The sequence below is a fragment of the Streptomyces sp. NPDC058008 genome (assembly GCF_042886395.1).
Taxonomy (GTDB): Bacteria; Actinomycetota; Actinomycetes; order Streptomycetales; family Streptomycetaceae; genus Streptomyces.
This window is the reverse complement of the sequence record NZ_JBHVQX010000030.1, coordinates 1-51,365: the sequence shown is the minus strand read 5'-3', so window position 1 is coordinate 51,365 and position 51,365 is coordinate 1. Positions and strand designations below refer to the sequence as shown.

At 73.2% G+C, this 51,365-nt stretch carries 45 protein-coding genes and 3 pseudogenes; 24 read left to right on the top strand and 24 right to left on the bottom strand.

Translation table 11 applies throughout. The annotated features are described in order from the left end of the window. The coding region (locus ACFVS9_RS26580) for a tectonin domain-containing protein (protein ID WP_389936092.1) at positions 1–338 on the top strand (338 nt) is incomplete at its 5' end. Between the two features lie 149 nt (positions 339–487). On the opposite strand, the gene glnA is transcribed toward ACFVS9_RS26580, so the two are convergent. Further along, complete coding sequence (gene glnA, locus ACFVS9_RS26575) at positions 488–1,849, bottom strand: type I glutamate--ammonia ligase (RefSeq protein WP_014156604.1); 1,362 nt, start codon at positions 1,847–1,849, stop codon at positions 488–490. A gap of 244 nt (positions 1,850–2,093) precedes the next feature. On the opposite strand from glnA, the gene ACFVS9_RS26570 reads away from it, so the two are divergent. The 5 genes from ACFVS9_RS26570 (at position 2,094) to ACFVS9_RS26550 (ending at position 7,647) form a co-directional block, all read left to right on the top strand. After that, on the top strand, positions 2,094–2,768 hold the full coding sequence (locus ACFVS9_RS26570) for a DUF3105 domain-containing protein (RefSeq protein ID WP_383117920.1): 675 nt from the start codon (positions 2,094–2,096) through the stop codon (positions 2,766–2,768). Continuing rightward, complete coding sequence (locus ACFVS9_RS26565) at positions 2,765–3,478, top strand: DUF305 domain-containing protein (protein ID WP_389936089.1); 714 nt, start codon at positions 2,765–2,767, stop codon at positions 3,476–3,478. Before ACFVS9_RS26570 ends, ACFVS9_RS26565 begins: the two co-directional genes overlap by 4 nt. 139 nt (positions 3,479–3,617) lie before the next feature. After that, complete coding sequence (locus ACFVS9_RS26560; RefSeq protein ID WP_383117900.1) at positions 3,618–4,043, top strand: CBS domain-containing protein; 426 nt, start codon at positions 3,618–3,620, stop codon at positions 4,041–4,043. A 179-nt stretch (positions 4,044–4,222) separates the two neighbouring features. Then, positions 4,223–5,800 carry a multicopper oxidase family protein gene (locus ACFVS9_RS26555; RefSeq protein ID WP_389936086.1) on the top strand — a complete coding sequence of 526 codons (1,578 nt, stop codon included), beginning with the start codon at positions 4,223–4,225 and terminating at the stop codon, positions 5,798–5,800. 92 nt (positions 5,801–5,892) lie between these two features. Further along, a complete protein-coding gene (locus ACFVS9_RS26550; RefSeq protein WP_389936083.1) occupies positions 5,893–7,647 on the top strand; it encodes an NAD+ synthase in 1,755 nt (584 codons plus the stop codon). 59 nt (positions 7,648–7,706) lie between these two features. Here the strand turns inward: ACFVS9_RS26550 and ACFVS9_RS26545 are convergent, their stop codons facing one another. The 5 genes from ACFVS9_RS26545 to ACFVS9_RS26525 form a co-directional block, all read right to left on the bottom strand. Beyond that, entirely contained in the window at positions 7,707–8,915 is a 1,209-nt protein-coding gene (locus tag ACFVS9_RS26545) for an MFS transporter (RefSeq protein ID WP_383117903.1), read from the bottom strand. A 185-nt stretch (positions 8,916–9,100) separates the two neighbouring features. Further along, positions 9,101–10,333, bottom strand: coding sequence for a Cmx/CmrA family chloramphenicol efflux MFS transporter (locus tag ACFVS9_RS26540; RefSeq protein WP_389936080.1), 1,233 nt, complete (start codon positions 10,331–10,333; stop codon positions 9,101–9,103). A gap of 343 nt (positions 10,334–10,676) precedes the next feature. Beyond that, on the bottom strand, positions 10,677–11,627 hold the full coding sequence (locus ACFVS9_RS26535) for an endonuclease/exonuclease/phosphatase family protein (protein ID WP_383117921.1): 951 nt from the start codon (positions 11,625–11,627) through the stop codon (positions 10,677–10,679). A 239-nt stretch (positions 11,628–11,866) separates the two neighbouring features. Then, complete coding sequence (locus ACFVS9_RS26530; RefSeq protein WP_383117905.1) at positions 11,867–12,559, bottom strand: TetR/AcrR family transcriptional regulator; 693 nt, start codon at positions 12,557–12,559, stop codon at positions 11,867–11,869. A 151-nt stretch (positions 12,560–12,710) separates the two neighbouring features. Beyond that, positions 12,711–14,315, bottom strand: coding sequence for a DHA2 family efflux MFS transporter permease subunit (locus tag ACFVS9_RS26525; protein WP_383117906.1), 1,605 nt, complete (start codon positions 14,313–14,315; stop codon positions 12,711–12,713). Positions 14,316–14,499: 184 nt separating this feature from the next. Here ACFVS9_RS26525 and panB point away from each other — a divergent pair, with 184 nt between their 5' ends. From panB to ACFVS9_RS26510, 3 genes are all read left to right on the top strand, one after another. Further along, the gene (panB, locus tag ACFVS9_RS26520; RefSeq protein WP_383117907.1) at positions 14,500–15,387 is read left to right on the top strand and encodes a 3-methyl-2-oxobutanoate hydroxymethyltransferase; all 888 of its coding nucleotides are present in this window, start codon (positions 14,500–14,502) and stop codon (positions 15,385–15,387) included. A gap of 110 nt (positions 15,388–15,497) precedes the next feature. Then, positions 15,498–16,517 carry an ATP-binding cassette domain-containing protein gene (locus tag ACFVS9_RS26515; protein WP_389936075.1) on the top strand — a complete coding sequence of 340 codons (1,020 nt, stop codon included), beginning with the start codon at positions 15,498–15,500 and terminating at the stop codon, positions 16,515–16,517. Beyond that, positions 16,514–17,371 (top strand): ABC transporter permease, encoded by an 858-nt coding sequence (locus tag ACFVS9_RS26510; RefSeq protein ID WP_383117909.1) that lies wholly within the window; start codon positions 16,514–16,516, stop codon positions 17,369–17,371. The genes ACFVS9_RS26515 and ACFVS9_RS26510 overlap by 4 nt, the downstream gene beginning before the upstream one ends. Before the next feature lie 29 nt (positions 17,372–17,400). On the opposite strand, the gene ACFVS9_RS26505 is transcribed toward ACFVS9_RS26510, so the two are convergent. After that, complete coding sequence (locus ACFVS9_RS26505; RefSeq protein ID WP_389936071.1) at positions 17,401–20,700, bottom strand: BTAD domain-containing putative transcriptional regulator; 3,300 nt, start codon at positions 20,698–20,700, stop codon at positions 17,401–17,403. 122 nt (positions 20,701–20,822) lie between these two features. Here ACFVS9_RS26505 and ACFVS9_RS26500 point away from each other — a divergent pair, with 122 nt between their 5' ends. Further along, positions 20,823–21,635 carry a site-2 protease family protein gene (locus ACFVS9_RS26500; protein WP_383117911.1) on the top strand — a complete coding sequence of 271 codons (813 nt, stop codon included), beginning with the start codon at positions 20,823–20,825 and terminating at the stop codon, positions 21,633–21,635. On the opposite strand, the gene ACFVS9_RS26495 is transcribed toward ACFVS9_RS26500, so the two are convergent. From ACFVS9_RS26495 to ACFVS9_RS26485, 3 genes are all read right to left on the bottom strand, one after another. Beyond that, complete coding sequence (locus tag ACFVS9_RS26495) at positions 21,632–21,820, bottom strand: hypothetical protein (RefSeq protein ID WP_383117912.1); 189 nt, start codon at positions 21,818–21,820, stop codon at positions 21,632–21,634. The genes ACFVS9_RS26500 and ACFVS9_RS26495 overlap by 4 nt on opposite strands. Before the next feature lie 80 nt (positions 21,821–21,900). Continuing rightward, positions 21,901–22,611 (bottom strand): NADPH-dependent F420 reductase, encoded by a 711-nt coding sequence (gene npdG, locus ACFVS9_RS26490; RefSeq protein WP_383117913.1) that lies wholly within the window; start codon positions 22,609–22,611, stop codon positions 21,901–21,903. 10 nt (positions 22,612–22,621) lie between these two features. Continuing rightward, the gene (locus ACFVS9_RS26485; protein ID WP_389936068.1) at positions 22,622–22,960 is read right to left on the bottom strand and encodes a hypothetical protein; all 339 of its coding nucleotides are present in this window, start codon (positions 22,958–22,960) and stop codon (positions 22,622–22,624) included. Between the two features lie 120 nt (positions 22,961–23,080). Here ACFVS9_RS26485 and ACFVS9_RS26480 point away from each other — a divergent pair, with 120 nt between their 5' ends. Further along, positions 23,081–23,683 (top strand): hypothetical protein, encoded by a 603-nt coding sequence (locus ACFVS9_RS26480; RefSeq protein ID WP_383117915.1) that lies wholly within the window; start codon positions 23,081–23,083, stop codon positions 23,681–23,683. A gap of 118 nt (positions 23,684–23,801) precedes the next feature. Here the strand turns inward: ACFVS9_RS26480 and ACFVS9_RS26475 are convergent, their stop codons facing one another. Beyond that, positions 23,802–24,035 carry a hypothetical protein gene (locus ACFVS9_RS26475; protein WP_383117916.1) on the bottom strand — a complete coding sequence of 78 codons (234 nt, stop codon included), beginning with the start codon at positions 24,033–24,035 and terminating at the stop codon, positions 23,802–23,804. Between the two features lie 58 nt (positions 24,036–24,093). Between ACFVS9_RS26475 and map the strand changes: the two genes are divergently transcribed. Further along, a complete protein-coding gene (gene map, locus ACFVS9_RS26470; RefSeq protein WP_389936064.1) occupies positions 24,094–24,951 on the top strand; it encodes a type I methionyl aminopeptidase in 858 nt (285 codons plus the stop codon). 156 nt (positions 24,952–25,107) lie between these two features. After that, a complete protein-coding gene (locus tag ACFVS9_RS26465) occupies positions 25,108–25,773 on the top strand; it encodes a heme oxygenase (biliverdin-producing) (protein ID WP_383117918.1) in 666 nt (221 codons plus the stop codon). Positions 25,774–25,797: 24 nt separating this feature from the next. Here the strand turns inward: ACFVS9_RS26465 and ACFVS9_RS26460 are convergent, their stop codons facing one another. Further along, the gene (locus tag ACFVS9_RS26460; protein ID WP_389936061.1) at positions 25,798–26,481 is read right to left on the bottom strand and encodes a PhzF family phenazine biosynthesis protein; all 684 of its coding nucleotides are present in this window, start codon (positions 26,479–26,481) and stop codon (positions 25,798–25,800) included. Positions 26,482–26,573: 92 nt separating this feature from the next. After that, a pseudogene (locus ACFVS9_RS26455) lies at positions 26,574–27,311 on the bottom strand (HtaA domain-containing protein); the annotation flags it as partial. Here ACFVS9_RS26455 and ACFVS9_RS26450 point away from each other — a divergent pair. Next, positions 27,229–27,477: pseudogene (locus ACFVS9_RS26450) on the top strand (hypothetical protein); the annotation flags it as partial. The pseudogenes ACFVS9_RS26455 and ACFVS9_RS26450 sit on opposite strands and share 83 nt — an antisense overlap. On the opposite strand, the pseudogene ACFVS9_RS26445 reads toward ACFVS9_RS26450, so the two are convergent. Both ACFVS9_RS26445 and ACFVS9_RS26440 read right to left on the bottom strand, forming a co-directional pair. Further along, a pseudogene (locus ACFVS9_RS26445) lies at positions 27,429–28,016 on the bottom strand (HtaA domain-containing protein); the annotation flags it as partial. The pseudogenes ACFVS9_RS26450 and ACFVS9_RS26445 overlap by 49 nt on opposite strands. Before the next feature lie 165 nt (positions 28,017–28,181). Then, a complete protein-coding gene (locus tag ACFVS9_RS26440) occupies positions 28,182–29,579 on the bottom strand; it encodes an HtaA domain-containing protein (protein WP_389936058.1) in 1,398 nt (465 codons plus the stop codon). 111 nt (positions 29,580–29,690) lie between these two features. Between ACFVS9_RS26440 and ACFVS9_RS26435 the strand changes: the two genes are divergently transcribed. The 7 genes from ACFVS9_RS26435 (at position 29,691) to ACFVS9_RS26405 (ending at position 37,179) form a co-directional block, all read left to right on the top strand. Beyond that, the gene (locus ACFVS9_RS26435; RefSeq protein ID WP_389936055.1) at positions 29,691–30,752 is read left to right on the top strand and encodes a hemin ABC transporter substrate-binding protein; all 1,062 of its coding nucleotides are present in this window, start codon (positions 29,691–29,693) and stop codon (positions 30,750–30,752) included. Next, a complete protein-coding gene (locus tag ACFVS9_RS26430; protein ID WP_383117961.1) occupies positions 30,749–31,831 on the top strand; it encodes a FecCD family ABC transporter permease in 1,083 nt (360 codons plus the stop codon). Before ACFVS9_RS26435 ends, ACFVS9_RS26430 begins: the two co-directional genes overlap by 4 nt. After that, positions 31,828–32,667: a heme ABC transporter ATP-binding protein gene (locus ACFVS9_RS26425; RefSeq protein WP_389936052.1), complete on the top strand. Its 840-nt coding sequence runs from the start codon at positions 31,828–31,830 to the stop codon at positions 32,665–32,667. The genes ACFVS9_RS26430 and ACFVS9_RS26425 overlap by 4 nt, the downstream gene beginning before the upstream one ends. Positions 32,668–32,853: 186 nt before the next feature. After that, positions 32,854–33,990, top strand: a complete 1,137-nt coding sequence (gene efeO / locus ACFVS9_RS26420) for an iron uptake system protein EfeO (protein ID WP_389936049.1) — start codon at positions 32,854–32,856, stop codon at positions 33,988–33,990. Positions 33,991–34,004: 14 nt separating this feature from the next. Then, complete coding sequence (efeB, locus tag ACFVS9_RS26415; protein ID WP_383117958.1) at positions 34,005–35,261, top strand: iron uptake transporter deferrochelatase/peroxidase subunit; 1,257 nt, start codon at positions 34,005–34,007, stop codon at positions 35,259–35,261. Positions 35,262–35,342: 81 nt separating this feature from the next. Further along, positions 35,343–36,278 carry an iron uptake transporter permease EfeU gene (gene efeU / locus ACFVS9_RS26410; protein WP_389936046.1) on the top strand — a complete coding sequence of 312 codons (936 nt, stop codon included), beginning with the start codon at positions 35,343–35,345 and terminating at the stop codon, positions 36,276–36,278. Beyond that, entirely contained in the window at positions 36,190–37,179 is a 990-nt protein-coding gene (locus ACFVS9_RS26405) for a hypothetical protein (protein WP_383117956.1), read from the top strand. Before efeU ends, ACFVS9_RS26405 begins: the two co-directional genes overlap by 89 nt. Before the next feature lie 61 nt (positions 37,180–37,240). On the opposite strand, the gene ACFVS9_RS26400 is transcribed toward ACFVS9_RS26405, so the two are convergent. Both ACFVS9_RS26400 and ACFVS9_RS26395 read right to left on the bottom strand, forming a co-directional pair. Further along, positions 37,241–37,984, bottom strand: coding sequence for a bifunctional DNA primase/polymerase (locus ACFVS9_RS26400; protein WP_383117955.1), 744 nt, complete (start codon positions 37,982–37,984; stop codon positions 37,241–37,243). A gap of 142 nt (positions 37,985–38,126) precedes the next feature. Beyond that, complete coding sequence (locus tag ACFVS9_RS26395) at positions 38,127–38,747, bottom strand: TetR/AcrR family transcriptional regulator (RefSeq protein WP_383117954.1); 621 nt, start codon at positions 38,745–38,747, stop codon at positions 38,127–38,129. Positions 38,748–38,870: 123 nt separating this feature from the next. Between ACFVS9_RS26395 and ddaH the strand changes: the two genes are divergently transcribed. Next, positions 38,871–39,758 (top strand): dimethylargininase, encoded by an 888-nt coding sequence (ddaH, locus tag ACFVS9_RS26390; protein WP_383117953.1) that lies wholly within the window; start codon positions 38,871–38,873, stop codon positions 39,756–39,758. Between the two features lie 10 nt (positions 39,759–39,768). Here ddaH and ACFVS9_RS26385 read toward each other — a convergent pair whose 3' ends face one another. Beyond that, positions 39,769–40,764, bottom strand: a complete 996-nt coding sequence (locus tag ACFVS9_RS26385) for a small ribosomal subunit Rsm22 family protein (protein ID WP_389936041.1) — start codon at positions 40,762–40,764, stop codon at positions 39,769–39,771. A 165-nt stretch (positions 40,765–40,929) separates the two neighbouring features. Here ACFVS9_RS26385 and ACFVS9_RS26380 point away from each other — a divergent pair, with 165 nt between their 5' ends. Beyond that, the gene (locus ACFVS9_RS26380) at positions 40,930–42,246 is read left to right on the top strand and encodes a hypothetical protein (protein ID WP_383117951.1); all 1,317 of its coding nucleotides are present in this window, start codon (positions 40,930–40,932) and stop codon (positions 42,244–42,246) included. Positions 42,247–42,282: 36 nt separating this feature from the next. Here ACFVS9_RS26380 and ACFVS9_RS26375 read toward each other — a convergent pair whose 3' ends face one another. Then, positions 42,283–43,674 (bottom strand): Bcr/CflA family multidrug efflux MFS transporter, encoded by a 1,392-nt coding sequence (locus tag ACFVS9_RS26375; protein WP_389936038.1) that lies wholly within the window; start codon positions 43,672–43,674, stop codon positions 42,283–42,285. Between the two features lie 85 nt (positions 43,675–43,759). On the opposite strand from ACFVS9_RS26375, the gene ACFVS9_RS26370 reads away from it, so the two are divergent. Continuing rightward, positions 43,760–44,767, top strand: a complete 1,008-nt coding sequence (locus tag ACFVS9_RS26370; protein WP_383117949.1) for a Gfo/Idh/MocA family protein — start codon at positions 43,760–43,762, stop codon at positions 44,765–44,767. A gap of 38 nt (positions 44,768–44,805) precedes the next feature. On the opposite strand, the gene ACFVS9_RS26365 is transcribed toward ACFVS9_RS26370, so the two are convergent. From ACFVS9_RS26365 to ACFVS9_RS26345, 5 genes are all read right to left on the bottom strand, one after another. Beyond that, positions 44,806–45,927: a peptidase C39 family protein gene (locus tag ACFVS9_RS26365; protein WP_383117948.1), complete on the bottom strand. Its 1,122-nt coding sequence runs from the start codon at positions 45,925–45,927 to the stop codon at positions 44,806–44,808. A 71-nt stretch (positions 45,928–45,998) separates the two neighbouring features. Further along, complete coding sequence (locus ACFVS9_RS26360) at positions 45,999–48,101, bottom strand: iron ABC transporter permease (protein WP_389936035.1); 2,103 nt, start codon at positions 48,099–48,101, stop codon at positions 45,999–46,001. Positions 48,102–48,115: 14 nt separating this feature from the next. Further along, complete coding sequence (locus ACFVS9_RS26355; protein ID WP_383117946.1) at positions 48,116–49,180, bottom strand: iron-siderophore ABC transporter substrate-binding protein; 1,065 nt, start codon at positions 49,178–49,180, stop codon at positions 48,116–48,118. A gap of 59 nt (positions 49,181–49,239) precedes the next feature. Further along, on the bottom strand, positions 49,240–50,103 hold the full coding sequence (locus tag ACFVS9_RS26350; protein ID WP_383117945.1) for an ABC transporter ATP-binding protein: 864 nt from the start codon (positions 50,101–50,103) through the stop codon (positions 49,240–49,242). 163 nt (positions 50,104–50,266) lie between these two features. Further along, positions 50,267–51,142 (bottom strand): helix-turn-helix domain-containing protein, encoded by an 876-nt coding sequence (locus tag ACFVS9_RS26345; RefSeq protein WP_389936031.1) that lies wholly within the window; start codon positions 51,140–51,142, stop codon positions 50,267–50,269. Positions 51,143–51,365 lie beyond the last annotated feature (223 nt).

Below are 51,365 nucleotides of genomic sequence, written 5' to 3'. Positions count from 1 at the left end.
TAATCCCCGGCAAGGCCGTCGACATCGGCGTAGCGGCCGACGGCACCGTCTGGCACGTCAACTCGGCAGGCGGCATCTACCGCTACACCGGCGACCAGGGCTCCACCGACTGGGTCGCCGTCCCCGGCGGCCTGACCCGCATCTCCGTCGGGTCCAGGACCCACGTCTGGGGCGTCAACTCCCTGGGCCAGATGTACCGCTACACCGGCCACGACACCAACCCCTGGGTCGGTATCCCCGGCAAGGCCGTCGACATCGGCGTAGCGGCCGACGGCACCGTCTGGCACGTCAACTCGGCAGGCGGCATCTACCGCTACACCGGCGACCAGCCGAGCTGATCCGGGCGCGGACGAGGGCGGGCCCACGCGTGACGCGCGTGGGCCCGCCCCTGTGCGTCGTCGCGGCGACGGGGATGCGGGGCCGGGCAGCCGCACGCGACGTACACGCCCCGCGCCCGCTTTGCGTCTTCTGCGCTTCTGACCCGCGCCTACAGCACCGGCAGCAGGTTCTTCAGCTCGAAGGCCGTGACCTCGCTGCGGTACTCCTCCCACTCCTGCTTCTTGTTGCGCAGGAAGAAGTCGAAGACGTGCTCGCCCAGCGTCTCGGCGACCAGTTCGCTCTTCTCCATCAGCGAGATGGCCTCGCCCAGGTTCTGCGGGAGCGGTTCGATGCCCATCGCGCGGCGCTCCGAGTCGGAGAGGGCCCAGACGTCGTCGTCGGCGCCGGCCGGGAGTTCGTAGCCCTCCTCGATGCCCTTGAGGCCCGCCGCGAGCAGGACCGCGTACGTCAGGTAGGGGTTGGCGCCGGAGTCGATGGAGCGGACCTCGACGCGGGCCGAGCCGGTCTTGCCGGGCTTGTACATCGGGACGCGGATCAGCGCGGAGCGGTTGTTGTGGCCCCAGCAGATGTACGAGGGGGCCTCGCCGCCGGCGCCCGCGGAGCGGCTGGAGCCGCCCCAGATGCGCTTGTACGAGTTGACCCACTGGTTGGTGACGGCGGAGATCTCCGCGGCGTGCTTCAGGAGGCCCGCGATGAAGGACCGGCCGACCTTGGAGAGCTGGTACTCGGCGCCCGACTCGTAGAAGGCGTTGCGGTCGCCCTCGAAGAGGGAGAGGTGGGTGTGCATGCCCGAGCCCGGGTACTCCGAGAACGGCTTCGGCATGAAGGTGGCCTGCACGCCCTGCTCCAGCGCGACCTGCTTCATGACCAGGCGGAAGGTCATGATGTTGTCGGCGGTGGAGAGCGCGTCGGCGTAGCGGAGGTCGATCTCCTGCTGGCCGGGCGCGCCCTCGTGGTGGCTGAACTCGACCGAGATGCCCATGGATTCGAGCATGGTGATCGCCTGGCGGCGGAAGTCCATGCCGACGTTCTGCGGGGTGTGGTCGAAGTAGCCGGAGCTGTCGGCCGGGGTGGGGCGGCTGCCGTCGACCGGCTTGTTCTTCAGCAGGAAGAACTCGATCTCCGGGTGGGTGTAGAAGGTGAAGCCCAGGTCGGAGGTCTTCGCGAGGATGCGCTTGAGGACGAAGCGCGGGTCCGCGAAGGAGGGCGAACCGTCCGGCATCAGGATGTCGCAGAACATCCGCGCCGTGCCGGGGGCCTCCGCGCGCCACGGAAGGATCTGGAACGTGCCGGGGTCAGGCTTCGCGATCATGTCCGATTCGTATACACGGGCGAAGCCCTCGATCGCGGAGCCGTCGAAGCCGATGCCCTCGTCGAAGGCCTGCTCCAGTTCGGCGGGGGCCACGGCGACGGACTTGAGGTAACCGAGGACATCGGTGAACCACAGCCGTACGAAGCGGATGTCGCGCTCCTCAAGGGTCCTGAGGACGAATTCCTGCTGCTTGTCCATAGCCACATCCTTGCAGTTCAGACGGTCCGTTCACCACCGCCCCGGGGTAGGGGGACACCTCAGTATCACGACCCGGGATTTCACCCAGATTACGCACATGGTGTGAGAGAGAGCACGCGGCCACCCACTACGATCGGCGCCCATGGTGTGCACGGGTGGCGAGGGCCCTCCCACGGCCCCGCGCACACCGGATCCGCCGCTTCGCTCCCGTCCCTCCCGACCCATGGCAGAAGGACCCGACGACATGAGCTTCGACCGCAGGAACCGCATAGAGCAGATGCGCAGTGCCGACCGTGCGCGCGACCGCCGCAACCGGGTCGTCGCCATAGGCCTGAGCGCCGTCGTCGTCGCCGGTCTGCTCGGTTTCGGTTCGTACATGCTCCTGGAGAAGTCCGAGGCGAAGGAGAGGACCGGGGAGAGCCGGGCCCAGGACGCGAAGCAGACCGAGGAGGACAGGAAGAAGCTCGCCGCGGAGCCGATCGAGGGCGAGAAGACGTGGGACGTGACGAAGCTGACGCGCGACCACGTCACCACCGAGGTGACGTACCCGATGGAGCCCCCGGTGGGCGGGAACCACAATCCGGCCTGGCTGAACTGCGACGGCGTCGTATACGAAAAAGCCGTCCCCAACGTCAACGCCGTGCACGCCCTGGAACACGGTGCGGTCTGGGTGACGCACAGCGGCAAGGCGTCCGGGGACGACGTCGGCCGGCTCGCGTCACGCGTGAAGAGCACCCCGTACTCCCTGATGTCCCCGTACGAGGGACAGGACGGGGCGATCATGCTCAGCGCCTGGGGCAAGCAGGTCACGGTGGACAGCGCCGACGACCCGCGGGTGGCCCGTTTCTTCGCGAGGTACGTCCAGGGCGCGCAGACGCCCGAGCCGGGCGCGCCCTGCACCGGCGGGATCGACGGGTGAGCCCGTCCCTGAGCCGGCGCACCCGGTGGGCGACGGGCTCCGCCGTGGCCCTGGCCCTGCTGTTCGCGGGTGCGGCGACGGTCGCGTCCGCGCGGGGTGACGGGGCTGCCCCCGCGCCCCGTACGCCCTCGGCGGAGTCCGCGGACGCCGGCTTCGCGCGGGACATGGCCGTCCACCACCAGCAGGCCGTGGAGATGTCCTTCATCGTGCGGGACGTGACGCGGGACGACGACGTACGGCGTCTCGCGTACGACATCGCCAACACGCAGGCCAACCAGCGGGGCATGCTGCTCGGCTGGCTGGACCTGTGGGAGCTGCCGAAGACGGCCCCCGACGGCCAGGGCCCGATGGGCTGGATGCCCGACGCCCACAGCGGCCACGACATGGCGTCCATGAACGGCAAGGCCGGCATGGACGGCATGGAGGGATCCGGGGGCACGGATAGCGACGGGGCCCTCATGCCCGGCATGGCGACCAGGACCGAGCTGAACCGGCTGCGCGCGGCCCGCGGCGAGCAGGCGGAGATCCTCTTCCTCCAGCTGATGACCGACCACCACGAGGGCGGCGTCGCGATGGCCCGCGGCTGCGCCGAGCGGTGCACCGTGCCGGTGGAGAAGCGGCTCGCCCAGGGCATGGTCGAGGCCCAGCGGTCCGAGCTGGACCTGATGGCGGACATGCTCGCCGCGCGCGGGGCGGCACCCCGCCCCTGAAGCCGCGCCCCCGGGGCACGGGACCGGCCCGGCGTACGCCCGAACGGGTGACAGCACTCGCGTACGCCGGGCGGGCCCGTGACGATGGAAGGACTCGGGGCCGTAGAGCAGTGCCCACCGGCACGCAGGAGGCAAGCCCATGACCACGGCCAAGGACATCATGCACACCGGGGCCCACTGGATCCCCGCCCACGAGACGCTCGACCGTGCCGCGCAGCTGATGCGGGACCACGAGGTGGGGGCGCTCCCGGTCTCCGCCGACGGCGAGCAGGACCGCATGGTCGGGATCATCACCGATCGCGACATCGTGATCAGGTGCGTGGCGTCGGGGCACGATCCGTCGATGGTGACGGCGGGCGAGCTCTGCGACGGCACTCCGCGCTGGATCGAGTCGACGGCGGACGTCGGCGCGGTGCTGGAGGAGATGCAGGGACACCGGATCCGCCGGCTCCCGGTGATCGAGAACAAGAAGCTGATCGGCATGATCAGCGAGGCCGACCTCGCCCTCCACCTCTCGGACGAGCAGGTCGCGGGCTGGGCGGAGAAGGTCTACTCCCGCGCCTGACCGCCGCACGACGCGGCACCGTGACCCGGCCGCACCCCGGCCGCCCGTACGCCGCGCGCCGCCACCCCCTCGATCCCCGCCCCGTCCGGCCCCGGTGCCCCCTCCCCCGCGTGAGGGGGCACCGGGCTGCCGGGTGTCGGGGCCGTACCCCTGTACCGGCCAGGGGTACGGTGCGCAATATGTCTGAAATGCCCACTCGCCGCGCCGTGCTCGGCGCCGGTGTCGCCCTGGCCGGGACAGCAGGCCTCATCTCCCGGGCCGCCGCCCCCGGGGCCGCCTACGCCGCCACCCACCACGAGCCCTCCTCCGCCCGAGCCGCCGACCAGTACGTCACGCCCGACGGGCCCGAGGTGGCGGACGCCGAGACCCGGCGGGGTGCCGGACCCCTGCGGAAGGTCTCGCTCACCGCCAACGCGTCCCGCCTCGAACTGGGCGGCGGCCTCACGGTGCCCAGCTGGGCGTACGGGGACCGGCTGCCGGGCGAGGCGATCCGGGTCACGGCGGGCGACACCCTGGAACTCGCCCTGGCCAACCACCTGCCGCAGGCCACCACGATGCACTGGCACGGCCTCGCCCTGCGCAACGACATGGACGGCGTACCGGCGCTGACCCAGCCGTCGGTCGAGGCGGGCGCCGACTTCACCTACCGGTTCGCGGTCACCCACCCCGGGACCTACTGGGTCCACCCGCACTCGGGTGTCCAGCTGGACCGCGGGCTGTACGCGCCGCTGATCGTCGACGACCCGAAGGAGCCGCTCGCCTACGACAAGGAGTGGATCGTCGTCCTCGACGACTGGCTCGACGGGGTGGAGGGCTCCACCCCCGACGCGGTCCTGAGCGAGCTCAACAAGGGCCGGGCCTCCAGCCACGGCGCGGCCGGCCACACGGCACGCCGGCGTGCGGCCGCCGCCGACGGCGACACCCCCTCGCGGCTCATGACCGGCGCGAGCAGCGACCTGCTCGGCGGTCACGCGGGCGATGTCGCCTACCCGCACTACCTGGTCAACGGCCGCAGGGCGAGCGACCCTTCGGTCTTCGAGGCCCGCCCCGGCGACCGCATCCGGCTGCGCGTCATCAACGCCGGCGGGGACACCGCCTTCCGGCTGGCGCTCGGGGGCCACCGGATGACCGTGACCCACACGGACGGCTTCCCGGTACGGCACACCGAGACCGACGCCCTGCTGCTGGCGATGGGCGAGCGGTACGACGTGCTGGTGACCGCGGGGGACGGGGTGTTCCCGCTGACGGCGCTCGCCGAGGGCAAGGACGCGTCGGCGCTGGCCGTGCTGAAGACGGGTACGGGAGCGGTTCCGGCCGCCACGGTGCGGCCCGCGGAGCTGGACGGCGAACTGGTCACACCCGACCGGCTGGCACCGGACGACGGGGTGGCCCTGGCGCAGCGCGAGCCGGACAGGACCGTGCGCATGACGCTCACGGGCTCCATGGACGCCTACGACTGGGCCTTCGACGGCACGCCCTACGACCCGGCGGTGCGGCACCCCGTCAAGGCCGGTGAGCGGGTGCGGCTGGTCTTCACCAACCGCACGCCGATGTGGCACCCGATCCATCTGCACGGCCACACGTTCGCCCTGGCCGGAGAGGCACTCGGCGCGCGCAAGGACACCGCGGCCGTGCTGCCCGGGCGCTCGCTCACGGTGGACCTGGACGCGGACAACCCCGGCCTGTGGATGCTCCACTGCCACAACGTCTACCACGCCGAATCGGGGATGATGACGGTCCTCGGCTACCTGCGCTGAGCCGCCGCGCCCACCCCGTCCGGAGGCGGTCCGCCGCGTCCGGGCGGGGTGACACCAGGACATCGCGTCAGTCAGACGATTACACTGGCCGGGTGCCTCAACTACGTCTCGCACTCAATCAGATCGACGCGACCGTCGGAGACCTCGACGGCAACTCCGGGTCGATCGTCCACTGGACCCGGCACGCCGCCGAGCAGGGCGCCCACCTGGTGGCGTTCCCCGAGATGGTGCTGACCGGCTATCCCGTCGAGGACCTGGCCCTGCGGTCGTCCTTCGTCGAGGCCTCCCGGACGGCGCTGCGCACGCTCGCCGTCCGCCTCGCCGACGAGGGCTTCGGGGAGATCCCGGTCGTCGTCGGCTACCTCGACCGCTCGGAGCACCCCGCGGCGCGCTACGGGCAGCCCGCGGGGTCCCCGCGCAACGCCGCCGCCGTGCTGCACCGCGGCCGGGTCGCGCTGAACTTCGCCAAGCACCACCTGCCCAACTACGGCGTCTTCGACGAGTTCCGGTACTTCGTGCCGGGCGACTCGATGCCGGTCGTGCGGGTGCACGGCATCGACGTGGCGCTCGCGATCTGCGAGGACCTCTGGCAGGACGGCGGCCGGGTGCCGGCCGCGCGGGCCGCCGGGGCCGGGCTGCTGCTGTCGGTCAACGCCTCACCGTACGAGCGCGACAAGGACGACACCCGGCTGGACCTGGTCCGCAAGCGGGCCCAGGAGGCCGGCTGCACGACGGCGTACCTGGCCATGACCGGCGGCCAGGACGAGCTGGTCTTCGACGGGGACTCGATCGTCGTCGGCAGGGACGGCGAGGTCATCGCCCGCGCGCCGCAGTTCGCCGAGGGCAGCGTGATCCTCGACCTGGACCTCCCGGCCGCCGCGCCCGTGGCGCCGTCCGGGGTCGTGAACGACGGGCTGCGCATCGATCACGTGGTGATCTCCGACGAGCCCCTCCCGGCGTACGAGCCGGAGCTGTCCGGAGACCGCGCGGAGCGGCTCGACGACGACGAGGAGCTGTACTCGGCGCTGGTCGTGGGCCTGCGGGCGTACGCGGCGAAGAACGGTTTCAGCAGCGTGCTGATCGGGCTCTCGGGGGGCATCGACTCGGCACTGGTCGCGGCCATCGCCTGCGACGCGCTGGGGGCCGCGCACGTGTACGGGGTCTCGATGCCGTCGAAGTACTCCTCGGACCACTCCAAGGGCGACGCGGCCGAGCTGGCCCGGCGCACGGGGCTCAACTTCCGCACCGTGCCCATCGAGCCGATGTTCGACGCGTACATGGGGTCGCTGGGGCTCACCGGGCTGGCCGAGGAGAACCTCCAGTCGCGGCTGCGCGGCACGATGCTGATGGCGATCTCCAACCAGGAGGGCCAGATCGTGCTCGCCCCGGGCAACAAGTCCGAGCTGGCGGTGGGCTATTCCACGCTGTACGGGGACTCCGTCGGGGCGTACGGGCCGATCAAGGACGTGTACAAGACGTCGGTGTTCCGCCTCGCCAGGTGGCGGAACCGCGCGGCCGAGGAGCGCGGGCAGACCCCGCCGATCCCGGAGGCCTCCATCACCAAGCCTCCGAGCGCCGAGCTGCGCCCGGACCAGGTGGACACGGACTCGCTGCCGGACTACGACGTGCTGGACCGGATCCTGGAGCTGTACGTGGACCGGGACCAGGGCCGGGACGCGATCGTGGCGGCCGGGTTCGACGAGGCGCTGGTGACGAGGACGCTGCGGATGGTGGACACGGCGGAGTACAAGCGGAGGCAGTACCCGCCGGGCACGAAGATCTCGCCGAAGGGCTTCGGCAAGGACCGCCGGCTGCCGATCACGAACCGGTGGCGCGAGTCGGGCTGACGGGACCGCCGACGGCGGCGGAGCCGGTCCGCACCCGGTGGTGCGGACCGGCTCGGTGCTCAGCGCGCGTCGGCGTGCTCCCGCACCTCGGCACGGGCGCCGGACGCCACGACGCGCGAGGTGCCCGGGGTCCGGTCCAGCACACCCGCCGTGACCGCCACGGCGAGCCCGGCGACGGCCAGGACCGCGCCGACGAGGGCCGGGGACGTCCAGCCCCAGCCCGCCGCGATGGCGATCCCGCCGAGCCAGGCGCCACCCGCGTTGGCGAGGTTGAAGGCGGAGTGGTTGGAGGCGGACGCCAGGGTGGGGGCGTCCTTCGCCTTGTTCATCACGAGCATCTGGAGCGGGGTGGTCGTCATGAAGCCGACACCGCCGAGCAGCACCACCATGACCAGCGCCGCCCACTGCACGTGGGCCGCGAAGGGGAAGACCACGAGGACGACGGCCAGGGCCCCCAGCGAGCCGTAGAGGGTGGGGCGCAGCGCCCGGTCGGTCAGCGGTCCGGCCGCCAGCGCGCCGAGGGTCATCCCGATGCCGAAGAGCGCGAGGACGAGCGTCACCGAGGACTCCCCGAAGCCCATGGCCTCGGTCGTCATGGAGGAGAGGTAGGAGTAGACGGCGAAGACACCCGCGAAGCCGAGGACGGCGGTGAGCAGCCCCAGCACCACCTGGCGGTTGCCGAGCGCGCTCAGTTCACGGCGTACGTTCTGGTGCGCCTCGACGGGGATCTGCGGGACGAGGCGGGCGAGCGCGGCCATCGCGGCCAGTCCGATCACGGCGACGACCAGGAACGTGGCGCGCCAGCCGAGGTGCTGCCCCAGCAGGGTGGCGGCCGGTACGCCGACGATGTTGGCCACGGTCAGGCCGAGGAACATCGTGGCGACGGCGCGGGCCTGCCGGCCGTCCGGCACGAGGCGCGCGGCGACGACCGCGCCGACCCCGAAGAAGGCGCCGTGCGGCAGTCCGGCCAGGAAGCGTCCGGCCAGCAGCCAGCCGAAGTCGGGGGCGAAGGCGGAGGCGAGGTTGCCGACGGTGAAGACGGCCATCAGCAGCAGGAGCATCCGCTTGCGCGGGATCCTGGAGCCGAGGCCGGTGAGCAGAGGGGCACCGAGCACGACGCCGATCGCGTACGCCGACACGAGGTAGCCGGCGGTGGGTACGGACGTTCCCAGGTCGTCCGCGACGTTGGGCAGCAGGCCCATCATCACGAACTCGGTGGTGCCGATGCCGAAGGCGCTCACAGCGAGGGCGAGCAGGGCCAGGGGCATGGGGAGAACCTTTCGGGCAGGGTGGCCGCCCGGGCCGGGGAGGGCCGGGTGGCAGCGGTCTGTGTGTGCGGGAGCGTCGGCTTCGTTGCCGGGAGGACGGATTATGTACCCCGTCGGAACAAAGTCTCTCAGACGTTTTATGCCCGGACGTGAACATGCCGTTGCGGCGGGGTGTGATCTGGACGTCACTCGGTGGGTCCGGCGGCCCTCCGCCCCGCCTCCGCCTCCGGGACCGGACGCCCCGTGGCGCCGGGCGGCCGTACGGAACGGGAGGACCGGGAGGATGCGGACAGCGCCCCCGTGAGGGCCAGGGCCGCGCACATCAGCAGGGCGCTCACCCAGACCGGCGCGCGGAAGCCGAGGCCCGCGCCGAGGGCGAGTCCGCCCAGCCAAGGGCCCGCCGCCGCGCCCACGTTGAAGGCGGCCGTCGCGAAGGAGCCCGCCGCCGTCGGGGCGTCCGGGGCGAGGTGGAAGACCCGGTTGATCAGCGTGGTCCCCGTACCGAAGGCCAGGCCTCCCTGGAGGAGGACGAGGGCGAGGGCGGCGGCCGGGTGCCCGGCGGTCAGGGCCAGGGCGGCCCATCCGGCGGCCAGCGCGGCCATGCCGGCCCCGGTCACCGCGTGCGGGCGGGCGTCGGCCAGGCGTCCGGCCAGGGTGACCCCGGCGAAGGCCCCGGCCCCGAACAGGGCGAGCACCAGGGGGACCCGGTCCGCGCCGAACCCGGTGACCCGGGTGACGAGCGGTTCCAGGTAGGAGAACGTGCAGAAGGTCGCTCCCTGCACGAGCGCCATCACCAGGAGCGTCAGCAGCAGCCGGGGCCGGGCCAGGGCCCGCAGCTCACTCCTGGCGCCCGTACGCGCTACGTCCTCGGGCCGGCCTCCCGGGACGGCCGCCGGCAGCGCGAGCGCCGCCGGTACGCAGACGAGGGCCACGGCCCAGAACGCCGAGCGCCAGCCCCACAGTTCACCGAGCGCCGCGCCCGCAGGAACACCGACCACGCACGCGACGGTCACCCCGCCGACGACCACGGCGGTGGCCCGCTCCCGCTGGTGCGGGCCGGCCAGGTCCCGCGCGGTGACCAGGGCGACCGCCCAGAAGCCCGCGTCGGCGAGCGCCGCCACCACCCGGGTCGCGAGCAGTACCCCGTATCCGGGGGTCAGCGCGCCCACCACGTGGGCGGCGACGAAGACGCCGAGGAAGAACAGCAGGGCCCGGCGCCGGGGCCAGGTGCGGCAGGCCGGCGCGGCGAGCGGCGCGCCGGCCACCATCCCGGCCGCGAAGGCCGAGGTCAGCAGCCCGGCGGCGCCGAGCGGGACGTGCAGGTCATCGGCGAGGCCCGAGAGCAGGCCGGACAGCATGAACTCCGATGTGCCCTGGGCGAAGACCGCCAGCCCGAGCACGTACACGGCGAATGGCATGAGAAGGGGACCCCTTGTACGGAACCGTCGGAGGAACGAGCGGTGTGCAGGGGATGCGGGCCGCGCCCGTCGTCACGCGTGGGAGCGCGAGGACGGCGACACGGTGGAATGTCCGGTGTTCTCACGGGACATGAGGAGAGTGGCCCACACCGCCGCGGGCGATCCGGCGGTGGCCGACGGTACGACGGGGGAAGCCCGCCGACCCGCGGGGGTCAGGGGGTCCGTGCGTCGGGGGACGGCCACCGGCGGACCGGCGGCCGGAGTCTGTCGGACTCGGGACTGGACATGGCTGCGAGCGTACCCCCCTGACGGGCGGCGGCGCTCACAGCCGGACGCGGGCCGCTCACAGCCGGACGCGCGCCGCGATCGGGAGGTGGTCGCTGTCCGTGGCGGGCAGGGTCCAGGAGGAGAGGGGTTCGACGCCCCGGACCAGGATCTGGTCGATCCGCGCCATCGGGAACGCCGCGGGCCAGCTGAAGCCGAACCCGTCCCCCGCGGCCCCCTGGGTCGAGCGCATCTGGGCGGTGACCGCGTGCAGCGAACGGTCGTTCATCGTGCCGTTCAGGTCGCCGAGCAGGACCACCCGGTCCATCGGGTCGTGGGCGATGGCCTCACCCAGGGCGTCCGCGCTGTCGTCCCGCTGGCCTGCGGTGAAGCCCGCGTTCAACTTGACCCGTACGGAGGGCAGGTGCGCGACGTACACCTTGACGGGGCCCTTGGGGGTGGTGACCGTGGCGCTCATCGCGCGGGTCCAGCCCAGCTTGATGTCGACGGGGCCCGCGTCCGTCACCGGGTACTTGCTCCACAGGCCGACGGTCCCCTGCACCGAGTGGTGCGGGTAGCGCTTGGCGAGGGCGTCCTCGTACGCCTCCACCTTGCCGCTCGGCAGCTCCTGGAGGGCCAGGACGTCCGCGTCCGAGCCCGCGACCTGCTGGGCGGTGCCCGCGGGGTCGGGGTTGCCCGCGTTGACGTTGTGCGTGGCGACGGTGAGGTCGCCGCCGGTCCCGGACTTGTCGGTGAACAGCAGGCCGCCGAAGAGGTTGAGCCAGACGGCGACCGGCAGGACGAGGGCGATGAGCGCCGTCGCGGAACGCCGGATCAGACCGAGGACGAGCAGCACGGGCACGAGGAGGCCGAACCAGGGCAGGAACGTCTCGATGAGGCTGCCCAGGTTGCCGACGGTGTTCGGGATGTCCGCGTGGAACACCATCACGAGGGTCACCAGGACCGAGCAGAGCGCCAGCAGGATGCCGCGGCGCCAGATGCCCCGGTCGGAGGCCAGTCTCCGGCCCATGGCCCGGAAACGTGAGCCCGGCTGCGGACCCGCATCGGCGTCCTCGGTGTCCGCCCTGTACGCCTGCACCATTGCGCTCGTCCTCACTGCCTGTCCGTACACATCACCGCGCCTCCTGACCCTAGGCGATAGGTGACGCCGTTCCTGCCGCCGACGGCGGCCGTACTGCCATCAGGACGACGGATCCGGCGCGGCGGGTTGCGGCCGGGGCGGTGGTCCGGGAGTCCGTGACAGAAGCATCACATCGGGGCCGGCGTCGGCCCCGCGGCTGTGACCTGCGCCTTCGACGGCCGAGGGGCAAGCCCCTGGAGGAGCGTGCCGATGATCCGGTCGGCGAGGTCCTCCGGAAGGGGCGCGTCGGGACGGTGGACGGTACGGACCAGCATCGGCCCCAGGAAAAGATCGTCCATCAGCTCCACGTCGAGGTCCCCGCGGAGCTCGCCCGCGTCCACCGCCCGCCGCACGGCGGCCAGCATCGCGGCGCGGCGCGGCGCTATGACGGTGCTCTGGTACTCGGTCCAGAGCCTGGGGTGCTTCTTCATCTGCACGAAGACGTTGTGCAGGAGGGCGGAGGAACGCTGGGCGAGACCGCGCGTACGCATGGACTCCAGCAGGACACGCAGGTCGTCCAGGCCCGCGGTGCCGGACACCGTCGGGTCGGCGGGCTCGATGTCGCGCAGGACGTCGACGAAGAGCTCCTCCTTGCCGCTCCACCGGCGGTAGATGGTGGCCTTGCCCACCCCGGCGGTACGGGCGATGCGCTCGATGGACAGCCCGTCCAGCGTCTCCCCGGCCTCCAGCAGGTGGACGACGGCGTCGAGGATGGCCCGCTCCACGGCCGCGCTGCGGGGGCGGCCCCGGCGTGGCTCCGGGCCCGGACAGGGCGGGCCCGCCGCCGGGTCCCGCACCGGGTTCTGTGCCGCGTGCCGCACGTGGGCCGCCTCTCGCTGCGCCGTCCGCCGTAGTTTCGCCGTACGTCTCGATTCTCGCCGACCGGCCGGGGGCGGGGCGACCGCCCCCGGCCGGAACCGTGGATCCCCGCGGATCCGGTCCGGGCCGCAGGAGCCGGCCGGTGGCGGCAGGTCAGGACAGGCGCGCCGGCTCCTCGGCACCCTGCCGGCCCGGGGCCCGCTCCTCCCGCACGGGCCTGCCCGGCAGGAACGCGGCCACCACGGCCGCGCCGATCAGCGCGACCGCCGCCGAGCCGAGCGCGGTGACGTGCATCGCGCCGATGAACGCGTCGTTGGCCGCGGCGATCAGCGGCTTGCCGGCCGGGCCCAGCTTCTGCGCGACGCCCAGGGTCGCCTCGATGGACTCGCCCGCGACGTCCCGCGCGGCGGCGGGGACGCCGTCGAGGTGTCCCTCGATGTCGCCCCGGTAGACGGTGGAGAGCACCGAGCCGAGTACGGCGATGCCGAGCGCGCCGCCGACCTGGCGGAAGGTGTTGTTGATGGCGGAGCCCGAACCCGCCCGCTCGCGGGGCAGGGCCTGCATGACGGCGACGGTGACCGGCGGCATGATGTGCGCCATGCCGGTGCCCTGGACGAAGAAGACCAGGCACAGCACCCACAGCGGGGTGTCCGCGTCGAACAGCGCGAAGGCGGCGAGGCCGGCGGCGACGAGCAGCATGCCGACGGTGCAGACGGCCCGCGCTCCGAACCGGTCGACGACCAGCCGGGCGCGCGGAGCGAAGATCATCTGTGCGGCGGCGAGCGGCAGGATCAGCAGCCCGGACTCCAGGGCGGTGTAGCCGCGCACGCTCTGCAGGTAGAAGGCCGAGAAGAAGGTGACGCCCATCAGCGCGAAGAAGACCAGCGCGATGGCGGCGACGGCGGCGGAGAAGGACGGGTCGCGGAAGTAGGAGATGTCGATGGACGGGTGGCTGCTGCGCTTCTCGTGCCAGACGAAGGCCGCCAGGACCAGCAGGCCGCCGATCAGCGGTGCGAGGACGGTGGCGTCGGTGAAGGAGGCGAGTTCGCCGCCCCGGATGATGCCGTAGACCAGCAGGACCAGGCCGACGATGGACAGCACGACCCCGAGCGGGTCGACGCGGCCCGGGGCGGGGTCCTTGGAGTCGGGCACGAGGACGGCCATGGCGATGAGCGCGATGACCACCACGGGTACGTTGACCAGGAAGATCGAGCCCCACCAGAAGTGCTCCAGGAGCGCGCCGCCGGTGATCGGGCCGATCGCGATGCCGAGGCCGACGCTGCCGGCCCAGATGCCGATGGCCTTGGGCTGCTCGTCGCGCTCGAAGACGTTCATCAGGACGGCGAGGGTGGCGGGCATCACGAACGCCGCGCCGAATCCCATCAGCGCGCGCCAGGTGATGAGTTCGCCGGGCGTGGAGGAGAGCGCGGCCAGGGCCGAGCCGAGGCCGAAGACCAGGATGCCGGCCAGCAGGACCTTCTTGCGGCCGATGCGGTCGCCCAGCAGGCCGGCGGTGAAGAGCAGGCCGGCGAAGACGAGCGTGTAGGAGTTGATCGCCCACTCGAGCTCGCTCTGGGTGGCGCCGATACCGGTCGGCGCGGGGCTGGCGATCGTCTTGACCGCGACGTTCAGGATCGAGTTGTCGAGGACGACGATGAGCAGGCTGAACATGAGGACGCCGAGAATGGCCCAGCGGCGGCGGTGGACCGCCTCCGGGACGCGGGGCGCGGCGACGGGAGCGCCGGACGGTATGGACATGGCCCCGACCCTAGTCGGCTTCCAATACGAGACCGTCTCGTATTGGAAAGACTTTACCCGGCCGCCGCGCACCGTTCACCGGACGCGGTGGGCCCACTTCCCGGGAACGGTCGCGGGATGCCACCATGGAAGGGATCCGGGGACGCCGTCAGGGCGCCTCGAGATGACGAAGGAGCCGTTGGCCATGTCGCTTCAGGCTGCGCAGAACCAGTCCGCCACACCCCCCGCGGGTCCCGCCCCCGGCGCCGGCAAGGCGCTGTACGGAGGCACGAGCACCCGCCGCATCACCGTCAACGACATCACCGCCGCCAGTGAGCGCGGTGAGAAGTGGCCCATGCTCACCGCCTACGACGCGATGACCGCGTCCGTCTTCGACGAGGCCGGCATCCCGGTCATGCTCGTCGGTGACTCCATGGGCAACTGCCACCTCGGTTACGAGAGCACCGTGCCCGTCACCATGGACGAGATGGCCATCCTCTCGGCCGCCGTCGTACGGGGCACCGGGCGCGCCCTCATCGTCGCCGACCTGCCCTTCGGGGCGTACCAGGAGGGTCCGGTCCAGGCCCTGCGCAACGCCACCCGGCTGATCAAGGACTCCGGTGTCGGCGCGGTCAAGCTGGAGGGCGGCGAGCGCTCCCACGACCAGATCAGGCTCCTGGTCGAGGCCGGGATCCCGGTCATGGGCCACATCGGCCTGACCCCGCAGTCCGTCAACGCGATGGGCTACCGGGTGCAGGGCCGCGGCGAGGAGGCCGCCCAGCAGCTGCTGCGGGACGCGAAGTCGGTGCAGGACGCGGGCGCGTTCGCCGTCGTCTTGGAGCTCGTACCGGCCGAACTGGCCGCCGAGGTGACCCGCACCCTGCACATCCCGACCGTCGGCATCGGCGCCGGTTCCGGCACGGACGCGCAGGTGCTGGTCTACACCGACATGGTCGGGCTGACCGGCGGCAGGGTGCCGCGCTTCACCAAGCAGTACGCGAACATGCGCCAGGTGCTCACCGACGCCGCCAAGGAGTACGCCGAAGAAGTCATCGGCGGCACGTTCCCGGCGGCGGAGCACACCTTCCACTGACGCCCACACGACCACTGCCGCACCACCGACAGCCCGCCGACTTCCCCCATCGGCGGGCTGTCGCCCTCTGTCGGCGCCGTGTCGGTGACTTGTCGGTGGCCGCTGGTCTGATGGTGTCCATGACGCGAAACGACAAGAACCTCAGGAGCGGCGGGAACGCCGTCGAGGTACGGGGGCTGGTCAAGCACTACGGCACGACCAAGGCGCTGGACGGTGTGGACCTCGACGTGCGCGAGGGCACCGTCCTCGGGGTGCTCGGCCCCAACGGCGCCGGCAAGACCACCCTCGTACGCTGCCTGTCCACCCTGGTCCTGCCCGACGCCGGCCACGCGGTCGTGGCGGGCTACGACGTGGTGCGCCAGCCCCGGCAGCTGCGCCGCACCATAGGCCTGACCGGGCAGTACGCCTCGGTCGACGAGAAGCTCTCCGGCTGGGAGAACCTCTACATGATCGGGCGGCTGCTCGACCTGCCGCGCGGGAAGGCCCGCTCCCGCGCCGACGAGCTGCTGGAGCGCTTCACGCTCACCGCCGCCGCAGGGAAGGCCGCGATGGACTACTCCGGCGGTATGCGGCGCCGCCTCGACCTGGCCGCGTCCATGATCGGCAGCCCGGCCGTCCTGTACCTGGACGAGCCCACGACGGGGCTCGACCCGCGCACCCGCAACGAGGTCTGGGACGAGGTGCAGCGGATGGTCGCGGAGGGCGCGACCGTGCTCCTGACCACCCAGTACATGGAAGAGGCCGAACAGCTCGCCAGTGAGCTCACCGTCATCGACCAGGGCCGGATCATCGCCCGGGGCGGCGTCGACGAGCTCAAGGCCAAGGTCGGCGGCCGCACCCTTCAGATCCGGCCCTCCGACCCGGCCGACCTGGCCGCGATGGCCCAGGCGCTGCGGGAGGCCGGCCTCGACGGCGTCGCCGGCGCCCAGGCGGTCCCGGACGAGGGCCTGCTGTACGTACCGATCCTCAGCGACGAACAGCTGACGGCCGTGATCGGGCTGCTCGGCACGCGGGGCTTCCCGCTCGCCCACGTCGCCACCGCACTGCCCAGCCTCGACGAGGTCTTCCTGGCCATCACGGGCGGCAAGGCCACCGTCACCGACACGACTCCCCAGGAGGTCGCGGCATGAGCACGACGACTCTGAAGCCGGCCCCCTCCGACGGGGCCGTGTCCGCGCAGGCCATGAAGCCGGACGACGAGGGCCGGATCGGCCTGCGGAACAACCTGCGCCACATCGGGGCGCTGGTGCGGCGCAACCTGCTCCAGATCAAGAAGGATCCGGAGTCGATGTTCGACGCGCTGCTGATGCCCGTCATCTTCGTGCTGCTGTTCGTCTACGTCTTCGGCGGATCGGTCGGCAGCAGCCTGGGCGGTGACCGGCAGGACTACCTGAACTACCTGATCCCCGGCCTGATGGCGATGATGGGCATGAACATCGCGATGGCCGTCGGCAGCGGTGTCAACGACGACTTCCGCAAGGGGGTCATGGACCGGTTCCGGACGATGCCGATCGCCCGCTCCTCGGTGCTCATCGCGAAGATCGTGGTCGAGCTCGGCCGGATGATGATCGCCACGCTGATCCTGCTGGGCATGGGCTTCGCCCTCGGCATGGAACTCCACGGGTCGGTGCTGGGGCTGGCCGGCGCGATCGGTCTGGCCGCCGCGTTCGGGGCCGCCATCATGTGGATCTTCATCCTGGTCGGACTGAGCATGAAGACCGCCCAGGCGGTCCAGGGAATGGGGCTGATCGTGATGATGCCGCTCCAGTTCGGATCCTCCATCTTCGCCCCGACCGGGACCATGCCCGGCTGGCTCCAGTCGTTCACCGACTACAACCCGCTGTCCAACCTGGCCGACGCGGCCCGCGGACTGATGATGGGCGGCCCCCTCGGCAACTCGGTCTGGCTGACGCTCGGCTGGACCGTGGTCATCACCACGGTCGTCGCCCCGCTGGCGGTCTCCAGGTTCCGCAAGAAGTCCTGAGGGGCCGGTCCCGGTCCGCGACGGACGGATCAGGGGCGGACGGCGGCGGCGGCGAGGGCGGTGGCCTCCTCCTTGGAGAGGCGGCCGCCCTCGGCGTACGCCGCCGCGTAGGCGGCGTCCCCGAGGACACCGCGGGTCAGTTCCTCCGCCGCCGCGTGGTTGTCCCGCTCCAGCAGCGTCGGTACGTGCCCCTCCGGAAGCAGCGCCTGCCCGGCACCCAGCAGCCGGGCCGCGGCGGACGCCCCGCCCTCCCCGCCGAGCCCGGCCAGCGCCCGCGCCACCAGGGCCAGGCAGAGCACGTTCATCTCGGGTGCCACCATCTGGGCCAGGCGGTCGTCGGCCTGCGCCAGCGCCTTCCGGCCGCGGTCCAGGGCGTCCGCGTACCGCCCCTCCTGGTTGTCCAGCCAGGCCAGACCGCCCAGGACGAACGCCTCGAAGACCCCCATGGACGCCGCGCTGAACTCGGCCTCCAGCACGCCGAGCTGCTCACGGGCCTCGACGGTACGGCCGGAGATGCCCAGCCACACGGCGAGGAAGAACCGGGCGAACGCCGTCGCCTCGTGCCCCGCGTGCCGTCCCTCCAGGAGGACGTCCCTCAGGATCGCCTCGCCCTGCGCACCGTGGCCCAGCTCGACCAGAGCGGAGGCGTAGCGGGTGCGGAGCACGAGCACCTGGGCGTGGGCGCCGATCTTCTCGGCGTAACCGATCGCGGCCTGGTAGTCCGCGGCCGCCCGGGTGTGGTCACCCGTCTTCTCGTGGGCCTCGCCGCGCGAGGAGAGCGCCTCCGCCGCGCCCCAGTCGTCGCCGAGACGGCCGAAGATCTCCAGGCTCTCGTCGGCGTCCCGGTAGGCGTCGCGCGCCCAGTCGGGCCGGTTGGCCAGCACGTTGGCGCGCGTCTGGAGCGCTATGGCCAGCTCCCAGTCGTGCCCCAGCTCCCGTGCGGCGCGGACCGTCTCGTCCACCACCCCGCGCAGGTCCGAGGCGTTCCCGGTGAGGACGACGGCGAAGAGCCAGAGCGAGCCCGGGCTGCGGCAGGTCTGCGGCTGGCCTGCCCGGTAGGTCGCGGCGACGGCCCGCAGGCGCGCCATGCCGGCCTCGTCGGCCCAGACGTCCATCGCGTTGTCCATGCTGGCCATCTCGACCAGCGCCACCTGGCGCCGCGCCTCCTGGAGCAGTTCGGGGCGCATCGGCGGCGGGGCGTCGGTGCAGCGTTCGGCGAGCGCGGGCGCCGGGGCCACCGGTCCGGCGAACGGGTCGGGACCGAGCGCGGAGGCGGCCGCGGCCCAGTGCAGTGCGTCACCGCGCAGGTCACGCATCTGCCAGTACCAGGCGAGCGAGAGCACCATGCTGAGCGACTCCTGCTCGTCGCGGGCGGCGACGGCGCGCCGCAGGGCCGTGCGCAGGTTCTCGTACTCCCGCCGGAGCAGTTCGAGGGCGGCGAGCTGTCCGGCGCCCCGGAGTCCGGGGTCGGCGGTACGGACCAGCTCCCGGTAGAACGTGAGGTGGCGCCGCTCGACGGCGTCCCGCTCCCCTGCCTCGTCGAGCCGTTCGGCGGCGTACTCCCCGACGGTCTCCAGGAGGCGGTAGCGCATCCGGCCGTCCCCGGCGGGGGCGGCGACGACGAGGGACTTGTCGACGAGCGAACCGAGCACCCCGGCGACGCCGTACGCGTCCTGCGGCCGCTCCGCGCAGACCGCCTCGGCCGCGGTGAGGGTGCAGCCGCCGGCGAAGACGGACAGCCGGCGCAGGACGGCGCGTTCGCCGTCGTCCAGGAGGTCCCAGGACCAGTCGACGACCGCCCGCAGGGTCTGCTGGCGCGGGAGCACGGTGCGGCTCCCGCTCGACAGCAGGCGGAAGCGGTCGTCGAGGCGGTCGGCGATCTGCCGCGGGGTCAGCATGCGCAGCCGGGCGGCGGCGAGTTCGATCGCGAGCGGAAGCCCGTCGAGCCGCCGGCAGATCTCGGCGCAGGCCGCCGCCGTCCGCTCGTCCGCGTCGACCCGGAAGCCGGACAGCGCGGCGGCCCCGCGGTCGGCGAGCAGGCGCAGGGCCATCGGGTCGGGCAGCGGGTCGACCGCCCGGACGAACTCGCCGGGCACGCCCAGGGGTTCGCGGCTGGTCGCGAGGACGGTGAGCCCGGGGCAGCGGGCCAGCAGGTGGTCGGCGAGGGCGGCCGCCGCGTCGATCAGATGCTCGCAGTTGTCCAGGAGCAGCAGCATCCGGCGCCCGGCGCAGTGTTCGGTGAGCCGGGCGAGCGGTTCACCGGCGCTCCGCTCCGCCGCCCTGAGCCCTTCGGCGCCGGCGCCCCGCAGCACGGTCTCGCGGGCGCCGAGCGCACCGAGCACGGCCTCGGGCACCGCTTCGGGGTCGTCGACCGGAGCGAGCTCGGCCAGCCACACACCGTCCGGCCAGGAGGAGGCGACCGCCTCCGCGGCCTCCTGGGACAGCCGGGTCTTGCCCGCGCCGCCGGGTCCCAGGAGGGTGACCAGCCGGGCCCGGGTCAGGTCCTCGCCGAGGCCGGCGATGTCCGCCTCACGGCCCACGAAGCTCGTGAGCCTGGCGCGCAGGTTCCCCTGCGGGGCGGGAAGGGGTGCGGGAGCGGGAGCGGGCGGGTCCTGGTGCAGGAGTCCCTCGTACAGGGCGCGCAGGGCGGGGCCCGGGTCGGTGCCCAGCCGGTCGGCGAGCAGGGTGCGGACCTCGTCGTACGCCGCCAGTGCCTGCGCGGTGCGGCCGGCGTCCCGCAGCGCCCTGACGCGCAGCGCCTGGAGGGGTTCGTCCAGCGGGTGGTCCGCGCAGAGCCCGGCCAGTTCGGGCAGGGCGTCGTCGGCGCGGCCCTGGGCGAGGACGGCCTCGGCGCGGGTCCGGCGCGCGCCCAGGCGCCCGGCCTCCCAGCGGGCCGCCGCCACGTCGCGGTCCGGCAGGTCGGCGAGGGCCGGCCCCCGCCACAGGGCGAGGGCGTCGTCGAGGACCGCGACGGCCTTGACCGCGTCGCCCTCCTCCAGCGCCCGCGCGCCCTCCTTCGCGAGCCGTTCGAAGCGGTGCAGGTCCACGGCGTCCGGACCGGCCGCGAGCCGGTAACCGCCCGGGGCCGACTCGACCTCGTCCCGGCCCAGGGCGCGCCTGAGGCGGCCCACGAGGGCCTGGAGCGCGGCCGGGGCGTCGGCGGGCGGGTCGGCGCCCCACACCTCGTCGACGAGGACGGCGGCCGTGACGGTGCGGCCGGGGTGCAGGGCGAGCACGGTGAGCAGGGCGCGCAGCCGTGCCCCGCCGAGGGCGACGGCCGTGCCGTCGGCGCGCAGCGCGCGGGTGGTACCGAGAATGCCGTAATGCACGGGCCCATTGTCCGTGACGGCTCCGCCCTCCGTGGAACCACCACCCTCCCGTGAGACGTTCGCGGCGTGTCACCCGTACGCTCGGGGGCCCAGCAGCCGTCAAGCCCTCAGGAGTCCCGCCGATGACCACCGCGTTCCGCCGCCCCAGTGACCGGCGGGTCAGCCCGATCTTCCTCGGGATCGTCGCCGTCATGGCCGTCTCGGGCTGGGCGGTGTGGACGGACTTCGCGGAGCAGACCGGTTTCGCGGTCTTCCTCTTCGTCACGGCCGCCTGGATCGTCTCGCTCTGCCTCCACGAGTACGCGCACGCGCGCACCGCGCTGCACAGCGGCGACATCTCGATCGGGGCGAAGGGGTATCTGACGCTCAACCCGCTCAAGTACACCCACGCCCTGCTGAGCATCGTGCTGCCCGTGCTGTTCGTGATCATGGGCGGGATCGGCCTGCCGGGCGGGGCGGTCTACATCGAGCGGGGCCGCATCAGCGGACGCTGGAAGCACAGCTTGATCTCGGCGGCCGGTCCCCTGACCAACGTGCTGTTCGCCGTCGTGTGCACCGCGCCGTTCTGGCTGGGCGCCCTGGACGGCGTCCCGCTGACGTTCCGGCTGGCGCTGGCGTTCCTCGCGCTGCTCCAGGTGACCGCGGCGATCCTGAACTTCCTGCCGGTCCCCGGGCTCGACGGCTACGGCGTGATCGAGCCCTGGCTGTCGTACCGGATCCGGCGCCAGGTGGAGCCGTTCGCGCCCTTCGGGCTGATCGCGGTCTTCGCGCTGCTGTGGGTCCCGGAGGTCAACGGGGTCTTCTTCGACGCGGTGCACGGGCTGCTGAGGGGCCTGGGCGTCAGCGAGGTCGAGACGTACTGCGGGCTCGACACCTACCGCTTCTGGCAGGAGTGGTTCGGTGACCAGGACCCCGGCTGCGCGATGATCCGTTAGCGCGTGGCGGGCTCGGTGCGGGACTCCGCGCGGTGCCTGCGCAGGTAGAACCACGCCATGTTCGAGGAGAGGCCGGCGAGCAGCACCCAGACGATCCCGAGGAGGCTGCCCTCGACGAAGGACACCACGGCCGCGGCGACGGCGAGGACGCAGACGATGCTGGCGTAGAGGGCGAGGCGGGGCATGAGGGCTGGTGCTCCTGTCCGGGGATGGTGCGCGGTCCCGTCCAGTGTCCCTCATGCCCGTTCCGGCTCCGGGCACGGGCTCACACGTCGGTGGTGCGCAGCCCCGCGTGTGCCTTGTAGCGGCGGTTGACGGAGATCAGGTTCGCCACCAGCGACTCGACCTGGTGCGCGTTGCGCAGCCGGCCGGCGAACACGCCCCGCATGCCGGGGATGCGGCCCGCCAGCGCCTGCACCGTGTCGGTGTCGGCGCGCGCCTCGCCCAGGACCAGCACGTCGGTGTCGATCTCCTCGATCGCCGCGTCCTGGAGGAGTACGGCCGACAGGTGGTGGAAGGCGGCCGTGACCCGCGAGTCCGGCAGCAGGGCGGCCGCCTGCTCGGCGGCGCTGCCCTCCTCGGGCTTCAGGGCGTAGGCGCCCTTCTTGTCGAAGCCGAGCGGGTTGACGCAGTCGACGACGAGCTTCCCGGCGAGCTCCTCGCGCAGGGAGCCGAGCGTCTTGGCGTGGCCGTCCCACGGCACGGCGACGATCACGATGTCGCTGCGGCGCGCGCACTCCGCGTTGTCCGCGCCCTGGACGCCGTGGCCCAGCTCGGCGGCGGCGGCCTCGGCGCGGTCGGCGGCGCGGGAGCCGATGACGACCTTCTGCCCGGCCCGGGCGAAACGGTAGGCGAGGCCGCGGCCCTGGGGCCCGGTGCCGCCGAGTACGCCGACGGTCAGACCGGACACGTCGGGCAGGTCCCAGGGGTCCTTGGCGGGGGGCTTGGGGGCGCTTCCACTGTCATGGGTAGTCATGGCGCCGACCCTACTGCGCGCCGGTGAGGGGAACCCGGCGCCGCCGTCGCTCCGCGAGGTCCGTCACGACGACGAGGGTGATCCCGGCGAGCACCGCCCCCGGTCCCGCCAGGAGCCTGACCGGGTACCAGTCGCCCTCGAAGGCCCCGGACAGCTGGAAGGAGGCCGACGACACGGCCGACACCCACAGGAGGAGGCCCCCGGCGCCGCGCGCCCGCACCATGCGCGGCGTGGCCCGGCGGCGCAGCCAGGCGGGGGCCCAGCCGCGCAGGAAGGCGATCGACGGCGGCAGGACGAGGAGCGTCCAGCCGGTCATCCAGGCCCAGTTGAAGATCTGTCCGGCGCTCATGGCGTCATCGTGCCAGGCCCCGGGGGGACTCGTCGGTGTCAGGTTCCGGCAGTCCCCTTCCGGGTGGACTGCCGCGTTCGGGCAGTCCCGGGCGGGTGACCGGGGGCATGATGCCGGGTCATGGATGCTGTGCGTGTCGCGCTGCTGCGCGAAGTACTGGCCGGGACCGAGTGGCCCGCGGCGGCCCGGGGTTTCGCCCGGACCCTGCGGTCGTCGGTCGTCCCGCAGGGCGGCGGGCTGCTGCTCGTGGGGACGGAGGTGTACGAGCCGTGGCACATGGCCGCGCACCTGGTGGACGAGTCCACCTGGTCGGGTCTGCCGCAGCTGCGGCCCACGCTCGTGCGCCACCGGGTGGAGTCCGACGACCCGGTGCACCTGGCCGTCGGCCTGGGCCGGATCGAGGCGGCCGGGCGGGGCGAGACGCTGCTCGTGGTGGCACCCGGGCAGGCGGACCACGGCCTGCTGGAACGCGTCCACGACGCGCGGCGCGCGGGGGCGACGGTGCTCACGCTGGACGGCGGCGACCCGGAGGTCCGGGGCCTCGCCCACGAGGCGCTCACGGTCTCCGCCGCCGACGAGGTCGACCTGGACACGGTCCAGCACCTGGTCAGCGCGGCGGCGGGCGAGAACGGCGCCCCCTCGCCCCGGGGCCGGCGTACCTTCCGCGACCGCCTCTCCCGCCTGGCCGACCAGCTGACGGCCCCGCCGCCGGCCCGGTGGTGACGGGCCCCGCACCGAACGGCTGCGGATCCCGGTCCCTCTGCGGGGGCGCGGGCCCCGCCCGGCCCCGGCCCGTGTCCGGGCACCCGGCGTCCCGTACGCCCCCCGCCGGCGTGGTGTCCTACTCCGGTGTCCCGTCCGGCCTGTCCGGGCGGTCGTGCCACTTCGGGTCGGTCTCCCACTCGAGGTTCCGCTCACGCGCCGTGTCCATCGCGTGCCGCGCCTCCTCCGGGGTGGTGTAGGGGCCGAACCGGTCCTTGGCGGGGCACTCGGGGCCCTCCTCGACCTTCTTGTGCTCCAGGCAGTAGTACCACTCGCCCGGTTTGCCGGCCGTACGCTTCTTGAACAGAGCCATCGCGGGATCCTTTCCTCGCTGCCATGGTGCCCCGGGAGCGCTGGTTAGACTCGCTGGCATGTCTGGCCAGTCGCTTCTCGTACCAGGGGAGATCACTCCCGTCCGCTCCGTCCCCGGAAGGATCCGGCGCCCCGAGTACGTGGGGAAGCCCGCCCCGGCGCCGTACACCGGGCCGGAGGTCCAGGACTCCGGCACCCTGGAGCGCATGCGGGTCGCGGGCCGTATCGCGGCGCAGGCGATGGAGGAAGCCGCCAAGCACATCGCCCCGGGCGTCACCACCGACGAACTCGACCGGGTCGCCCACGAGTTCATGGTGGACCACGGCGCCTATCCGTCGACCCTCGGCTACCGGGGCTTCCCGAAGTCGCTCTGCACCTCGCTGAACGAGGTCATCTGCCACGGCATCCCCGACTCCACCGTGCTGCGGGACGGGGACATCGTGAACCTCGACGTCACCGCGTACATCGACGGCGTGCACGGCGACAACAACGCCACCTACCTCTGCGGCGACGTCGACGAGGAGTCCCGGCTCCTGGTCGAGCGCACCCGGGAGTCGCTGAACCGGGCGATCAAGGCGGTGCGGCCCGGACGGCAGATCAACGTGATCGGGCGCGTCATCGAGTCGTACGCGAAGCGGTTCGGCTACGGGGTGGTGCGGGACTTCACCGGGCACGGGATCAATTCCTCGTTCCACTCCGGCCTGATCGTCCCGCACTACGACAGCCCGCAGGCGACGACCGTGATGCGGCCCGGGATGACGTTCACCATCGAGCCGATGCTGACGCTCGGCAGCCACGACTACGACCTGTGGGACGACGGCTGGACCGTGGTGACGAAGGACCGGAGGCGGACCGCGCAGTTCGAGCACACACTGGTGGTCACCGAGACCGGCGCGGAGATCCTGACGCTTCCGTAGGGCGGTGTTTTTACCGACAGAGGGTCGGGAACCTGTTGACTTAGGTAAGCCTAAGTAGGAGGATCAGCATATCGGCGCGCGGCGGCGTGTACAGCTGTTGCCGGTATATGCATTTTTGTCCGGACTTCCCGTCCCCCTGGTCCCCGGAGGCCCGCCTTGGACTCGACCGCCACCACCACGCCCTTCTCGACCCTCATCCGCACCGCCTCGCACGAGCAGCACACGGAGGCGGAGTCCTCGACCTTCATGAGCGACATGCTCGGCGGACGGCTCGGCGTGGACGCCTACACGCGCTACACCGAGCAGCTGTGGTTCGTCTACCGGGCGCTGGAGGACGGCGCGCCGGCTCTGCGCGAGGACCCGGTCGCCGGGCCCTTCATCCAGCAGGAGCTGATGCGGACGGCCGAGCTGGAGCGCGATCTCGCCCATCTGCGGGGCGAGGGATGGCGCGAAGGGCTGGAGCCGCTGCCCGCCACCGCCGCGTACGCCGCCCGGGTGGCCGAGTGCGCCCGCGAGTGGCCCGCCGGATACGTCGCGCACCACTACACCCGCTACCTCGGCGACCTCTCGGGGGGCCAGATCATCCGCGGTACGGCGGAGAAGACCTGGGGCTTCGAGCGCAAGGGCGACGGGGTGCGGTTCTACGTGTTCGAGCAGATCCCGAACCCGGCCGCCTTCAAGCGGGAGTACCGGGAGCTGCTGGACGCGGTGAACGCCGACGACCTGGAGAAGCAGCGCGTCATCGACGAGTGCAAGCGCGCCTTCGCGCTGAACACCGCCGTCTTCCACGGGCTCGGCGAGGTCTTCCCGCTCAGCGCGTAGCGCCTTGCGCCACGAGGACACCGGTCACGACGTGACCACCAGAAGGACGCGGCCCCCTACCTCCGTCGTGCCGTCCGGCGCGGGCGCGGCGAGGATCTGGGAGCCGCGTCCTTGTCTGATGTTGAGGGCCCGGCCCAGCTCGGCGCTGAGCAGCACGGCCGCCGACCCCGTCGCCTCGTCCTCCCCTGAGCCGCCGCCGGGCCCGTCGGGGCGCCGCGGGAAGGACCGCGCCCGTACGCGGCCCGCGGCCTCGTCCTCCCAGGCCCAGACGTAGAGCGGCCCCTCACCGGGCGGCGGCCCCGTCAGCGCCTCGACCTCCGCGGCCGACGCGTACCGCTCCAGCCTCCTGGGCGGCCCCCACTCCGGGCGGGCCTCGATCCAGGTGAACTCCCCGTCCTGGCGGGCCGTCACCTCCCCGACGGGCGGTTCGAGCACCTCCAGGTCGAGGAGCCACGCGGCGCCGACGAGCGGGTGCCCGGCGAACGGCAGCCGCTCTCCGGGCGTACGGATGTCGACCGCGCCGCGCTCCGGGTCGTCGACGAACACCGTCCGGCCGAAGCCGAGTCCGCGTGCGAGCGCCTGCCGTGACGCGTCGTCGGGGTGCCCGCGCCCGTCGCGTACGACGCCGAGCGGGTTGCCGTGGCGGCCGGCCGGGCCGCAGAACACGCGCAGTACGTCGATGCCGTCGGGTACGTCGTAGTCGTTCACACGCGCATTCAAGCACCGTGCGCGGCACCCGTACGCCGTCGGCCGCACCGGCACGGGTGCCGGTGCGGCCGTCGGGGCCCGGGGGACGGGGATCAGGCGGTGCGGCGGCGGCGCGCGGCGATCACCACGCCGGCGCCCGCGGCGACGACGACACCGGAGGCGGCGATCAGCGCGCCCGCCGGGATGTCCGCGCCGGTGGAGGCGAGGGAGCTGGAGCCGCCCACGGTGCCGCCGCCACCGACCGTGCCGCCGGCCGGGGAACCGCCGTCGCCCGAGCCGCCCGTCCCGGCGCTGCCGCCCGAACCGCCGGTGCCGCCCGGGAGTTCGGCGTCCTCGTCGAGGGCCACGGAGACGGTCAGGGCGTCGAGCTGGGTGCCCTTGGCGTACATGCCCCCGAACGCCTCGGTGCCGCCGGCGGTCAGCGTGGCGGGAACGCCGGAGAGCGTCACCACACCGTTCTTCGCGGCGAGTCCGCCGCCGGGGAGCTTCAGGTCGGCGACGGCGAGACCGGTGCGGGTGGTGACCTTCTTCGTCTCGCGGTCCTTGCTGGAGACGTCGGCGACCAGGGTGCCGGTGCCGCCCTTCACCTGGATCCTCAGCGCGCTGAGGGAGAGGTCCAGGGTGTAGGCGCCGTCCTCCTTGTGGCCCAGGAAGCGCACCGCGCCGTCGAACCGGGCGTCCAGCGTCTGCTCGTCGGCGTCGAAGCCGCCCGTCGCGTCGGGGAAGCGGTAGCCGGCGCCCGAGGCGGTGGCGCCGCCGGTCGTCTCGATCCTGCCGTTCGCTATCGGGCCGGTGACGTACGAGCGGAAGGACTCCTTGACGCCCCAGTCCAGCGTGCCGTCGACGATCTCGCCCCGCTCGGCCGCCGGGGCGGTGGCCGACGCGGACGGGGCCGGGGTGGTGGGCCCGTCCGTGGGAGCGGTCGTGGGCTGCCCGGTGGGCTCCTGGCTCGGCTCCTTCGTCGGCTCCCCGGTGGGCTCCTTCGTCGGTTCCTCCGTGGGCTCCTGGGTCGGCTCCTTCGTCGGTTCCCCGGTCGGGGGCGTCGTGACCGCCTTGACCGACAGGGTGGCCGGGTCGAGGGCCGCGCCCTCCGCGTACATGCCGTTGAAGGCGGCCGAGCCCGCCTTCGTCAGCTTCGAGGGGATGTCCTTGAAGACCATCGCGCCGCCCTCGCCCTGGCCGGGCCGGACCGCCGAGAGGTCGAGCTCGGCGAGCGCGACGTCGTCCTGGGTGCCCTCCGGGGTCTTCAGGTCGGCGGTGACGGCGCCGGTCGTACCGCTGGTCGAGACCTTCACGTCGGAGATGGTGATGTCGAGGACACCGCCGTGGGCGTTGAAGTTGACGCTGCCGTCGAAGGCGGTGTCGGTCCCGTGGGTGGTGGTGTCGTACGTGCCCTTGCCGTTGCCGAAGGTGAAGATCCCGTTGCCGGCGGCCTGCGTGGCGCCGTCCTTGACGGTGATCGTGCCGGCACCGCCGATGTATCTGCGGAAGGACTCCTTGAAGCCCCAGTCGAGCGTGCCGTCCGTCAGTTCCATGACGGAGGCGGGCGCGGCGGCCGGGGCCGCGTTGCCCGCCGCGAGGGCGGGGAGGGCGAAGGCCGTGCCGAGGACGGCCGCGGTGGCGACGGCCGAGGCGAGGACGATGGGGCGGCGCGTGGCTGCCATGACAGTGACTCCTGGGTAAGTGGTGGGAGAGGTGGGTCAGGTGTTCCGGGCCGCACGGCGGCGACGGGCCGCGTACAGCACGGCGGCGACGGCCGCGGTCAGCACGGCCCCGCCCCCGACGGCGAGAGAGGTACGGGAGCCGGACTCCGCCGCCACCGGCTGGGCGGCGGGCGTGGCCGGCCCGGTCGCGGGAGCCGCGGACGGTTCCGCCTCGCTGCCCAGGTCGGGCAGCGCGGGCAGTTCGGCCTTGGCGTCGACGGCGACGGCGAGGGAGACCGGGTCCATTTCGGTGCCGGCCTTGTAGAGCGGGCCGAAGGCCTTGGCGCCCTCGGCGGTGAGGGTCGCCGGCGCCTCGGTGAGGACGGCGAGACCGTCCTCGGGAGCGAGGTCCCCGGCGGCGAAGGTGACGAGCGGGACGGCCCTGTCGGTGGAGGTGCCGCTGGTGACGTCGGCCAGCAGGGTCCCCCTGCCCGAGGCGACCCGGGCGGAGAACGCGGCGAGCCGCAGGTCCAGGCCGTCCGCGGCGGTGAAGCGGACGCTTCCCGCGAAGGAGGCGTCCAGCTCCTTCTTCCCGGGGTCGTACGTGCCCTCGCCCTTCGGGAAGCGGAAGACCGCACCGCCGTCCTGGGCTCCGTCGGCGAGGGTCCAGCGGCCCTTGCCGACGGAGCCGGTGACGTACTCGCGGAAGGTGCGGCGTACGCCCCAGTCCACGGCGGCGTCCTCGAAGCGGCCCGCGGTCTCCTTCTTCTTCGCGGCGGAGGGCGAGGGGGACGGGGACGCCGGGGGGGCGGACGTCTTCGCGGCGGCCGGCGCCTTCGTGTCGACGGAGAGGCTGACCGGGTCCAGCGGGGTCCCGGCCGCGTAGTAGCCGGCGAAGGCACTCGCGCCCTGGGAGGTGAGCGTCGCCGGGACGTTCCGCAGGGCGATGGGGGTGGATCCGCCCCGCATGTCGATCCCGGACAGACCGAGGGTGGCCAGCGGCACCTGCGCGGAGGTGGTGACGCGGCCGCTGCCCCGCTCCTTGCTGACCATGTCGGCGAAGAGGGTTCCGCCACCGCCGGAGATCCGGACCGTGGGCCTGCTGATGGTGAGGTCGAGTTCGTTGCCTCCGCCGGCCTGCCGGTGGCCCGTGAAGTGGATCCCGCCGGAGAACCCGGCCCGGAACGCGCCGCTCTCCGGGTCGTAGGAGCCGGTGGCGGAGTGGAAGCGGAACTGGCTTCCGCCGACCGTCGCGGCTCCGCCGGTCAGGCTCCAACTCCCCTGTGCGATGGGCCCGGTGACGTAGCTCTGGAACGAGGACTTGATGCCCCAGTCCAGTCGGCCGCCCTGCACCGCACGGCTCGCCGCCTGTGCGGCGGTGGCCGGGAGCAGCGCTCCGATCAGCACCGCGAGGAGCGCGACGGCGGGCACGCGGACGGACAGGGACGGCGGCATGGGAACCCCCCAGGGCTAGAAAGTGAGGTAAGGCTAACCTAATATCTCTTCCGTGTGTGTCGGAACCCCCTCCGCCACTTCAGTTCCGTGACAGCCCAGGACGGTGCACCCGTGCGTCTGCCCCAGTACTCCGCCGCGGCGGGCCGAGGAGCCGCCCGACGGCGCACCGGCCTGTTCGCGGCCCTGACCGCCATGGCCCTCGCGGCCGCACTGACCGGGTGCGGCACGGGAACACCCGCCGCGCACACGGCCTCGGGGGCGGGTGCCGCCGCGGACGCCGACGCGGTCGAGCCCCTGGCCGGTACGCCCGAGCCCCGACTGCCCGTCACCGTGCGTTCGGCGGACGGCGAGGACGTCACCGTCACCTCGGCGGACCGGATCGTCCCGCTCACCGGATCGCTCAGCGAGATCGTGTTCACCCTCGGGTTCGGCGGACAGGTCGTGGCCCGCGACATCACCGCCACCTTCGAACAGGCCGAGAAGCTGCCGGTGGTGACGCGTGCTCATGACGTCTCGGCCGAGAGCGTGCTGTCCCTGCGGCCGACGGTCGTCCTCGCGGACACCACGACGGGCCCCGCCGAGGCCATCGACCAGATCCGTGACGCGGGGATCGCCCTCGTCGTCGTCGAACCGGCCCGGGAACTCGCCGACGTGGGACGCCGGATCGGTACCGTGGCGGCGGCCCTGGGCGTGACGTCGGCTGGCGACGAGCTCCAGGCGCGCACCGAGTCGCGCATCGCCGCCGTGCGGAAGACGATTCCCACCCGTGGTGAGGGCGACGCGCCACGGGTCGCCTTCCTCTACCTGCGCGGGTCGGCCTCCGTCTATCTGCTGGGCGGCCGGGAGTCGGGCGCGAGCTCCCTGCTCGAAGCGGCCGGCGCGGTCGACGCGGGCAAGGCCTCCGGGCTGAAGAAGGACTTCACCGCCATCACCAGCGAGGCACTGGCCGAGGCGGCACCGGACGCGATCCTCGTCATGACCAAGGGGCTCGAATCCGTGGGCGGCGTCGACGGCCTGGTCAAGATCCCCGGCGTCGGGGAGACACCCGCCGGGATGGACCGCCGGATCGTCTCCGTCGACGACGGCGTCCTGCTGAACTACGGCCCGCGCACCGACCGCGTGCTGGCCGAACTGGTGGAGCAGCTCTACCCGGACGCCGGGACGGGCCGGTGACCGCCACCTCGTACGACGGGCCCGCCACGAAGGCCCCGAAGGCTCCCGCCCGGCGCGGCAGGACCTTCGTGCTCACCGTCTCGCTCGCCGTCGCGCTGCTCGTGGGCTGCCTGCTCTCCGCCGGCCTCGGCGCGTACCACATCCCGATCGGCGACGTCCTCTCGTCCGTCCAGCACCGGGCCGGCCTCGGCGGGCAGGCGCTGGACCGGGTCGGCGAGAGCGTCCTGTGGAACGTACGGCTGCCGAGGGTGGTCCTCGCGCTGCTCGTCGGGTCCTCGCTCGGCTGCGCGGGCGCCTTGATGCAGGGGGTGTTCGGCAATCCGCTGGCCGAGCCCGGTGTCATCGGGATCTCCTCGGGCGCCGCCGTCGGCGCGGTCGCCTCGATCGCGCTCGGGCTGTCCTTCCTCGGCAACTGGACGATCACCGTCTGCGCCTTCGCCTCCGGTCTCGCCACGGTCCTGCTGGTGTACGTGCTCTCCCGTTCCGGAGGCCGGACCGAGGTCGTGACGCTGATCCTCACCGGTATCGCCGTGAACGCCTTCGCGGGCGCCCTGATCGGCCTGTTCATCTTCTTCGCCGACAACGCCCAGATCACCCAGATCACGTTCTGGCAGCTCGGTTCGCTGTCCCAGGCGACCTGGCCGAAGGTGCTCGCCGTGCTCCCGTGCGCGGTGCTGGGACTCCTCATCGCCCCGTTCCACGCCAGGAAGCTGGACCTGCTCGCGCTCGGCGAGCGGCCCGCCCGGCATCTGGGCGTCGATGTCGAGCGGCTGCGGATCACGCTCGTCCTCGTGGTGGCGCTGCTGACCGCCGCGGCGGTCGCCGTCGCCGGGATCATCTCCTTCGTGGGACTGCTCGTGCCGCATCTGCTGCGGATGGCGAACGGCCCCGGGCACCGCTTCCTGGTGCCCGGCAGCGCGCTCGGCGGTGCGCTCGTGCTGGTCGCGGGCGACCTCGCGGCACGCACCGTCGCCGATCCCGCCGAGCTCCCGCTCGGCGTGCTGACCGCTCTCCTCGGCAGCCCGTTCTTCTTCTGGCTGCTGCGCAGGACCCGTCGTAGGCAAGGTGGTTGGGCATGAACCCGTTCAAGGCACTGCTGGCTCCCCGGGTGCGGGAGCTGCCCTCCCCCGTCCCCGTCGGCTCCGCCGCGGCCGAGGTGGCCGGGGTGGGCGTACGGCTGGGCGGACGGCAGGTCCTCGGCCCGGTGGACCTGACCGTGCGGGCGGGCGAGGTGCTGGCACTCGTCGGGCCGAACGGGGCGGGGAAGTCGACGCTGCTGGCGGTGCTGGCCGCGGACCTGCCGGTGGACAGCGGTGAGGTGCGCATCGACGGCCGGGCCGCCACCGGCCGGCCGGCCGCCGAACTGGCCCTGCGCCGGGCCGTTCTGCCGCAGTCCGCCGCGCTCGCCTTCCCCTTCCCGGTCGAGGAGGTCGTGCGGATGGGGCGGGCGCCCTGGGCGGGGACGGCGTACGAGGACGAGGACGACGCCGTGGTCGCCGCCGCGATGGCCGCGACGGAGGTCACCGGGTTCGCCGCGCGCCCGTTCTCCCGGCTGTCGGGCGGCGAGCGCGCCCGGGTCGCCCTGGCCCGGGTGCTGGCGCAGCGCGCCCCGCTGCTGCTGCTGGACGAGCCGACGGCCGCGCTGGACCTGCGCCACCAGGAACTGGTGCTGCGGATCTGCCGCGAGCGGGCCGCGGCCGGGGACGCGGTGGTCGTGGTGCTGCACGACCTGGGCCTCGCGGCGGCGTACGCGGACCGGGCCGTGGTGCTGCACGGCGGCCGGGTCGCGGCGGCCGGGCCGCCCGGCGAGGTGTTCACGGACGCGCTCCTCGGCGAGGTGTACCAGCAGCCCGTCGAGGTCTTCCCGCACCCCCGGACCGGGGTGCCGCTCGTCGTACCGAAAAGGCTTGCTTGACCCGCGTTTGACCATCCTGTGGGTTTCCCATGAGGGCGCCGTGACCGGCCCGTTTCCGGTCCCGTCCGGTGAGACCTGAATCACAGCGGGGGCGGGTGGCGGCCAGGTAAGGCTCGGTTAAGTTAGGCACGCCTCACCCAGTGTTCGTCCGCACCGTCCCCGCTCTTTCACCCTCGTGGAGCCCGCATGCGAGCCGTTCGTTCCTCCGTCGTCACCGCTGTCGCAGCGGTGGCCGCACTGACCGCCGTCACGGGCTGCGCCGAGAAGAGCGACGGCAAGGGCTCCGGCGCCGTCGAGGTCGTCGCCAAGGACGACGCCTGCGAGGTGTCGTCGAAGAAGGTCCCGGCCGGGCACCTCGAACTCGCCGTGGAGAACAAGGGATCCAAGGTCACCGAGGTCTACGTCCTCTTCCCCGACGACCGGATCGTCACCGAGCGCGAGAACATCGGGCCGGGCACCCGGGCGAAGATCACGGCCGAGATCAAGGCCGGTACGTACGAGATCGCCTGCAAGCCCGGCATGAAGGGCAAGGGCATCCGGCAGACGCTCGAGGTCACCGGCGGGAGCGCCGCCGCGCGCAGCCCCGAGATGGACCGGGCCGTCGCCGGCTACCGCACCTACGTGCAGGCGCAGGCCGACGAGACGCTGCCCAGGGTGAAGGTCTTCACGGACGCCGTCGCCGCGGGAGACGTCGAGGCGGCGAAGAAGGCGTACGCGCCCTCCCGGATCGGCTGGGAGCGCACCGAGCCGGTCGCCGAGTCCTTCGGCGACATCGACCCGAAGGTCGACGTCCGCGAGGACGGCCTGGAGGACGGGCAGAAGTGGACCGGCTGGCACCGCCTGGAGAAGGCGCTGTGGCAGGACGGGAAGCTGGGCGCCGAGGAGAAGGCGCTCGCCGCCACGCTCCGCACGGACCTGGTGGACTGGCAGAAGCGGGTCGGCCGGGCCGACATCACCCCGACCTCGATGGCCAACGGCGCCAAGGAACTCCTCGACGAGGTCGCCACCGGCAAGGTCACGGGTGAGGAGGAGCGCTACAGCCACACCGACCTCGTCGACTTCAAGGCGAACGTCGAGGGCGCGGAGCACTCCTACGCACTCCTGAAGCCGATCGCGTCGGGGAACGACGCCGCGCTGACCGCCTCCCTGGACGAGCGGTTCGCGGCGCTGGACGCCCTGCTCGACAAGTACCGCGCGGACAAGGCCTCCTACGACTTCACCTCGTACGACACGGTGGGCGAGGCGGACCGCAAGGAGCTCTCCGACGCGGTCAACGCGCTGGCGGAGCCGCTGTCCCGGCTGGCCGCCGCGGTCACGAAGTAGCCGGGGGCACGGTCATGACGGAATCCGGGACCCGGGACGGGGGCGCCGCCCCCTCGCGCCGCGCGCTGCTCGGCTGGGGCGGTGCGGGGCTCGCGCTCGGCGCCGCGGCGGCCGGCGGCGCGGTCGCCGCGGTGCGCTCCGGCGACGGGGCGGACCCGGCCGCGGACAGCGGTGCCGCCGTGCCCTTCCACGGGGCGCACCAGGCGGGGATCGCCACCGCCGTCCAGGACAGACTGCACTTCGCCGCGTTCGACGTGACGACGAAGGACCGGGCCGCGCTGGCCGCCCTCCTGGAGGAGTGGACCCGGGCCGCCGAGCGGATGACGGCCGGCCGGACCGTGGGCGAGGGGGCGTACGGAGGGGCCGAGGAGGCCCCGCCGGACGACACGGGCGAGGCGCTGGGCCTGCGGCCCTCCCGGCTGACGCTCACGCTCGGCTTCGGCCCGTCCCTGTTCGCGCGGGACCGCTTCGGCCTGGAGGACCGGCGGCCCGGAGCCCTGGTGGACCTGCCGAAGTTCCCCGGCGACAACCTGGACGCCGCCCGCAGCGGCGGGGACCTGTGCGTCCAGGCCTGCGCGGACGACCCGCAGGTCGCCGTGCACGCCATCCGGAACCTCGCCAGGATCGGGATGGGGCGCGCCGCCGTCCGCTGGTCGCAGCTCGGGTTCGGCAAGACGTCCTCGACGACGCCCGGTTCGCAGACCCCGCGCAACATGATGGGGTTCAAGGACGGCACCCGGAACATCTCGGGCACGGACGAGGCCGCACTGGAGAAGCACGTGTGGGCGGGCCGGTCGGACGGCTCCGCGTGGATGGCCGGGGGTTCGTACCTGGTGGCCCGGCGCATCCGCATGCACATCGAGACCTGGGACCGGGCTCCGCTGCGCGAGCAGGAGGACATCTTCGGCCGTGACAAGGGCGAGGGCGCGCCGGTGGGCAAGGCCGGGGAGCGCGACGAGCCGTTCCTGAAGGCGATGCTGCCGACCGCGCACGTGCGGCTGGCGCACCCCGACAGCAACGGCGGGGCGGCGATGCTGCGCAGGGGCTACTCCTTCACCGACGGTACGGACGGACTGGGCCGGCTCGACGCGGGGCTGTTCTTCCTGGCGTACCAGCGGGACGTGCGCACGGGGTTCATCCCGGTGCAGCGCCGGCTCGCGGCCTCGGACGCGCTCAACGCGTACATCCAGCACGTGGGTTCGGCCGTCTTCGCCGTACCGCCCGGCGTCCGTGACACGGACGACCGGTGGGGCCGCGCGCTGTTCTCCTGAGCCCGGCACGGCTCTCCCGACCGGTCGCGGCTCCCCCGGCCCGGCTGTTGTTCCCCTGACCCTCCCCGTGGAAGGACCGGCATGTTCGGCAACTATCTGATCGGCCTGCGCGAGGGGCTGGAGGCCGGCCTGGTCGTCTGCATCCTCGTCGCCTACCTGGTCAAGACCGGCCGCCGCGACGCGCTGCGCCCGGTGGCGGTCGGCATCGCCATCGCCTGCACCCTCTCGCTGGCCTTCGGCGCCGCGCTCGAATTCGGTTCCCAGGAGCTGACGTTCGAGGCGCAGGAGATGCTCGGCGGGTCGCTGTCGATCATCGCCGTGGGTCTCGTGACCTGGATGGTGTTCTGGATGCGGCGTACCGCGCGGCACCTGAGGAAGGAGCTGCACGGAAGGCTGGACTCGGCGCTCGCGATGGGCACCGGCGCCCTGGTGGCCACCGCCTTCCTGGCGGTCGGCCGTGAGGGCCTGGAGACCGCCCTGTTCGTGTGGGCGTCGGTGCGGGCCAGCGGTGAGGGGTCCTCGTCGCCGCTGATCGGGGTGCTGCTGGGCATCGCGACGGCGATCCTGCTGAGCTGGCTGTTCTACCGGGGTGCGCTGAGGATCAACCTGTCGAGGTTCTTCACCTGGACCGGCGGCATGCTCGTGGTGGTGGCGGCGGGCGTGCTGGCCTACGGGGTGCACGACCTCCAGGAGGCCCGCTTCCTGGGGGGCCTGGCGGACAAGGCGTTCGACGTCACGGCCGCGGTCCCGCCGGACAGCTGGTACGGCACCCTGCTCAAGGGCGTCTTCAACTTCCAGGCCGACCCGACGGTCCTTCAGGTCACGGTGTGGGCGCTGTATCTCATCCCCACGCTCGCGCTGTTCCTCGCCCCGGTAGGGTTCAGGCGGTCAGTGCGGACGACGGATCAGAAGGCGCAGAAGGCAACGGATGACAAGGCTGGGTCGACTGGCGGCGGGTCTCGCGACGACGACGGTACTGGTCGTGACGGCGAGCGGCTGCGTGACGGTACACGGTGAACTGGAAGTCGTGCCGGGCGCGACGGAGTCCGAGGCCGCCCAGGCCCTGAAGGACTTCACCGTCGCCTACAACAAGGCGGACAAGGCGTACGATCCGGCGCTCGACGAGGACCGGGTGACCGGATCACTCGGCGCGATCAACCAGGCGGGCCTGGCCGCGCGGCGCAAGACCAGTCCGGGGGGCAACCCGCGGCACCAGCCGCTGGAGCTGACCGACGCCTCCTACGCCATCCCCAAAAAGGCGGGCTGGCCGCGCTGGTTCCTCGCCGACACCGACTCCAACCGCGACAAGGACGGCGGGAAGCAGGACACCCGCTGGCTGCTCGCGTTCGTCCGCACCGGACCGGAGGCGCCGTGGAAGGTGTCCTACCTGGCGGTGGTCTCCCCGTCCGAGATCCCCGAGTTCCGCAAGGACGCCGACGGCTGGGCGCGGCCCGTGCCCTCCGAGGACACGGACGCCACGCTGGCCACCCCTCCGGTGGAGCTGAGCAGCGCCTACACGAACTACCTCGGCGAAGGCACACCCGACGTGTTCGCCCCCGGCTCGATGACCTCGGGCTGGCGGGACGCGCGGAAGAACACCCGCAGGGCGGGCTTCTCCTACCAGTACGTCGACCAGGCGCTGGATTCCGGGACGTTCGCACCGCTGGGCCTGGCGACCGAGGACGGCGGGGCGCTGGTCTTCTTCAGCAGCAAGCACTTCGAACGCCAGACGGCGGCGCAGGGACTGCGGCCGACGGTCACGGCGGACGTGCAGGCGCTGCTGACGGGCGAGGTGAAGAGCACCCTGACCAAGGAGCGGGTCTCCAGCCAGCTCGTCCACATACCGAAGAAGGGCACGGACGGCAAGGTGCGCGTACTGAACCGGCTGCCCGGCCTGGTCGCGGCGCAGGGCTCCTGACCGCACGGGGCGGCGCCCGCGAGGGGGGCGCCCGCCCGGCGGTCCCCGGGCCGGGGACCGCTCAGCGGCTGAGGGGCCAGGCCACCGAGTCGTGGTCGAGGTCGCTCTCGTCGGCCGTGTCCGCGTACTGCGCGCAGGCGTCGGTGAGCGTCTCCAGCAGGGTCAGCGGGTCGGGCAGCGGGTTCTCCGGTCCGCGGATCCAGTGGACGTCCAGCTCACCGGGGAGGCGGGCCGGCGGGAGGAGGACGTAGCTCCCCCGGCAGTGCCAGCGGAGCCCGGGATGTTCGTCCATGGTCTCCGGATGGCAGTCCAGCTCGCACGGCCACCACTCGTCCTCGTCGTCGGGGGTGCCGCGGGTGGCGGTGAAGAACAGCATGCGGTCGGTGCCGGACCGGGCCACCGGGCCGACGTCGACGCCCGCCTCGACGAGCCGCTCCAGGGCGGCGTGCCCGGCGCTCACGGGGACGTCCAGGACGTCGTGGACGATGCCGGTCGCGGTGATGAAGTTGGCCAGCGGCTGGCCGTCCGCCCAGCGCTCGATCTGCGCGCGGTCCGTCGTGGACTGGGTCTGCCAGGCGAACGAGACGGGGTGCCGCGCGGGGGTGGGGCATCCGATGCGTTCGCACGAACATCGGTATCCGATCGGGTACGCGGCCGGTGACACCGGCATTCCTGCCTCGGCGACGGCCAGGAGCAGCGCCAGCCGCGCCGCGTCGTCGGCCTCCGGCTGCGGTTTGGGCCGCCTGCGCAGCCACTGGGAAATCCTGCCCTCTGTGCCGCGGTAGCGGCCGGAATCGGCGCCCATCTATCCCCTCACCTCAGCGGTTGTCCCTCCATGGTCGCACCATCCTGCGCCTCCGGTGGCCGGAGTTCCCGAGCGGGGTGCCCGGAAGGTCACACGGAGGCCGTCACACCCGTACGGAATGTCACGGAATGCACCGGCGGGTTCACGGCCGGACGGAGAGCCCGCGCAGGGCGTGGTCGACGACGGCGTCCGCGTACGCGTGGGTGAGCGGCAGCGTCCTCAGCAGCCAGCGGTGGGTCAGCGGGCCGATCAGGAGCTCCAGCGCGAGGCGCGGATCGACGTCCGCGCGCACCTCGCCGGCCTCCTGGGCGGAGCGCAGGCGTGTGACGTACGCCCGGAGGTTGGGTTCGAGCAGATTTTCGACGAATTGGGCGCCGAGCACCGGATCGATGACACCCTCGGCGGTGAGGGCCCGGGTGGGCGCCTCGGTGGCGGGGTCGTTCAGTTCGTCGACCGTGGCCCGCAGGACCTGCTTGAGGTCGGCCGCCAGGTCGCCGGTGTCCGGGATCCCCTGCCCGTCGCCTCCTCCGGCCTCCGCCGCCTGCCGGGCGCCCCTGTCGAGGAACGCCTCCATGAGCACGGCCGCCTTCGACGGCCACCAGCGGTAGATCGTCTGCTTGCCGACCCCGGCGCGGGCGGCGATACCCTCGATCGTCGTCCTCGTGTAGCCCACCTCGCCCACGAGGGCGAGCGCGGCTTCGTGGATCGCGCGGCGGGAGCGGTCGCTGCGGCGGCTGGCGTCAGGGGCCTTCTGCGGTGGCATCGGGTCAGCCTAGAGGTTCACGGTCCGGTACGTATCGTCTTGCCGGGCCGCCTCACCCCTCCGGCCCGGCCCCGTGTGAACCACCCGAACGGATCACAGCGCGACGGCCCGGCTCGGCGCACCATGAACTCACGCACACACCCGTGCGCATCCCACCGTTCCGCGGCCCAGGCCGCCGTTCGCGAGGAGCCTGCATTGACCCGTGACGCCACCCCTCGTCGCTACCTGATGTGCGCCCCGGCCCACTTCGAGGTCACGTACTCCATCAACCCGTGGATGGACCCGTCGAAACCCGTGGACCTGCCCCTGGCCACCACCCAGTGGGAGGACCTGCGCGACCGCTACCGGGCCCTCGGCCACACCGTGGAGCTGCTCACCCCCCGCCCCGACCTGCCCGACATGGTGTTCGCCGCCAACGGGGCCACCGTCGTCGACGGCCGGGTGCTCGGCGCCCTGTTCGCCTACCGCGAGCGGTACGCCGAGGCGGAGGCCCACCGGGAGTGGTTCCGCGCCAACGGCTTCACCGAGATCCACGAGCCCGCCCATGTCAACGAGGGCGAGGGCGATTTCGCGGTGACCTCCTCGTACCTGCTCGCCGGGCGGGGCTTCCGGTCCAGTCCGCTCTCCCACGACGAGGCCCAGGAGTTCTTCGGGCGCCCGGTGATCGGCCTCGACCTGGTGGACCCGCGCTACTACCACCTGGACACGGCGCTCTGCGTCCTGGACGACGCGGCCGACGAGATCATGTACTACCCCGGGGCCTTCTCGCCGGGCAGCCGGTCCGTGCTGGCCCGGCTCTTCCCGGACGCGCTGCTGGCCGAGGAGGCGGACGCGGCCTCGCTGGGCCTCAACGCCGTCAGCGACGGGCGCCACGTGCTGCTCCCGCAGGCCGCGGTGGGACTCCTCGGCCCGCTGCGGGACCGGGGGTTCGAGCCGGTCCCGATGGATCTGGGCGAACTGCTCAAGGGCGGCGGCAGCGTGAAGTGCTGCACCCAGGAGCTGCGGGCCTGATCCGGGCGGCCTACGCCTCCCCCGGGGGCGGCCAGGCGTCGCCCCACGCGGTGTCCCGGGCGGCACGGTAGAGCGCGCCGTGCCGCTTGGTGACCGTGGCGCGGCTCAGCCCCTCCTCCTTCGTGCACAGCTCCAGCAGCACCTGCCCCTTGCGGATCTGCGGCTTGCGGATGACGCGGGCGGCGGCCGGGCCGGTGGGGAACCTGGTCGCCACGACGTAGCTGAACTTCTCGTCCTCGTGGCTGAGCGAGCCGCCCTTGACCTGGCGGTGCAGGGACGAGCGGCTGACCCGTGCCGAGAAGTGGCACCAGTCGGTGCCGCGCTCGATCGGGCAGACGTCGTCGTGCGGACAGGGTGCCGCGACACCGAACCCGGCGGCGATCAGCCGGTCCCGGGCCTCGATCACGCGGTCGTAGCCGTCCGGGGTGCCGGGCTCGACGACCACCACGGCCTGCGCCGCCGACGCCGCCGCGTCCACGACGACCGCCCGGTTCGCGGCCGTGAGCTCCTTCAGCACGTACGACACGGTCACCAGGTCGGCGGGGCCCGGGGCCGGTGACGTGCCGATCCGAGCCCGTTCCCAGGTGGCGGTCCGCAGCCCGGGGACGCCGGAGGCCTCGGCGAGTTCACGGCCGAGCGCGAGGGCGGGCTCCGACCAGTCCAGGACCGTCGTCCGCGTACCGTCCCAGGCCCCGGCCACCGCCCAGCTCGCCGCGCCCGTACCGCCCCCGATGTCGGTGTGGGTGGCGGGCACCCAGTCCGGTGCGGCCTCGCGGAGCGCGCCGAGGCAGGAGCGTACGGCCTCGAACGTGGCGGGCATCCGGTACGCGGCGTAGGCGGCGACGTCCGAGCGGTCCCGCAGGACGGGGGCGTCGGTGGGGGTGGTGCCGCGGTAGCTGGCGATCAGCCGGTCGACGGCCTGCGCGGCCTGCTTCGGGGGCAGCCCGTCGAGCAGCGCGGCCAGCGCCGCACGCAGGGCTTCCGCGGTGGGGAGGGTGGCGTTCACCGCCGAATTGTAGGCGCAGCGGCCCCCTCCCCCGCAGCCCGGCGGTCCGGCACGGAACCGGAACACAACGGCTACGGAACCGAACTCCCTTTCCCCACAAGCCCGTTGCTACGCTGACCGACGCCGCATCGGCGATCGCTCAGGGCTTGGCTCACCGGGGGGACCATGAGACAGAGGATCGTGCGCCTGGCCCTGGTGGGCGGGGTGCTCCTCCTCGCCCTGCTGCTCCTGACGGCGAGCTGCGGGGGCGGTACGGACGGCACCACCGGGGACGGCGGCGGGGCGCGCGAGCCCGCCGGGAGCGGTGCCCGCCCCCTGACGCGGCTGGACGTCCCCGCGGAGTACACCACCGCGCGCGGCTGGGAGGTCGTGGACGCGGGGCCGGGCTTCGCCGTCTCGCACCCGACGGGCCGGCTGGCCTACCTGGTGAGGGCACCCGGCAACCGCTACCGGCTGCGGACCCTCGACACGGAGACCGGCCGGGCCGCCTGGAGCGGCGAGGCCTGGCGGCCGCCGGACCCGCTGCGCTTCCCGAAGCTGCTCGCCGTCGCCAAGGACGACCGGCGGTTCTTCGTGACCTGGTCGTTCGGGAGGATCGGTGACGGGCTCACGCCCTCGGAGTCCTTCATCTCCCTGGACGTCTACGACGTGGCGGACGGCGCCCGCCGGCGCGTGGAGGTGCCGTGGGACGGCGCGCCGGTCGTCACGGCCACCGGTCCCGGCATCCTGATCAGCGACGGCCGGGCGGAGAGCGCGGTCGTGGACCCGGTCAGCGGCGAGGTGTCGGCGACCGCCGCCTCCGCGGTGACGTATCCGAAGGGCTGCGGGGCCTGCGCCCGGCTCACCGAGGTACGCGGCCAGACGGCGAAGGGGCTGCTGCTGAGCGGGGCGCGCGAGTTCTGGGTGGCGGGCGGCTGGTTCAGCAGGAGGACCGCGCCGAAGGGCGCGGACCCGGCGACCGGTGTGCCGACCTCCGTGGCGCCGGGCCTGATCCTGGCGAAGTGGAAGCTCGCCGAGGGGGCGGAGCGGGCCGCCACCCACCAGCTGTGGACGGTCCACGACGCGGCGAGCGGGAAGCCGCTCGTCTCGGTGGAGTGCCACCGGCCGGCCGTGGAGCCGGGCCGCTACCCGCAGGCCGTCGTGTCCGCCTCGGGCGGCTACCTGGTCGCGGGGAACCTGGCCTTCGACCTCGGGGCGAGGAAGGGGTTCTGCTTCGAGGACGAGGACGGGGCGGCACGGCTGACCCTGGCGTCGGTGACGGACGACGGCAGCGCCTACGGCGCGACGACCGTGCGTGACGCGGACGAGGCCCTGAAGGAGGGCGGGGGCGGTCCGGTGAGGGTGGGCGTCACGTCCGGGGACGTCGAGGCACTCCCGCCGAACACCCGGCTGCCGGAGGTGGAGGCCTCCGGCGTCGGCGTCTTCCGCTGGACGGACAGCGAGGACCGCCCGCACCTGCTGGGCTATCCGCGGGTGGGCTGAGCCGGAGCCGGCCGGGGCGCGCCCGGCCGGCCGCGCTCACTTCGCGAGCGGCTCCCGCACGGACCCCGTGCTCCTCCAGGGCCGGCAGAGCACCAGGAAGGCCACTGCCGCGGACAGCGCGCAGACGACCTGCACCACGGCCATCGGCACGGCGGTCCGTTCACCGGCGATCCCGACCAGCGGCGAGGCGATGGCGCCGATCAGGAACTGGGACGTCCCCAGCAGCGCGGAGGCGGAGCCCGCCGCGTGCCTGGTGCGCATCAGGGCCTGGGTGTTGGTGTTGGGCATCGCCAGGCCCATCGCGGACATGAGCACGAACAGCCCCGCGGCGACCGGCAGCAGACCCACCTCGCCGAAGACCCCGGACGTCATCAGCAGCAGCGCGACGGCCGCGACGGAGATGACGGCGAGGCCGAAACCGAGCGCCTTGTCCAGGCTGACCCTGCCGACGAGCAGCTTGCCGTTGATCTGGCCGACGGCGATCAGCCCGATGGAGTTGATGCCGAACAGCAGGCTGAAGGTCTGGGGCGAGGCCCCGTAGATCTCCTGGACGACGAATGGGGACGCGCTGACGTAGGCGAAGAGCGCGGCGAAGGCGAGGCTGCCCGCGACCATGTAGCCGGTGAACACCCGGTCGGCCAGCAGTCCGCGCATGGTGCGCAGCGCGTCGCCGACACCGCCGGTGTGGCGCCCCTCCGGCGGCAGCGTCTCGTGGAGCCACTTCCAGACGACGAGGGTGAGCAGTACGCCGACGAGGGTCAGGACGACGAAGATGCCGCGCCAGTCGGTGAACTGGAGCACCTGGCCGCCGATCACGGGCGCGATGACGGGCGCGACCCCCGAGATCAGCATCAGCGTGGAGAAGAACCGGGCCATCTCGTCGCCGTCGTAGAGGTCGCGGACGACCGCCCGGGAGATCACGATGCCCGCGGCGCCCGCCAGGCCCTGCAGGAGGCGGAAGCCGATGAGGAGTTCCGCGGTGGGGGCGACGGCGCAGATCGCGGTGGCGATCACGTAGACGACCATGCCCAGGAGCAGCGGTGTGCGCCGGCCCCAGCGGTCGCTCATGGGGCCGACGACGAGCTGGCCGAGCGCCATGCCGGTGAGGCAGGCCGTCAGGGTGAGCTGGACCGTCGCGGCGGGTGAGTGCAGCGCGTCGGTGACCTCCGGGAGGGCCGGGAGGTACATGTCCATGGAGAGCGGCGGCAGGGCGGTGAGTCCGCCCAGCACCAGGGTGACCAGGAGCCCGGCGCGCCGGGCGGTGGTCGTGGAGGCGGCCGGGATGGCCGGCGCGGTGGTCAGGGAAACGGCCGGGGCACCCACTGCGGTGGGGGTGGCGGTGGCCGGGGCGGCCTGTGCGGCGCCCTCGTCTCTCGTCGGTATGTGCTCGTGCTCTTGCTGGGCCCGGCTCGCGCCGCTGTCCGGCATCCTCGTCTCCGCTTCGTTGAATCCACATCTATGCTCTCAGGTCAGTCGTAGTGGTCGATACCTTTTTGTGCGGGAGCGAGCGGGCATGAGTGGCACGGTGCGTTGGGGTGTACTGGCGACGGGTGGCATAGCCGCCACGTTCACGGGCGACCTGCTCGCGATGAAGGACTCGGGGGCGGAGGTCGTGGCGGTCGCCTCCCGGACGGAGTCCTCGGCGCGTGCGTTCGCCGAGCGGTTCGGGATCGGGCGGGCGTACGGCAGTTGGGCGGAGCTCGTCGCCGACGACACCGTCGACGTCGTCTACGTCGCCACCCCGCACTCGGCGCACCGGGAGGCGGCCGGGCTCGCCCTGGAGGCCGGCAAGCACGTGCTCTGCGAGAAGGCGTTCACGCTCAACGAGCGTGAGGCGCGGGAGCTGGTGGATCTGGCCCGGGAGCGCGGGCTGTTCCTGATGGAAGCCATGTGGACGTACTGCAATCCGCTGATCCGCCGGATGACCGAGCTGGTGCGCGACGGGGCGATCGGCGAGATCCGCACGGTGCAGGCCGACTTCGGCTTCGCCGGAACCTTCGGGGCGGAGCACCGGCTGCGCGACCCCGCACTGGGCGGCGGCGCGCTGCTGGACCTCGGCGTCTACCCGGTGTCGTTCGCGCAGCTGCTGCTGGGTGAGCCGGACCGGGTGCAGGCGGACGCGCTGCTCTCGCCGGAGGGCGTGGACCTGAACACGGGGATGCTGCTGGGCTGGGAGTCCGGTGCCACGGCGCTGCTGAGCTGCTCGATCGTCGGCGGCCTGCCGACGACCGCGTCCGTGACGGGCACGGCGGGGCGCATCGACTTCCCGCAGGGCTTCTTCCACCCGGAGCACTTCGTCCTGCACCGGGACGGCCGGGAGCCCGAGAAGGTCGTCACGGGCCCGGGTCCGCAGGGTCTTTCGGGCATGCAGTACGAGGCGGCCGAGGTGACGCGCGCGCTGCTGGCGGGGGAGAAGGAGTCCCCGCTGGTGCCGCTGGAGGGTTCGCTGGCCGTGATGCGGACGCTCGACGCGGTACGTGAGCGTATCGGCGTCCGCTACCCGGCGGACGACCCCGCCTGAGCGCGGGCCGCCCGGCCGCCCGCGCTCCCGCCGGTCCGTCAGCCGGCCGGACCGGCGCAGGAGGAACCGCCCTGCGGCGGGCGGCCGATGGTCACGGCGCCCCGGAAGCCCTCCTCCGGGAAGACCGACATGGTGTCGAGCGACGGATCGGGGACCGGCAGCAGATGGGCGTCGACCCAGGTGTCCCCGGTGGGCGCGTTGGCCCACGGGTCGTCGATCACCAGCGCGCCGGGGACGGCGCCGTGGCAGAGCACCCAGTGCGGTACGTCGAAGCCCTGCATCGCGGCGAGCGAGACGAGCAGCAGCACGTGCTCCCGCCGGCCGATCGCGCCGCGGATCCCGGCCAGGGGGAGGCGGCGCGGGTCGACGGGGACGCCGGCCCGCGCGGCTTCGGTACGTGAGGCCCGCTGGAGCAGGGCACGCCACTCCTGCTCGTTCTCCGGGTAGTGGCCGAGCAGGACGGGCCGGTCCGTGTCGAGGTGGACGGTGACGGGGCACGACGGCCACGCCCGCCGCACGGCGAGGCCCAGTCCGACGGGCTCGCACGCGGGGAAGTTGGTCGCCTCGCGCCACAGTGTCAGCTCCGCCCGGCGGTCGAACGCCTCCGCCTCCAGCGTCCCCGCGTGCGCCTGCGCGACCAGGGCGGTGACGGCGCCGCAGGTGAAGTGCGTGGTCTGCCCGTAGTACGGGGGCTCGGTCCCCGCGGCGTACGGGGGCTCGGCCCCCGCGCCGTCGTCGTACAGCCAGCGGACGTACCCCGTGTCGGGCCCCGCGGCGTGCTCCGCCGGTGTGAGCGGGGGCCGCAGCGGGGTGAAGCCCGCCGCGGCGGCGGCCTCCGGGTCCGCCGTCCACCCCTCCCACTTGACCTGTGCGAGCCCCTGGCCGCGTGCGTGGCCGACGACGGCCCGGACGGCCGCCGGCACATCGCCGACGGCGTCGACGATCTTCAGGTAGGCGGTGCCCGGGCGTGCCGTCACGAGCGCGGCGGCCGCGTACGCGTCGCCGTCACCGGGGACCGCCACGAGGCGGGGGGCGTGGGCGGAACGGTCGACCGTGTGCCAGCGCTCCGGCACCTCGTGGTGCCCGAGGGCGGCCGGCGGTGTACCGGGCTCGAACGGCACGACGACGCTCTTCACGGGCGTTTCCCGCTGGGACGGCATTCAGGCTCTCCTGACGGATCGGAGGGGGAGGGACGGTGCACCGCCCGCGGGCCGGCGGTGGCGTGGGGGTGTCACGCGCGGGACTGCCGGAGCACCCAGATGAAGTACGGGGCACCGACCAGGGCGACCATGAGGCCCGCCGGCACCTGGGCGGGCGCGACGACGGTCCGGCCGAGGGCGTCGGCCACGCAGACCAGCAGTCCGCCGAGCAGCATCGCGACCGGGATCGCCCGGCCGTGCCGGGCACCCACCAGGGACCGGGCGAGGTGCGGGGCGACGAGCCCCACGAAGCCGACGACACCGACGGCGAGCACGCTGAGCGCCGCGAGTACGGCGGCGACCGTCAGTGCGGCGAAGCGGGTGCGCACCGGCCTGACGCCGACGATGCGCGGGGTGTCCTCGTCGACGGCGAGCAGGTCGAGCCGGTTGCGCATGGCCAGCAGCAGCGGCAGGGCGATCACCAGGGCCACCGCGACCGGTACGACGTCGGACAGGGTGCGCCCGTAGGTCGTGCCGGAGAGGAAGGTGAAGATCCGCGGCGTGTTCCACGGGTCGGCGCGCAGCAGCAGGAAGGTGGTGAGGGAGCTGAGGCCGTACCCGCACCCGATGCCGATCAGGACGAACCGGTCGGGGAGGAAGCCGCCGCGCCAGGACAGCACGGCGATCAGCGCGAAGGTGGCGAGCCCCGTCGCGACGGCCGCGACGATGAGCAGCGGCCGTCCGCCGGACAGTCCCGAGGTGACGACGGCCGCCGCACCCAGCCCGGCGCCCGCCGTGATGCCGAGCACCCCGGGCTCCGCGAGCGGGTTGCGCACCGCGCTCTGCACGACGCACCCGGCCAGACCCAGCGCGGCGCCGGCCAGGACGGCGGCGACCACGCGGGGGAAGCGGTCGTCGAGCGCCTGCCCGATCAGGTCGGGGGCCGCGCCCTGGACCCAGAGCACGAGGTCTCCCGTGCGCAGCCAGAGGCTTCCCGCCAGGACCCCCACGACGGCGGCCACGGCCAGGAGCACCACCGCGCCGAGCACCACGAGGAGGAACGCGCGGCGCGACCGTGCGGCGACCCGTGCGGGCGGGGGCCGGCGGAGCCGGCCGGTGTCGCGCAGGCGCAGCGCGAGGACCACGATGACGACGGAGCCGAGCAGTGCGGTCGGCACTCCGGTCGGGATGGAGGCGGCCCCGTCCGCGCCCTGCACCGCGCGCAGCGTGGCGTCCGCGAGCAGGATGAGCAGCGCGCCGAGCAGCCCGGCCGCGGGCACCAGGAGGAGGTGACGGCCCAGCGACCGGACACGGCCCGCGATCAGACGGGCCAGCACGGGGGCTCCGAGGCCGACGAAGGCGATCGGGCCGGCGAGCGTCACGGCGGTGCCGGTCAGGAGCACCGCGCAGACCACGGCGGTCACACGGGTGCTGCGGATCGGTACGCCGACGGTGGCCGCGGCGTCGTCACCGAGGTTCATCACGTCGAGCCGCCGGGACAGCGCCAGGGCGACGCACAGCACCAGGGCGACGAGGGGGAAGGCCCGCACCGAGGCGTCGATGTTCAGCTGTGCCAGCGAACCGCTCCCCCAGGCGTACAGGCCGGTGGTGCTCGTCTGGAACAGGATGAGGAGCATCGCGGTCGCCGCGTCCAGGGCCATCGCCGTCGCCGATCCGGCGAGGATGAGACGGGTGCCGGTGGTGCCGGCGGCCCGGCCCGCGAGGAGCAGCACGAGGGCGGCCGCGGCCAGGCCGCCCACGACGGCGACGGCGCCCGACGCCCACAGCGGGACGGCGAGGCCGAAGGCCGCGACGAGCGAGAGCGTGAAGTACGCCCCGGAGGTGACCGCGAGGGTGTCGGGGGAGGCGAGCGTGTTGTGCGTGACGGACTGCAGCAGCGCGCCGGCCACGCCGAGGGCGAAGCCCACCGCCACGCCCGCGAAGAGGCGCGGCAGGCGCGAGCCGGTGAGGATCTCACCGACCGGCGCCCCGCCGGTGCTCTCCGGGGCTCCGGTGAGGTGGCGCACCAGGTCCCCGACCCCGACGCCGGAGGTCCCCTGGGTCAGGTGCCACATGCCGACCAGCGTCGTCGCGACGAGGAGGACGGCCAGGACGGCCACTCCGGCGAGGCCGCCGCCGCGCTCGGAGCGCGGCGGCGTCTCCCCCCGGAGTGCCGTCGTCCGGGGGGTGCTCACGTCGTGCGGTGTGCTCACTTCTTGTCGAGTACGTCGACGTAGGCGTCGATCGCCTGGGCGCAGGAACGCGGACCGCCGGCGCCCCACACCCGTGCCGGGAAGGCGTGCGCGCGGCCTTCCTTCACGGCCGGGATGGTCTTCCAGAGCGGGTTCTTCTCCAGCGCGGCGACGTAGCCCCCGGCCCCTTCGTCGTTGGCGTAGAAGAGGTTGGCGTCACCGACCGAGGCGAGTCCCTCGACGTCCGTCTGCGCGAGACCGTAGGAGGGGTCGACGCCCCCGTCACCGTGGGCCTTGTTGACGTCGTCGGTCCACGCGGACTTGAGGCCGAGCTCCTCGCCTATCTCGGTGAACAGGGCGCCCTTGCTGTACGGACGGACCGTGAGGTTGCCTCCCTGGAGCCACCCGTCGAAGAAGAGGAAGTTCTTCGTCGGCAGGTCGGCGTCGCTGACCTGCTTCTTCGCCGTCGCGAGGTGGTCGTCGAACTCCTTGAGCACCTGGTCGGCCCGCTCGGTGCGTCCCGTCGCCTCGCCGATCATGCTGAACACCTTGCGCATGTTGCCGATCGGGTCCTTCGGGTCGGCACCCCGGGTGGCCATCACGGGCACGCCCCGCTTCTCCAGCTTCGCGATGGTCTCGTCGCCGGCGTCGAACGCCTCCACGACGATGAGGTCGGGCTTCGCCGCGTAGAGGGTGTCCAGGTCGGGCTCCTCACGGGTGCCGATGTCGGTCACCCCGCCGGGCAGCTTCTCCGCGCTGACCCAGGTGCTGTACCCCTTCGCGTCGGACACCGCGGTGGGGGTCACGCACAGGGTCAGGGCGTCCTCGACCTGCTGCCACTCCAGGACCGCGATCCGTTCGGCGGGCTTGTCCAGCTTCACCTGCCGGCCCACCCCGTCCGTGAAGGAGACCGGCTTCGTCGAGGTGGTGGTGGTGTCCTCGGCACAGCTCGCCGAGGTGGCCGCGGCGGCGGTCTTGGCGCCGGACGCGGGCTTCTCGACGGTGGTCGTGCCGCAGGCCGTCGCGGCGAGGACGATGAGCCCTGTGGAGGCCGACGCCGCCAGGCGATGGGCACGGTTCATGACATTTCCTCTTTCGTGGGATGTGTTGAGGCAGGGAGTGGTGCGGCGGGTGGGCCGCTTCAGTGGGAGTGGCGCCCGATCGGGTCGATGCGGAGCCGGCCCGTGCGGGGGTCGGTGGTGACCTCGACCCGGATGTCGTAGACCTCGCCGATGTTCCGGGCGGTGAGGACGTCGGCGGGCGCTCCGGCCGCGTGGACGCGGCCGGAGCTCATCAGGACCAGCGTGTCGGCGACGCGGGACGCCTGGTCGAGGTCGTGCAGCACGACGCCGACGGCGATGCCGTGCTCGTCGACGAGATCGCGCACCAGGTCGAGCGTCTCGATCTGGTAGCGCAGGTCCAGGTGGTTGGTCGGTTCGTCCAGGAGCACGACGCCGGTGTCCTGGGCCAGGCAGGCCGCGAGCCAGACGCGCTGCATCTCCCCGCCGGAGAGCTCTCCGACCGGCCGGCCTGCCATGTCCCGTACGCCGGTGACGCCCATGGCGTGGTCGATGGCGCTCCGGTCCCCGGCCGTCAGCCCGGCGAAGCCGCGCCGGTAGGGGTGGCGCCCGAACGCCACGACCTCCGTGACCGTCAGGCCCTGGGGTGCGGGCCTGGACTGCGAGAACAGCGTCACCTCGCGGGCGAACTGCCGGGCGCTGAGCAGGGCCGCGTCACGCTCGGACGGCCCGTCGGGGGCGCCGAGCGTCACCCGGCCGCCGTCCACCCGGTGCAGCCGGGACAGTGCGCGCAGCAGCGTGGACTTCCCGCTGCCGTTCGGCCCCACCAGGGCGGTCGCCCGGCCGGGTTCCAGGGCCAGCGAGACACCGTGGACGACCGGCGTGCCGTTGTAGCGCAGCACCAGGTCGTGCCCGTTGAGGGCGGCCACCGGAGCGGCGGGGACGGCCGCGGGGCGGTCGGCGCGCCGGGAGGGGCTTGTGAACATCGAGGGGTCCGGACGGTCGGAGGGGCAGGGCCGCGGCACCCTCCGTCCGGCTTTCACCGGCCGGGCAGCGGAGTCTCCCGCGCAGGGAGAACTCCCTGCGCGGCAAGCAAACTAAGGGTTGCCTAACTCCGAGAAGAGTATGTTCCGTTTACGTTGTCGGCAATCAGGAGTTTTGGACAGGCAATACGGGATTCCGGACATTCCCGGACGTGGTGTCGGCCACGTCGAAGAACGCGCCCGGCGTGGTGCCCATGACCCTCCGGAAGGAGGCGATGAAGGTGCTGGGCTGCGCGTAGCCGAGCACCTCGGAGACGGTCGTCACATCGAGGCCCTCGGCGAGGAGTGTCAGCGCCCGGTGCACGCGCAGCACCTGCCGCCACTGCGCGAAGGACAGCCCGGTCGCGTGGCGGAACGCGCGGGTGACCGTACGGTCGCTGATCCCCAGGTGCCGCGCCCACTCCTCCAGCGAGCGGTTGTCGGCCGGGTCGTCCAGCAGGGCTTCCGCGATCGCGTCGATGCGGGCGTCGCCGGGCAGTTGCAGCGCGAACAGGTGGTCCACCGGCTGGAGCACGTCGAACACGACGGACTCCGCCCGCGCCCTGGCCGCCGCGTCGAGGTCCGTGCGGGACAGGTGCGACAGCAGAGAGTCCAGCAGCGGCGTCATCACGATCGCCCTCGGCTCCCCGAAGGCGAACGGCGCGCGGTCGGGGGCGAAGAAGGCCTCGTGGAACCTCGCGCCCGCGGTCGCCCGGCCCCCGTGCACCACTCCGGCGGGCATCCACAGCCCGTGCCCCTCGGACACGGTGAAGACGCGGTCCTCCACCCGGGACGTCAGCGTGCCCCCGCGCACCCAGACGAGCTCGTGCAGGGCGTGGGCGTGCGGCACCCACTCGGTGGGGACGCGGGGTATCCGCAGCCCGGCGGTGATGGCGTACGGCGCTGTCTCCTGCTCCGGGGACGGCGCGACCCTGCGCACCTCGGTACCGGCCTCGCGGCGCCACATACCGGGGCTCACATCGCTGAGGGACGGCCGGACCATGCGGACGAGTCTATCCGGGGGGCGCGCCGGCGCCGGAGGCCCCTGACCGGCGCCGGACCGGTGGGAGCGCGCGGTACGGGTCCCCGGCCGCCGCGGAGATCCGGCGGCGGGGGCCGCGCGGGGCGGGCCGCCGGGGAGGTTCCGGAGGCCCCTGAGCTCCGCCGGGGCTCCGGCAGCGGAGGCCCCGCGGGGCGGCCGCGCGAACCGGCGCCGGGGCGGGCTC

Excerpts from the sequence above, each read along its gene's own strand:
- ACFVS9_RS26535 (WP_383117921.1), bottom strand. The coding sequence starts at position 11,627 with ATGGGCCGGAGACTGGCCTCCGACCGGGGCATCTGGCGCCGCGGCATC.
- ACFVS9_RS26370 (WP_383117949.1), top strand. The coding sequence starts at position 43,760 with ATGAGTGGCACGGTGCGTTGGGGTGTACTGGCGACGGGTGGCATAGCC.
- ACFVS9_RS26395 (WP_383117954.1), bottom strand. The coding sequence starts at position 38,747 with ATGCCACCGCAGAAGGCCCCTGACGCCAGCCGCCGCAGCGACCGCTCC.
- ACFVS9_RS26380 (WP_383117951.1), top strand. The coding sequence starts at position 40,930 with ATGAGACAGAGGATCGTGCGCCTGGCCCTGGTGGGCGGGGTGCTCCTC.
- ACFVS9_RS26495 (WP_383117912.1), bottom strand. The coding sequence starts at position 21,820 with ATGCCCCGCCTCGCCCTCTACGCCAGCATCGTCTGCGTCCTCGCCGTC.
- ACFVS9_RS26510 (WP_383117909.1), top strand. The coding sequence starts at position 16,514 with ATGAGCACGACGACTCTGAAGCCGGCCCCCTCCGACGGGGCCGTGTCC.
- ACFVS9_RS26440 (WP_389936058.1), bottom strand. The coding sequence starts at position 29,579 with ATGCCGCCGTCCCTGTCCGTCCGCGTGCCCGCCGTCGCGCTCCTCGCG.
- npdG (WP_383117913.1), bottom strand. The coding sequence starts at position 22,611 with ATGACTACCCATGACAGTGGAAGCGCCCCCAAGCCCCCCGCCAAGGAC.
- ACFVS9_RS26355 (WP_383117946.1), bottom strand. The coding sequence starts at position 49,180 with ATGAACCGTGCCCATCGCCTGGCGGCGTCGGCCTCCACAGGGCTCATC.
- ACFVS9_RS26480 (WP_383117915.1), top strand. The coding sequence starts at position 23,081 with ATGGATGCTGTGCGTGTCGCGCTGCTGCGCGAAGTACTGGCCGGGACC.
- ACFVS9_RS26375 (WP_389936038.1), bottom strand. The coding sequence starts at position 43,674 with ATGCCGGACAGCGGCGCGAGCCGGGCCCAGCAAGAGCACGAGCACATA.
- ACFVS9_RS26365 (WP_383117948.1), bottom strand. The coding sequence starts at position 45,927 with ATGCCGTCCCAGCGGGAAACGCCCGTGAAGAGCGTCGTCGTGCCGTTC.
- panB (WP_383117907.1), top strand. The coding sequence starts at position 14,500 with ATGTCGCTTCAGGCTGCGCAGAACCAGTCCGCCACACCCCCCGCGGGT.
- efeB (WP_383117958.1), top strand. The coding sequence starts at position 34,005 with ATGACGGAATCCGGGACCCGGGACGGGGGCGCCGCCCCCTCGCGCCGC.
- ACFVS9_RS26400 (WP_383117955.1), bottom strand. The coding sequence starts at position 37,984 with ATGGGCGCCGATTCCGGCCGCTACCGCGGCACAGAGGGCAGGATTTCC.
- ACFVS9_RS26560 (WP_383117900.1), top strand. The coding sequence starts at position 3,618 with ATGACCACGGCCAAGGACATCATGCACACCGGGGCCCACTGGATCCCC.
- ACFVS9_RS26485 (WP_389936068.1), bottom strand. The coding sequence starts at position 22,960 with ATGAGCGCCGGACAGATCTTCAACTGGGCCTGGATGACCGGCTGGACG.
- ACFVS9_RS26525 (WP_383117906.1), bottom strand. The coding sequence starts at position 14,315 with ATGTCCATACCGTCCGGCGCTCCCGTCGCCGCGCCCCGCGTCCCGGAG.
- ACFVS9_RS26500 (WP_383117911.1), top strand. The coding sequence starts at position 20,823 with ATGACCACCGCGTTCCGCCGCCCCAGTGACCGGCGGGTCAGCCCGATC.
- map (WP_389936064.1), top strand. The coding sequence starts at position 24,094 with ATGTCTGGCCAGTCGCTTCTCGTACCAGGGGAGATCACTCCCGTCCGC.
- ACFVS9_RS26425 (WP_389936052.1), top strand. The coding sequence starts at position 31,828 with ATGAACCCGTTCAAGGCACTGCTGGCTCCCCGGGTGCGGGAGCTGCCC.
- ACFVS9_RS26570 (WP_383117920.1), top strand. The coding sequence starts at position 2,094 with ATGAGCTTCGACCGCAGGAACCGCATAGAGCAGATGCGCAGTGCCGAC.
- ACFVS9_RS26540 (WP_389936080.1), bottom strand. The coding sequence starts at position 10,333 with ATGCCATTCGCCGTGTACGTGCTCGGGCTGGCGGTCTTCGCCCAGGGC.
- ACFVS9_RS26515 (WP_389936075.1), top strand. The coding sequence starts at position 15,498 with ATGGTGTCCATGACGCGAAACGACAAGAACCTCAGGAGCGGCGGGAAC.
- ACFVS9_RS26405 (WP_383117956.1), top strand. The coding sequence starts at position 36,190 with ATGACAAGGCTGGGTCGACTGGCGGCGGGTCTCGCGACGACGACGGTA.
- glnA (WP_014156604.1), bottom strand. The coding sequence starts at position 1,849 with ATGGACAAGCAGCAGGAATTCGTCCTCAGGACCCTTGAGGAGCGCGAC.
- ACFVS9_RS26555 (WP_389936086.1), top strand. The coding sequence starts at position 4,223 with ATGTCTGAAATGCCCACTCGCCGCGCCGTGCTCGGCGCCGGTGTCGCC.
- efeU (WP_389936046.1), top strand. The coding sequence starts at position 35,343 with ATGTTCGGCAACTATCTGATCGGCCTGCGCGAGGGGCTGGAGGCCGGC.
- efeO (WP_389936049.1), top strand. The coding sequence starts at position 32,854 with ATGCGAGCCGTTCGTTCCTCCGTCGTCACCGCTGTCGCAGCGGTGGCC.
- ACFVS9_RS26475 (WP_383117916.1), bottom strand. The coding sequence starts at position 24,035 with ATGGCTCTGTTCAAGAAGCGTACGGCCGGCAAACCGGGCGAGTGGTAC.
- ACFVS9_RS26345 (WP_389936031.1), bottom strand. The coding sequence starts at position 51,142 with ATGGTCCGGCCGTCCCTCAGCGATGTGAGCCCCGGTATGTGGCGCCGC.
- ddaH (WP_383117953.1), top strand. The coding sequence starts at position 38,871 with ATGAACTCACGCACACACCCGTGCGCATCCCACCGTTCCGCGGCCCAG.
- ACFVS9_RS26545 (WP_383117903.1), bottom strand. The coding sequence starts at position 8,915 with ATGCCCCTGGCCCTGCTCGCCCTCGCTGTGAGCGCCTTCGGCATCGGC.
- ACFVS9_RS26350 (WP_383117945.1), bottom strand. The coding sequence starts at position 50,103 with ATGTTCACAAGCCCCTCCCGGCGCGCCGACCGCCCCGCGGCCGTCCCC.